This window comes from Streptomyces sp. NPDC085460 (genome assembly GCF_044541975.1).
Lineage (GTDB): Bacteria > Actinomycetota > Actinomycetes > Streptomycetales > Streptomycetaceae > Streptomyces.
Window position 1 is genome coordinate 118,979 of sequence record NZ_JBITTO010000014.1, and the last position, 41,070, is coordinate 160,048.

47 protein-coding genes (1 of these 47 running past the window's edge) are annotated in these 41,070 nt (G+C 70.6%); 33 read left to right on the top strand and 14 right to left on the bottom strand.

Annotated elements, in window-relative coordinates; all coding sequences use genetic code 11:
* A protein-coding gene (locus tag ACIGHB_RS30135) for a helix-turn-helix domain-containing protein (RefSeq protein WP_399917440.1) crosses the window boundary here: on the bottom strand, nucleotides 1-521 show its 5' portion. Its footprint begins 349 nt before the window's first position; the window shows 521 of its 870 coding nt (coding positions 1-521); it begins with the start codon at nucleotides 519-521; its stop codon lies beyond the left edge, outside the window.
* Nucleotides 522-981: 460 nt separating this feature from the next.
* Between ACIGHB_RS30135 and ACIGHB_RS30140 the strand changes: the two genes are divergently transcribed.
* The 14 genes from ACIGHB_RS30140 (at nucleotide 982) to ACIGHB_RS30205 (ending at nucleotide 14,639) form a co-directional block, all read left to right on the top strand.
* The gene (locus tag ACIGHB_RS30140) at nucleotides 982-1,419 is read left to right on the top strand and encodes an ATP-binding protein (protein WP_399917442.1); all 438 of its coding nucleotides are present in this window, start codon (nucleotides 982-984) and stop codon (nucleotides 1,417-1,419) included.
* Complete coding sequence (locus tag ACIGHB_RS30145; RefSeq protein ID WP_399917444.1) at nucleotides 1,416-1,589, top strand: hypothetical protein; 174 nt, start codon at nucleotides 1,416-1,418, stop codon at nucleotides 1,587-1,589. The genes ACIGHB_RS30140 and ACIGHB_RS30145 overlap by 4 nt, the downstream gene beginning before the upstream one ends.
* A 608-nt stretch (nucleotides 1,590-2,197) precedes the next feature.
* Complete coding sequence (locus ACIGHB_RS30150; RefSeq protein WP_399917446.1) at nucleotides 2,198-3,409, top strand: radical SAM protein; 1,212 nt, start codon at nucleotides 2,198-2,200, stop codon at nucleotides 3,407-3,409.
* A gap of 19 nt (nucleotides 3,410-3,428) precedes the next feature.
* Nucleotides 3,429-4,601 (top strand): SPASM domain-containing protein, encoded by a 1,173-nt coding sequence (locus ACIGHB_RS30155; RefSeq protein WP_399917448.1) that lies wholly within the window; start codon nucleotides 3,429-3,431, stop codon nucleotides 4,599-4,601.
* The gene (locus ACIGHB_RS30160) at nucleotides 4,601-5,755 is read left to right on the top strand and encodes a UDP-galactopyranose mutase (protein ID WP_399917450.1); all 1,155 of its coding nucleotides are present in this window, start codon (nucleotides 4,601-4,603) and stop codon (nucleotides 5,753-5,755) included. Before ACIGHB_RS30155 ends, ACIGHB_RS30160 begins: the two co-directional genes overlap by 1 nt.
* Complete coding sequence (locus tag ACIGHB_RS30165) at nucleotides 5,746-6,477, top strand: WbqC family protein (RefSeq protein WP_399917452.1); 732 nt, start codon at nucleotides 5,746-5,748, stop codon at nucleotides 6,475-6,477. Before ACIGHB_RS30160 ends, ACIGHB_RS30165 begins: the two co-directional genes overlap by 10 nt.
* Entirely contained in the window at nucleotides 6,474-7,586 is a 1,113-nt protein-coding gene (locus tag ACIGHB_RS30170) for a DegT/DnrJ/EryC1/StrS family aminotransferase (protein ID WP_399917454.1), read from the top strand. Before ACIGHB_RS30165 ends, ACIGHB_RS30170 begins: the two co-directional genes overlap by 4 nt.
* Nucleotides 7,583-8,296, top strand: coding sequence for an NTP transferase domain-containing protein (locus tag ACIGHB_RS30175; protein ID WP_399917456.1), 714 nt, complete (start codon nucleotides 7,583-7,585; stop codon nucleotides 8,294-8,296). Before ACIGHB_RS30170 ends, ACIGHB_RS30175 begins: the two co-directional genes overlap by 4 nt.
* Nucleotides 8,297-8,338: 42 nt before the next feature.
* Nucleotides 8,339-9,499, top strand: coding sequence for a UDP-N-acetylglucosamine--N-acetylmuramyl-(pentapeptide) pyrophosphoryl-undecaprenol N-acetylglucosamine transferase (locus ACIGHB_RS30180; protein ID WP_399917459.1), 1,161 nt, complete (start codon nucleotides 8,339-8,341; stop codon nucleotides 9,497-9,499).
* A gap of 78 nt (nucleotides 9,500-9,577) precedes the next feature.
* Nucleotides 9,578-10,066, top strand: coding sequence for an NUDIX domain-containing protein (locus ACIGHB_RS30185; RefSeq protein ID WP_399917461.1), 489 nt, complete (start codon nucleotides 9,578-9,580; stop codon nucleotides 10,064-10,066).
* A 1,127-nt stretch (nucleotides 10,067-11,193) separates the two neighbouring features.
* On the top strand, nucleotides 11,194-12,024 hold the full coding sequence (locus ACIGHB_RS30190; protein WP_399917463.1) for a hypothetical protein: 831 nt from the start codon (nucleotides 11,194-11,196) through the stop codon (nucleotides 12,022-12,024).
* A gap of 117 nt (nucleotides 12,025-12,141) precedes the next feature.
* Complete coding sequence (locus ACIGHB_RS30195; RefSeq protein WP_399917465.1) at nucleotides 12,142-12,534, top strand: hypothetical protein; 393 nt, start codon at nucleotides 12,142-12,144, stop codon at nucleotides 12,532-12,534.
* A gap of 97 nt (nucleotides 12,535-12,631) precedes the next feature.
* The gene (locus tag ACIGHB_RS30200; protein WP_399917467.1) at nucleotides 12,632-13,738 is read left to right on the top strand and encodes a hypothetical protein; all 1,107 of its coding nucleotides are present in this window, start codon (nucleotides 12,632-12,634) and stop codon (nucleotides 13,736-13,738) included.
* A 208-nt stretch (nucleotides 13,739-13,946) separates the two neighbouring features.
* Complete coding sequence (locus ACIGHB_RS30205) at nucleotides 13,947-14,639, top strand: HNH endonuclease family protein (RefSeq protein ID WP_399917469.1); 693 nt, start codon at nucleotides 13,947-13,949, stop codon at nucleotides 14,637-14,639.
* A 252-nt stretch (nucleotides 14,640-14,891) separates the two neighbouring features.
* On the opposite strand, the gene ACIGHB_RS30210 is transcribed toward ACIGHB_RS30205, so the two are convergent.
* The 5 genes from ACIGHB_RS30210 to ACIGHB_RS30230 all read right to left on the bottom strand — a co-directional run bounded on the left by ACIGHB_RS30210 (nucleotide 14,892) and on the right by ACIGHB_RS30230 (nucleotide 19,008).
* A complete protein-coding gene (locus tag ACIGHB_RS30210; protein ID WP_399917471.1) occupies nucleotides 14,892-16,139 on the bottom strand; it encodes a helix-turn-helix domain-containing protein in 1,248 nt (415 codons plus the stop codon).
* Nucleotides 16,140-16,783: 644 nt separating this feature from the next.
* Nucleotides 16,784-17,026 carry a hypothetical protein gene (locus ACIGHB_RS30215; protein ID WP_399917473.1) on the bottom strand — a complete coding sequence of 81 codons (243 nt, stop codon included), beginning with the start codon at nucleotides 17,024-17,026 and terminating at the stop codon, nucleotides 16,784-16,786.
* 549 nt (nucleotides 17,027-17,575) lie between these two features.
* Nucleotides 17,576-18,022 (bottom strand): DUF2267 domain-containing protein, encoded by a 447-nt coding sequence (locus tag ACIGHB_RS30220; protein ID WP_399917475.1) that lies wholly within the window; start codon nucleotides 18,020-18,022, stop codon nucleotides 17,576-17,578.
* Nucleotides 18,023-18,081: 59 nt separating this feature from the next.
* Nucleotides 18,082-18,477 carry a DUF2267 domain-containing protein gene (locus ACIGHB_RS30225; protein WP_399917477.1) on the bottom strand — a complete coding sequence of 132 codons (396 nt, stop codon included), beginning with the start codon at nucleotides 18,475-18,477 and terminating at the stop codon, nucleotides 18,082-18,084.
* A 99-nt stretch (nucleotides 18,478-18,576) separates the two neighbouring features.
* Entirely contained in the window at nucleotides 18,577-19,008 is a 432-nt protein-coding gene (locus tag ACIGHB_RS30230; RefSeq protein ID WP_093659605.1) for an Hsp20/alpha crystallin family protein, read from the bottom strand.
* Between the two features lie 126 nt (nucleotides 19,009-19,134).
* Between ACIGHB_RS30230 and ACIGHB_RS30235 the strand changes: the two genes are divergently transcribed.
* The 6 genes from ACIGHB_RS30235 to ACIGHB_RS30260 all read left to right on the top strand — a co-directional run bounded on the left by ACIGHB_RS30235 (nucleotide 19,135) and on the right by ACIGHB_RS30260 (nucleotide 21,950).
* Nucleotides 19,135-19,764: a type III effector protein gene (locus ACIGHB_RS30235; RefSeq protein WP_399917479.1), complete on the top strand. Its 630-nt coding sequence runs from the start codon at nucleotides 19,135-19,137 to the stop codon at nucleotides 19,762-19,764.
* Nucleotides 19,765-20,158: 394 nt separating this feature from the next.
* Entirely contained in the window at nucleotides 20,159-20,548 is a 390-nt protein-coding gene (locus tag ACIGHB_RS30240; protein WP_399917532.1) for a diguanylate cyclase domain-containing protein, read from the top strand.
* Nucleotides 20,545-20,997: a hypothetical protein gene (locus ACIGHB_RS30245; protein WP_399917481.1), complete on the top strand. Its 453-nt coding sequence runs from the start codon at nucleotides 20,545-20,547 to the stop codon at nucleotides 20,995-20,997. The genes ACIGHB_RS30240 and ACIGHB_RS30245 overlap by 4 nt, the downstream gene beginning before the upstream one ends.
* Nucleotides 20,994-21,251, top strand: coding sequence for a hypothetical protein (locus ACIGHB_RS30250; protein WP_399917483.1), 258 nt, complete (start codon nucleotides 20,994-20,996; stop codon nucleotides 21,249-21,251). Before ACIGHB_RS30245 ends, ACIGHB_RS30250 begins: the two co-directional genes overlap by 4 nt.
* Nucleotides 21,252-21,276: 25 nt before the next feature.
* Entirely contained in the window at nucleotides 21,277-21,471 is a 195-nt protein-coding gene (locus tag ACIGHB_RS30255) for a hypothetical protein (protein ID WP_399917486.1), read from the top strand.
* Entirely contained in the window at nucleotides 21,471-21,950 is a 480-nt protein-coding gene (locus ACIGHB_RS30260; protein WP_399917488.1) for a hypothetical protein, read from the top strand. The genes ACIGHB_RS30255 and ACIGHB_RS30260 overlap by 1 nt, the downstream gene beginning before the upstream one ends.
* Before the next feature lie 191 nt (nucleotides 21,951-22,141).
* On the opposite strand, the gene ACIGHB_RS30265 is transcribed toward ACIGHB_RS30260, so the two are convergent.
* Nucleotides 22,142-22,951: a hypothetical protein gene (locus ACIGHB_RS30265; RefSeq protein ID WP_399917490.1), complete on the bottom strand. Its 810-nt coding sequence runs from the start codon at nucleotides 22,949-22,951 to the stop codon at nucleotides 22,142-22,144.
* Nucleotides 22,952-23,301: 350 nt separating this feature from the next.
* Nucleotides 23,302-23,562 carry a DUF6193 family natural product biosynthesis protein gene (locus ACIGHB_RS30270; RefSeq protein ID WP_399917534.1) on the bottom strand — a complete coding sequence of 87 codons (261 nt, stop codon included), beginning with the start codon at nucleotides 23,560-23,562 and terminating at the stop codon, nucleotides 23,302-23,304.
* 564 nt (nucleotides 23,563-24,126) lie between these two features.
* Here ACIGHB_RS30270 and ACIGHB_RS30275 point away from each other — a divergent pair.
* Both ACIGHB_RS30275 and ACIGHB_RS30280 read left to right on the top strand, forming a co-directional pair.
* Nucleotides 24,127-24,861, top strand: a complete 735-nt coding sequence (locus tag ACIGHB_RS30275; protein WP_392017661.1) for a ParA family protein — start codon at nucleotides 24,127-24,129, stop codon at nucleotides 24,859-24,861.
* Nucleotides 24,861-25,967: a ParB/RepB/Spo0J family partition protein gene (locus tag ACIGHB_RS30280; RefSeq protein ID WP_399917492.1), complete on the top strand. Its 1,107-nt coding sequence runs from the start codon at nucleotides 24,861-24,863 to the stop codon at nucleotides 25,965-25,967. Before ACIGHB_RS30275 ends, ACIGHB_RS30280 begins: the two co-directional genes overlap by 1 nt.
* Nucleotides 25,968-26,036: 69 nt before the next feature.
* Here ACIGHB_RS30280 and ACIGHB_RS30285 read toward each other — a convergent pair whose 3' ends face one another.
* Together ACIGHB_RS30285 and ACIGHB_RS30290 are read right to left on the bottom strand one after the other, a co-directional pair.
* Nucleotides 26,037-26,684: a hypothetical protein gene (locus tag ACIGHB_RS30285; protein WP_399917495.1), complete on the bottom strand. Its 648-nt coding sequence runs from the start codon at nucleotides 26,682-26,684 to the stop codon at nucleotides 26,037-26,039.
* Nucleotides 26,685-26,911: 227 nt separating this feature from the next.
* Entirely contained in the window at nucleotides 26,912-27,064 is a 153-nt protein-coding gene (locus tag ACIGHB_RS30290) for a hypothetical protein (RefSeq protein WP_399917497.1), read from the bottom strand.
* A 202-nt stretch (nucleotides 27,065-27,266) separates the two neighbouring features.
* Here ACIGHB_RS30290 and mobF point away from each other — a divergent pair, with 202 nt between their 5' ends.
* Nucleotides 27,267-29,369, top strand: coding sequence for a MobF family relaxase (gene mobF / locus ACIGHB_RS30295; protein WP_399917499.1), 2,103 nt, complete (start codon nucleotides 27,267-27,269; stop codon nucleotides 29,367-29,369).
* Nucleotides 29,370-29,839: 470 nt separating this feature from the next.
* Here mobF and ACIGHB_RS30300 read toward each other — a convergent pair whose 3' ends face one another.
* Nucleotides 29,840-30,283 carry a hypothetical protein gene (locus ACIGHB_RS30300; RefSeq protein ID WP_399917500.1) on the bottom strand — a complete coding sequence of 148 codons (444 nt, stop codon included), beginning with the start codon at nucleotides 30,281-30,283 and terminating at the stop codon, nucleotides 29,840-29,842.
* A 253-nt stretch (nucleotides 30,284-30,536) separates the two neighbouring features.
* Here ACIGHB_RS30300 and ACIGHB_RS30305 point away from each other — a divergent pair, with 253 nt between their 5' ends.
* The 7 genes from ACIGHB_RS30305 to ACIGHB_RS30335 all read left to right on the top strand — a co-directional run bounded on the left by ACIGHB_RS30305 (nucleotide 30,537) and on the right by ACIGHB_RS30335 (nucleotide 37,805).
* Nucleotides 30,537-31,172, top strand: a complete 636-nt coding sequence (locus tag ACIGHB_RS30305; protein WP_399917502.1) for a hypothetical protein — start codon at nucleotides 30,537-30,539, stop codon at nucleotides 31,170-31,172.
* A 33-nt stretch (nucleotides 31,173-31,205) separates the two neighbouring features.
* A complete protein-coding gene (locus ACIGHB_RS30310; RefSeq protein WP_399917504.1) occupies nucleotides 31,206-31,346 on the top strand; it encodes a hypothetical protein in 141 nt (46 codons plus the stop codon).
* A 359-nt stretch (nucleotides 31,347-31,705) separates the two neighbouring features.
* Nucleotides 31,706-33,181: a replication-relaxation family protein gene (locus ACIGHB_RS30315; protein WP_399917506.1), complete on the top strand. Its 1,476-nt coding sequence runs from the start codon at nucleotides 31,706-31,708 to the stop codon at nucleotides 33,179-33,181.
* 543 nt (nucleotides 33,182-33,724) lie between these two features.
* Nucleotides 33,725-34,189, top strand: a complete 465-nt coding sequence (locus ACIGHB_RS30320) for a hypothetical protein (protein ID WP_399917508.1) — start codon at nucleotides 33,725-33,727, stop codon at nucleotides 34,187-34,189.
* Nucleotides 34,190-34,444: 255 nt separating this feature from the next.
* Nucleotides 34,445-35,404, top strand: a complete 960-nt coding sequence (locus tag ACIGHB_RS30325) for a hypothetical protein (RefSeq protein ID WP_399917510.1) — start codon at nucleotides 34,445-34,447, stop codon at nucleotides 35,402-35,404.
* A 563-nt stretch (nucleotides 35,405-35,967) separates the two neighbouring features.
* Nucleotides 35,968-36,348: a hypothetical protein gene (locus ACIGHB_RS30330; RefSeq protein WP_399917512.1), complete on the top strand. Its 381-nt coding sequence runs from the start codon at nucleotides 35,968-35,970 to the stop codon at nucleotides 36,346-36,348.
* Between the two features lie 86 nt (nucleotides 36,349-36,434).
* A complete protein-coding gene (locus ACIGHB_RS30335) occupies nucleotides 36,435-37,805 on the top strand; it encodes a VanZ family protein (protein ID WP_399917514.1) in 1,371 nt (456 codons plus the stop codon).
* Nucleotides 37,806-37,958: 153 nt separating this feature from the next.
* On the opposite strand, the gene ACIGHB_RS30340 is transcribed toward ACIGHB_RS30335, so the two are convergent.
* Both ACIGHB_RS30340 and ACIGHB_RS30345 read right to left on the bottom strand, forming a co-directional pair.
* Complete coding sequence (locus ACIGHB_RS30340) at nucleotides 37,959-38,270, bottom strand: hypothetical protein (protein ID WP_399917516.1); 312 nt, start codon at nucleotides 38,268-38,270, stop codon at nucleotides 37,959-37,961.
* 113 nt (nucleotides 38,271-38,383) lie between these two features.
* Nucleotides 38,384-38,536, bottom strand: coding sequence for a hypothetical protein (locus ACIGHB_RS30345; protein WP_399917518.1), 153 nt, complete (start codon nucleotides 38,534-38,536; stop codon nucleotides 38,384-38,386).
* A 163-nt stretch (nucleotides 38,537-38,699) separates the two neighbouring features.
* Between ACIGHB_RS30345 and ACIGHB_RS30350 the strand changes: the two genes are divergently transcribed.
* Together ACIGHB_RS30350 and ACIGHB_RS30355 are read left to right on the top strand one after the other, a co-directional pair.
* Nucleotides 38,700-38,957 carry a hypothetical protein gene (locus tag ACIGHB_RS30350; RefSeq protein ID WP_399917520.1) on the top strand — a complete coding sequence of 86 codons (258 nt, stop codon included), beginning with the start codon at nucleotides 38,700-38,702 and terminating at the stop codon, nucleotides 38,955-38,957.
* Between the two features lie 144 nt (nucleotides 38,958-39,101).
* On the top strand, nucleotides 39,102-39,566 hold the full coding sequence (locus ACIGHB_RS30355) for a hypothetical protein (RefSeq protein WP_399917521.1): 465 nt from the start codon (nucleotides 39,102-39,104) through the stop codon (nucleotides 39,564-39,566).
* Nucleotides 39,567-39,647: 81 nt separating this feature from the next.
* Here ACIGHB_RS30355 and ACIGHB_RS30360 read toward each other — a convergent pair whose 3' ends face one another.
* Entirely contained in the window at nucleotides 39,648-40,340 is a 693-nt protein-coding gene (locus ACIGHB_RS30360; protein ID WP_399917523.1) for a hypothetical protein, read from the bottom strand.
* A 236-nt stretch (nucleotides 40,341-40,576) separates the two neighbouring features.
* Here ACIGHB_RS30360 and ACIGHB_RS30365 point away from each other — a divergent pair, with 236 nt between their 5' ends.
* Nucleotides 40,577-40,762 carry a hypothetical protein gene (locus ACIGHB_RS30365; protein WP_399917525.1) on the top strand — a complete coding sequence of 62 codons (186 nt, stop codon included), beginning with the start codon at nucleotides 40,577-40,579 and terminating at the stop codon, nucleotides 40,760-40,762.
* Nucleotides 40,763-41,070: the final 308 nt, after the last annotated feature.

The following is a 41,070-nucleotide window of genomic DNA, read 5'->3' on the forward strand; positions in this document are numbered from 1 at the left end:
ATCACTGTCTGCAGCACGACGGGGTTGTCCGCTCGGGTGAGGACCGACTTCCTCGCCTGCCGAACCTGGACGAAGGAGTCGGCGTTCTTGCGGACGGACTCGCTGGGGGAGCTGAAGATCGCGGCGTGCGCGTAGGCCGGCGTCTGCAGCAGGGCGTTGATGAGCTGGGGGAAGTAGGCGCGGATCGTCAGCGCGCTCGACTCCAGCGCGATCGTGTCGGCGTAGGGCCGGGGAAGGATGTCGTCGTACGCCGCCCACCACTGGCGCGGACCGCCCTCCGCTGCCTGGGCGAGCTCGGCGATGGCCTCGCTGTCCGTGACGCCGTACGCCTTGAGTAGCGTCTCGACCTCGGTGGCCTTGATCAGGTACTGCCCTGTCTCCACGCGTGAAAGACGTGTGCTCTCCCAGCCGAGGTACGCGGCGGCCTGCGCGAGGGTGACGCCCGCCTGCTTGCGGAAGAGGCGCAGCAAACCCCCAAGCCGCCGCCTCATGACCGGCGGTGTCGTCTGAGTAGTGGCCATGCGCGGAGTCTTCCACAACATTGCAACTCGCCGGAGAGGAACGAGAGTTCTAAGGCTGCGGATCGTACCCACAATATTGCGGAGAGCCCGCAAGTAGGAGCATCCTAGGCACAGGCCGGATGACCGTTCGTCAGGTTCCATCCGCGTGCATACGCACGGTCACGCCCTTTGAGCTGCCGGGTTTGAGCATGGCCCGGCAACGGCGGCCTCTGCCTCCGTCCCCCGTCGGGACAGGGGCCGCCACCTTCCGAGTCCCAGAACCTCACGACGCCGAGGCCGACATGACGACGAGCCAGAGCACAACCACTCCTCCCTCCTCCGACAGGGCCCGTCCCGGACGCGCGTTCGCCGCTGCGCACGGACCCGTCGCCCGCTGGTCCCCCGCCACCTGCGCCCTGTACGTGGAGTTGTTCTCCGCCCCGTCGATACGGCGCACCTTGCTCCACCGAGAGGCCAACCGGTGATCGGCGCGATGGCCGACGCGGCCGTATCCGCAGCCGTTGGCCTGCCCAGCTACCGCTCCAACTACCTGGCCCGCGACACGGCGCCCGGCAAGGCCCGGAGGGGAGTCGCGCTCGCTCTGAACACCTGGGGCTTGGAGCAGTTGGCCGACACGGCCGAGCTCCTGGTCTCCGAGCTGGTCACCAACGCCGTCGTCCACACGGACTCCCGCACCGTCGGAGTGGTGGTCATCCGTACCAGCGAGACCGCCGTCCGCATCATGGTGCTGGACACCGACCGGGCCGAGATGTCCTTGCCGGCCTGCCCGAGTGGTGACGAGGAGTCCGGCCGCGGCCTGTTCCTCGTCGCCACCCTGGCCGACCGGTGGGACATCGAGCGCGTCTCCACCGGCAAGCGGATCTGGTGCGAGCTCGACACCAAGAAGGTGCAGCCGTGACTGTCCCGCGTCGCGAGCGTGCCGAGCCCGCCACGCCGGACCTGCACGACCAGTGGGCCGCATCCCGGCTCGACGACGTGCTGGAGGACCTGGCCGACCTGGTTGGCGCGTTCTTCACGACCACCGAGGGATCCGAAAGCCGGGACGACCCGTCGGCGGTGAGCCCGTGAGCGGCGAGGGAGGGGGCGGGTTACACGACCCCGTCCACCACACGCCCCGCGCCTCCCGGTGGCTCCGGCATGCCCGCACCGAAGTCGGAGAAGGCATGGCTGGTCTCGTCATGATCGCGGCGAACACCATCAGCCTGGCACTGACCGGCTGGATCAGCGTCGGTGAACTCACTCCAGTGCACGCTGCGCTCGCCGCCAGTTTTCCAGGGCCTCGCCGAAGAGCAGCCGACCGCGGCGCACCCGCCCGGGTCGGCCGACGCCACGGCGGTCCCTGCACCTCACCCCGCCCTTCCGGAGCGCGGTTCCCCCGGACACGCCTGCCGCTGCGGTCCCCGGGCCAGCCCCGCGCCCTGAAAACCCGGTGACCACGCGGATGACCCGTTTCGAGCCCGCGTGGCCAGCGGTCAGTTCCCAACCTGGCCTCCCCGCGCAACCAGCGCCAGGCCGGGCCCGCCCCTTCCTGCTGAAAACCCTGGACAGGCCGAGCAGCCGGAAGGGGCACCCTCCCCGCCGGGCGCGTCGGCAGAGCCATCCGGCTTCCTGCTGGCCGCACCCGCACCGCCGCACCTCAGGTCAACCAGATCCATCCCAACGAGGGGAAACCGACCGTGACGGCCACACCCGACAGCACCGCCCCGCCCACCCACCGTCCCCGGCGCCAGCTGCCGATCGTGACGAAGCCGACCATCAACGAGGACGTCGCGGTCCTCACCTCCGGCGCCCGTACCCGGGCCGAGGAGCTGGGCTACCGGTACGCCGAGATCGAGCGCCGGCACCGGTTCCGCTACCTGTTCGAGCCGCTGCGGCTGCTCCAGCAGCAGGACACGATCCGCGCGTACGCCGCGGGGGAGGACCCGTTCCCGACGAGCGTGGAGATCGACCCGGCGAACTCCTGCAACCACCACTGCACCTTCTGCATCTACTCCACGCTGCACTCCAAGGGCCGCAGCGAGCGCATGGACACCGCCCGGCTGCTCGACCTGGTCGACGAACTCGCCGGCCTCGGCGTCACCTCCGCGCTGTACGTCGGCGGCGGCGAGCCGATGACCCACCCCGCGACCGTGGACGCGATCGAGCGCTCGGCCGGCCACGGCATGTCCGTCGGCCTGGTCACCAACGGCGCCCGCGTCTTCCCCGAGCTGGGCGAGCGGCTGAAGCAGGCCGCCACCTACGTGCGGTTCAGCTTCGACGCCGCCGACCCCGCGCTCCACGCCCGACTCCACGGCAACGACGACCACCACCGCATCGTCGCGAACCTCCGCGCGCTCGCCGCCGCGGACGGTCCGTGCACCGTGGGCACCGGCTACTTCATCAACGACGACAACGTCCACGACCTCGTCGCGTGCGGCCGGCTCGTCAAGGACGCGGGCGCCGACTACATCCAGTACAAGTCGTACTCCGGCGTCGCGATCGAGCCCGACCTCCACGAGAAGATCCTGGCCGGCCTCGGCGAGGCGCTCGACCTGGACGACGACACCTTCGACGTCCACATCGTGAAGCGGATCTTCGACAACGCCGTCCACCAGGTCCGCGGCTACACCCGCTGCCACTGGCAGCAGTTCAAGCCGGTCATCGGCGCCGACGGGAACGTCTTCCTGTGCGCGCAGAAGCGGACCCGCACCGACGCCGGCGACGGGATCGCCGGCGTCATCGGCAACATCTACGAGAACACCTTCGCCGAGATCTGGCGCGGCGAGCAGCGCCGCCGGGTCCTGGCCGAGCTGCGGCTGAAGGACTGCCCGTTCTGCGTGCACCACGACCAGAACCAGCTCCTGGAGTTCGCCACCGAGTTCGTCCCGCCGCACGGCTCCTTCTTCTAGACCTCGCGGGAGGCCGACCATGCCCGAGTTCGAGCAGATCACCACCACCGCCCAGCCCAGCCCGTACTCCTCCGCGACCAAGGCCCTGCACGCCGCCCGGGCCACGTTCCTGCCCGGCCCGCTGGAGCGCGGCGTCAAGATCCGCAGCGCGCCGTGGTCGCTGGAGATGTACGCGACGTTCGCCTGCAACACCAAGTGCGACCACTGCTACGCGAAGAACCGCAACGCCGAGTACGGCTTCGCCTCGATGCCGGTCGAGATGATGGACCGCCTCCACGACTCGATCATCAGCATGGGCGTGCGAGGCGTGCAGTACTGCGGCGGGGGAGAGCCCACCCAGTGGCGCGGCGGGAAGATCGCCGACTACATCGCCCGCCTGCCGCTGGCCACCACCCGGGCCGGCATGGCGTCGAACCTGATCAAGGGGATGCCGCTCGCCCGCCCGGACGTCCTTCGGCGGATGACGTTCATCGAGGTCGCCGTCTTCGCCTACGACGACGACACCTACGAGCAGGTTGCCCACACCCGTTCGCACACCGCGATGGAGACCGCGGCCCGCGCGATCATCGCCACCCGGGACGCCGCCGGCCTGACCACACCGAAGGTCAACGCCAAGGTCCTGATCAACGCCACGAACTACCGGTGGCTCGAGCGGATCTACGACTGGGCCGACAGCGTCGGCTTCGACAACATTCACATCCGCCTCGTCGACGACTACGAGAAGACCGGCGAGCCGTTCGTCCTCGACACCGCCCAGCGCGAGGAGTTCCGCGAGCAGCTGCTCCGCCTCGCCGACGAGCGCGGCCTGCCGGCCTGGCGCGAGCAGGCCGGGCACATCCTGGGCGAACACGCGAAGGGAGCCGACGGCGCGCACCGCTGGTGCTGGACGGTGGCCGCCGGGTTCAACTGCTGGGTGCTTGCCAACGGCGAGGTATACGCCTGCGGCCCGCAGTGGGGGCGCAGCGAGTACCTCATCGGCGACCTGCGGGAGAACAACCTTGAGGACATCTGGGGCAGCGAGCGGCACCAGCAGGTCGCCCGCCGCCTCATCTCCAACATGGCCCTGTCGGGCTGCTACCGGATGGGCTGCCGCCACATCCACCAGACCCGGGCGATCGACGCCTGGCAGACGGGCGACCTCACCGCGCCCGGCGAGCAGGAGTTCGAGAACCAGCACGCATGGTTCCTGTGATGCGGCCCGACGTCGTCATCGTCGGCGCCGGCCTGTTCGGGCTCGTGGCAGCAGACCGGCTCACCAGCCTGCTGCCCGGCGCCTGGGTCATGGTCCTCGAATCCACCGATCAGCTCGGCGGCCTGTGCGCCTCGACCGTCTGCCCGTACACCGACATCCACTACAACCCGTACGGCACGCACATCCTGGCGACCAGCGACCCGAACGTGTGGACGTACGTGGCCGGCCGGGCCCGGATGATCAGCCACCAGCGCCGGGCGTACGCCGACATCGACGGCCGGCTGGTGCCGCTGCCGCTCGGGCTGGAGGCCATCCGGCTGGGCTACGGCGACGCCACCCTCACCCCGGAGGCGGCCCGCGCCCTCGTCGAGCGGGACGCCGCCCCGCACCGCACCGGCCGCGCCCCGGCCAACGCCGAGGAGGCGGCGCTCGCCGCGCTCGGTCCGCGCCTGTACGAGACGTTCGTCCGCGGGCACATCACCAAGCAGTGGGGCACCAGCCCGGACCAGCTCGCGCCCGGAGTGTTCACCGACCGGTTCGGGATCCGCTTCACGCCCACCGCCGGCCTCCGGTCCGCGGCCCGCTGGCAGGGCTTCCCCGCCAGCGGCTGGGGAGACTTCTTCAGCCGGCTCGTCGACACCCGCGACATCACCGTCCTGCGGCGCCACGCGGCATCCGTCCGCGACCTGCCGCCGTACACCCACGCCTGCATCGTCACCACGCCGATCGACGCCTGGTTCGACCACGACCTCGGCACGCTCGCGCGCGGCCGGATCTGCGTCGACTGGCGCCTGACCGACCGGCGCACCGCCCCGGCCACCGCCACCGCCACCTACCCGGGCCCCGGCGTCCCGTACTACCGCACCCACACCCCCGAGCACCTGCCCGGCCAGCCGGCCAACCCCACCGAGAAGGTCCTCGTCGGCTACGAGCACCACGGCGACGGCCCCAACGCCATCGACTTCGTCCTGCGCACCCCCGACAACGCGGCCCTCGCCGACGCCTACCGGGCCCGCGCCCACCACGCCGACGGCTTCCTGTTCGCCGGCCGCGGCACGACGTTCCACGACGACATGGGCACCACGATCGCCGCCGCGCTGGCCCTGGCCGCCCGGCTGGCGAAGACCATCGAGAGGAGTCCCGCATGGCCCTGACCGTGGCCATCCACCAGCCGCACTACCTGCCGTACCCCGGTCTGCTGGACAAGCTCGACCAGGCGGACCTGTTCATCTGGCTCGACGACGCGGCCTTCACCCGGGGCGGCTGGCAGAACCGGAACTGGATCAAGACCCACGACGGGCGCCGCATGCTGACCGCCCCCGTCGTCCACACCGGCCGGCAGGAGCGGCTCACCGCGGCCCGGCTCGACTACACCCTGGCGTGGCAGACCAAGCACCGGGCCACGATCGAGCAGGCGTACGCCCGCGCCCCGCACCTGGACCTCTGCGACGACCTGCTCCACCTGCTCTACGCCCCGGGCACGTGGCCGACACTGGCGGACCTCAACCTCGCCTGCTCCACCGAGCTCGCCCGCATTCTCGACATCCGCACCCCCACCATCCGCTCCTCCCGCCTCCGCCCGGCCCGCGCCGCGAAGACGGCCCGCCTGGTCGAACTGTGCCGCGAGGTCGGCGCCACGACGTACCTCGCCGGCGACGGATCGCGCACCCGCTACCTCGACACCCCCCTCTTCGAGGAAGCCGGCATCACCGTCCGGTGGCAGAACTACCAGCCTCCCGCCTACCCCCAGCAGCACCCCGCGCAGGGCACGCTCGACAACCTCAGCGCCCTGGACCTGATCGCGAACCTCGGCCCCGACGCCCTGTCCGCCCTCCGCGCCGCCCGCCGCGCCCCGGCCCCGGCGGTCGCCGCGTGAACGGCTGGACGCCGCTGTGGCGGCCCCCCATCGGCAGCCCCGCCCAATCCGCCGACCTCGCCCAGCAGCTGACCCACACCGTCGCCAGCGGCCTGCTCCGCGACAGCGTCCACACCAGCCGCCTGGAGATGGAACTCGCCGGGTTCTTCGCCCGGCGGGCGATCGCGGTCGGCTCCGGCATGGACGCCCTCGAACTCGTCCTCGAAACGCTGCGCGAGCCGGGCCGCGCAGTCCACGTGCCGGCACACGCCTTCCAGGCGATCCCGGCCCTGGCCGCCCGCCTCGGCTTCACCCCCATCCCCATGGACGTCGACCCCACCACCCTCGCCCCGAGCGCCGCGGCCGCCGAGAAGGTGCCCAGCTCCGGCATCGTGATCTGGATCCACCACGGCGGCATCGTCGCCGACTACGCCGAGACCACGATCGCCGCCCTGTGGCAGCGCGGCGTCACCGTGATCGAGGACTGCGCCTACGTCCTGCCCACCGACCCGGCCGGGCCCGGCACCTGGGGCGACGCCTCGACCTGGTCGTTCGCCCCCACCAAGCCGATCTCCTCCACCGCCGGCGGCGCCGTCGTCACCGCGAACACAGCCCTGGCCCAGGAGATCCGCGACCGCCGCAAGCACAGCGGCGTCGAACACCTCTGGGAACTCGGCGACACCCTGCTGCGCAACCGCACCCTCTCCGAGACCGACGCGCTCCTGGCCACCCACCAGTTCCAGGCCCGCACCACCACCGCCACTGCCCTCGCCCGGGTCGCGGACGCCTACGCCACCACCCTGCTCGCCGAGCGCCCCGCCCTCCTGCCGCCCGGCCGGCGCCCACGGAGCACCTGGAGCCGGTTCTGCGTCGACCTCGGCGACTGCCACGACGCTCTCACCGTCCAAGACGCGCTCGCCCGCGAACAGATCGGCACCGCCGTCATGTTCGCCCGCCCCTGGACCGACTACCCCGCCCTCGCCCCGTACGACGCCGTGAGCCTGCCCGGCCTGCGCGCGCTGCTGCGCCGCACCCTCTGCCTGCCCTTCCACACCGGCATCAGCCGGGACGACACCACCCGCGTCACCAAGGTCCTGCTCGGCATCCTCAGCGAAGGAGCATCCTCATGACCACCGCCATACTGCTTGCCGCCGGCCACGGCACCCGCCTGGGCCGCGACAAGCCCACCCTCGTCCTCGCCGGCGAGACCCTCCTGCAGCGGCACATGCGCCAGGCCCGCGCCGCCGGCACCCGCCAGTTCATCATCGTCACCAACGCCAGCAACCAGGCCGCCGTGGCCGACCACGCCGCCCAGGTCGCCGACGGCACCCCGTTCCAGGTCGTCCTCCAGGACGGCCCCGACGCCCACGCCGCCGCCGCGACCGGCCTGCGCCTGCTGCCCGCCGACTGCACGAGCGCCTTCGTCTGCGGCATCACCGACATCGTCCCCGACGACGCCTACACCCTCGTCGCCAAGGCCCTGCCCCAGCACGGCATCAGCATCGCCAGCGCCGTCCTCGAGCGTACCTTCGTCGGCGGCATGCTCGGCTTCCGCCCCGGCACCACCGACCTCGAGGGCATCATCGAGCGCCCGCCCGGCGGCTGCCCGCCCGGCCGCCTGGTCAACATCTGGGTCCACCACCTCGCCGGCCACGACCTCATCTGCCGCATCCGGCGCGACACCATCGCCTTCGGCGACTACGAGACCGCCGTCAACATGGCGCTCGCCACGAACACCCCCGGCACCGCCGTCGTTCTCCCCTTCTGGGAGGCCATCAAGGACCCCGCCAGCCTGATCCGGGCGCGCGCCCTGCTCGGCGACACCACCACGGCGGCCTGACCACCCCGGTCCCCGCCCCGACGACGACAAGGAGCACCCGCGGTGACCCACACCACGACGATCCGCCTGGCCGTGACCGGCGGCGGGACCGGCGGCCACACCTACCCCGCCCTCACCACCATCAACACCATCCGCGCCACCCTCGCCGCGCGCGACACCGACCTCGACGTCACCTGGTACGGCACCCCCACCGGCCTCGAAGCCCGCGTCGCCGCCGACAACGGCATCCGCTTTCGCACCATCGCCACCGGCAAGGTCCGACGCTCCCTCAACCCCAAGGCCCTCGCCCACACGACCGTCGACCTGGCCAAGGTCCCCGCCGGCCTCGGCCAAGCCGTCGCCGAGCTCCGCCGCTTCCGCCCCCACGTCGTCCTGTCCACCGGCGGCTACGTCGCCGTCCCCCTCGGCCTGGCCGCCCGCCTCGCCGGCGCCCCGCTCGTCATGCACGAGCAGATCACCACCCTCGGCCTGGCCAACCGCATCCTCGCCCGCGGCGCCACCGCCATCGCCCTCAGCCACGCCACCTCGCTCGACGCCCTGCCGCCTGCGGCCCGGCACCGCGCCGTCGTCACCGGCAACCCCGTACGCCCCGCCCTCTTCGACGGCGACCCAGCCGCCGCGCACCGCGCCCACCACCTCGACCCGGACACCCCGCTCGTCTACGTCACCGGCGGCGCGCAGGGCTCCGTCCAGATCAACCGGCTGATCACCGACAACCTCCCTTACCTGCTGCCGCACTGCCAGATCCTCCACCAGTGCGGCGCGGCCAACTACGAGCAGCTCAAGCAGAAGACCGCCGGCCTCGCCCCCGAGCACGCACGGCGCTACCGGCTCGTCCCCTACGTCAGCGACGGCCTGGCCGACATCCTCGCCGCCACCGACATCGCCATCTCCCGATCCGGCGCCGGAACCCTCGCCGAACTCACCGCCATCGGCAAACCGTCCATCCTCATCCCCCTCATCCCCACCGCCGGCCAGGAACAGCTCCGCAACGCCCAGACCCTCCAGACCGCCGGCGCCGCCCTCTGCCTCGACCACGCCACCGCCACCCCCGACGGACTGCGCGACGCACTGCTCCCGCTCCTGAAAGATCCCGCCCGCCGAGAGAGCATGGCCCGCTCGGCCCGCGCCGCAGGCCAGCCCGACGCCGCGCAACGCCTCGCTGACCTCGTCGTTACGACAGCCCTACGGTCGACGCGCTAGCCTCACGGCAGACCCAGCCGTGAACGTGGCCCCTGCGGGTTCCCGCAGGGGCCACGAGCGTTAAGCCGAAAGGCCGACATGCCCACGAAGTTCCTCCCGCGCGAGGAGTGGCTCGCCACCCTCACCCGCGCTTACACCGGCACCGCGGTCCTCGTCACCGACGAACTCGACCGCGTCCTCATCGTCAAGCCCCAGTACCGCGACGCCTGGCAGTTCCCCGGCGGCACCGTCGACCAGGGCGAGGACCCCGAAACCTGCGCCCGCCGGGAGCTGAAGGAGGAGACCCGCCTCGACCGGCCGATGCACGGCATCCTCGTCGTCACCTGGTCCCCGCCCGGCGAACGCCTCGACGCCCCCGCCATCAACCTCGTGTTCGACGCCGGCACCGTCCCCGTCGACACCCCGGTCGAGCTGCCCGACGACAACGAACTCGCGGCGTACCGCTGGGCCCGCACCGACGAAGCCGACGAACTCCTCCTGCCGTCTGCCGCCACCCGGATGCACGCCGCTCTTGAGGCCCGCAAGACCGGCATCGTCAAGCTCCTCGCCAGCGGCGACGACTGCTGACGGACAACTCCTCCATCGTGAGGTGCTCCGAGCACCTCACCGACTGCGGCGTGGAATCCCTCGAATGGATGGCTGTCGATTGGGGCTACGCCCGGCATGACGAACTCGACCAAGACCCGGCCCGCCTCGGTGTCGCCCCGTAGGCCGATGCCCTCATCAGGGCGGTTGTCGCCCACGGCGCGTTCGAGCTCGTCATCTCATCCCTGCTGCACGCGTGCTTCGAGGATCCGGAGATGGTCGATGAGGTCTTCATGGGCGAGGACCGGGCTGTGGACATGCGGTAGGGGCTCGACCGCGAACGGATCCGGCTCCGTCGCATTGCGGAGAATGAGGCACGCTGACTCCGGGAGGAAGCAGCTCGTGTTCGGCGTGTGGGGGAGACCTGGAGACCTTCACGGCACGCCGCCCATCCTGCGCGTTCCGCCGCAGTTCTGCTCAAAGGACTGCGAGCCCGCGCCCTCTCCATCCGGCCAAGACCTCGTTCTTCCCTGGTGAACCGGCAGCATCGGCGCTATCCCGCGTCAGCAGCCGCGTCGAGGGCCCGGCGGAGCTGGTCGACGCCGGGTGCTCCGGCCGGGCCGTCGGAGGTGCGGTAGATCCGGCAGACGAGCGACGGGACTGCACCGGTTTCGGCGAACAGGTCGTGACCGTCGATCAGTATCGTCGGGGGTCGATGAACCTGGACCGTACGGCCTCGGCCTGATCGCCGACCACGCGGGTAGCGATGCTGACGGAATCCAGCCCGGCGGCGTCCAGCGCCTGCCGCAGCCGCTCCTCCGTGAGCTGCTGCCGGGGACATCGGCAACAACCAGGATCTCGACCTCCATCTCTTCGGGATCGCGTGCGCCGGCGCGCCATACGGACCGAAGTGCCCGCTCCGCCCCGGCCCCGTACCGAGCTGCGTCGCCCCGCCCTTTGTACGGTGCGGTCCAGGGACCAACTGCTGTCGCCTCCGTTCCGGACCCGACATCTTCGGTCACGCCACGGGCCCCGGGGAATCAGCCATGACGTCCCCGGGGCCCGGCTCGGAGGGCGCACCGTCCAACTCCCCCGCGCCCCCGCCGGGTACGCGTGAACGGCTCGCAAGGAGAACTGCTGCCAGGCGAGCTGCCCAGCCGTCAATCGACATGTTCACCGAGCTGGTCCAGGCCCAGGCCGACACCACCGGCGGGCAGCGGGACAGTCCGGATGCGGCGGTGTTTTCGTGGAATGCCCCCCTGGCCCAGCTACTCAGCGGGAGGATTGATCTACACCAGGTAGTGGGAGGGAAGCGGATGCTGAAGATTCTGCTGGAGCAGTGGAAGGCGAACCAAGAGCAGAAGCGAGCGATCGCCGGGGAGAAGTGGGAGCAAGAGAAGCGCTGGAGGGAGGAGGACCGGAACACGGCTCGTGAGAAGGAAGCCGCTGCTCGGGAGAGGCAGGCCGCGGAAAGCCAGAAGAAGGCAGAGGAAGCCGCGCAGCAGGAAGAGACGTACAAGTTCCTGTACAAGCACCATCTGCAAGTCCTCAGGAAGGCCGCCACGGTGTCCTACGTGTCGCTGAACTGCCACGAGGACACCTGGACATTCCTCGCGCGCAGGACCTTCGGCACATGGTCCCCGGAGTGGCTAACGAGCGTCTCGCAGGGCTCGGAACAGACCGGGATCACCGGGCCCAAGGGGAAGGTGGGGTTCATCAAGGACCCCAACCTGGTGCCCGGCCGCATCACCAAACACACGAACGGGATGCAGACCGTCGAAGTCTCGGGTGCCAATCTGGTGGCCATCCTGGAGAGCCTCTGGGAGGGGGCCTACGGCCGGAACATCTACAAGGCACTCACGGACGTCGATCCGAGCCGCCGCGCCTGCGGACCGCTGCACACGCGCTTCAGCGACTGGCTGGACAGCCTGGAGGCGGCCTCGGCAAGCGCACCGGGCCACACTCTCGTCCTCGACGAGCGAATCGAATCCGCGGTCTGATCCCCACTCCGGGCCCCGCAGTGGGGCCCGGAGCCTCATGGAGGTGGGGCAGGGGGCATCGGCTCTTCGTCCCTTTCCTGATCCGGATCACACCACTGAGTAGCGGCGGATCAGCAGATGCAGCGGGTCGTGGGGACCGGCACCGCCACCGACACCGCCCGCTACCGTCTCACCCTCGCCCGCCACCTCGGCGTCCCGGTCAACGCGGTACAAGGACACGTGATCGGCGAACACGGCGACGCCGCCGTCATCTGCGCCTCCACCACCACCGTCCACGGCCGGCCCGCCACCGTCCCGCTCCAGCAGGTGCGCGACGAACTCGCCGCCCGGCCCCGCCGGATCAGCCAGGGCATCGGCCCCACCCGCCTCGGACCCGCCGGCGCCGTCATGCACGCCCTCACCCACACCCTCGGCATCACCAGCAGCGTGACCGAGGTGTCCGTACGCCAGGAGGCGGGCGTCTGGCTCGGCATGCCCGTCCGGTACACCGCCGGATCCCCGACGCCGTGACCACCCCCGCTCGACGACTCCGAGACCGCCCAGCGGGACGCGGCCGCGTAGAAGCTCCACCACGCATACACCCGACTCACGCAGGAGATCTGACCGCATGAGCGCAGTACGCATCATCACCGCCGACGGCCAGTCCGTCACGGTCACCAGCACGACCGACACCGTCCCCGACTGGGCCACCCGCTACCTCGGCGGATGGTGGACCGCCGAGCCGACCACCGACCTCGACGGCCCCACCGTCTCCGCCGACACCGACGAGACCGAACTCCTCGCCCTGGCCGACGTCGTCGAGAACAGCGACCCCGAGACGATCGAGTACGCCGGCAGCACCCTCCTCGTCACCCGCGACGGCGACATGGTCACCGCCGTCCAGGAAGACCGCGCGCTGGCCTACCGCTGGGACGCCGAGTGGAAGGTGCTGCGGATCGTCGGCACCGACGAGACCACCCTCGCCGCAGCCGCAGCACGCCTGGCCCGCGAGCTCGTACGCGCCCGGCTCCTCGCCGACGGCTGGGCCATCCTCCACGCCTCCGCCGTGACCGACTCCGAGGGCTCCACGATCCTCACGCTCGGCGACAAGGGCGCCGGCAAGACCACCACCGCCATCACCCTGGCCCGCGCAGGATGGCGGCTCCTCGCCAACGACCGCGTCTTCGCCCGCGTGGACGACGACGGGATCGTGCGGGTCCTGCCGTGGCCGTCGGCCGCCGCCTTCGGCTTCGGACTCCTCGACGCCCTCGACCTGTACGACACCGTCCGCACCCGCCTCGCCTCCGGCGAGCAGATGCACCCCACCCAGCACCAGACCGTCACCGACGCCCTCCTCGAAGGCCGTCGCACCCCGCTGTGGAAGGCATCCGGCAAGGAGCTCAAGCCCCAGTTCTGGCCCGACCAGCTCACGAGCTGGCTCTCCATGCCGCTCGCCACCCAGGGCCACGTCACCGGGATCCTCTTCCCGCAGATCAGCCCCGGCGCCCCGGCCCGACTCACGGACGGCACCCGCGGCGTCCAGGACGCCGACTTCTTCACCGCCGCGACGGAGGACCGCTACCCCGACATCTTCGGCCTGCTGCCCGACCCCGCCGACTCCACCACCCTCCGGGCACACCTCGACGCCCTGAACCACCAGGGGCTCGTGATGGGACACGACGCCGCCGAGAACGCACTCACCCTCAAGGCCGCCACTGCCCGCATGGCCACCTGACCCCCTGACCCGGACGGTCCGGACTCCGCGCACCTGCCCCAGATGCCCCTCCTCGCCCCAGCCGCGCGAGGAGGGGCATCACGCATTGAGCGGACGTCAACCGGCCGGGCCGATTGATCGTTTCGCCGGTGAATCCACCACCCGGATGACGGACCGCGCCCGCCCCCTTCCACACGTTCCAAGCCGCGGTAGGGCAGGCTCTGCGCACGTGATCAAGAACCTCGCGCGCCGCAGCGCCGTACTCCTCCTCGCCCTCACCCCTCTCACCGTCACCACCCCGGCCCTGGCCGCCCAGCCCGCCGCAGCCGCGCCGGCGGTGGCCGCGACGGTCCTGCCGCTCGCCGACGCCGTCGACCAGCTCCCGGTCGCGATCGAGGACCGCACCGGATACACCAGGGACGCCTTCAAGCACTGGAACAAGGGGCTGAACGCCACTGACGGTTGCCACACCCGTAACGAGGTCCTGCTCTCCGAGGCGATCGAGTCTCCACTGGTCGGCGAGCGCTGCAAGCTCACGGGAGGCAAGTGGTTCAGCTACTACGACGGCCGAACCCTGACGGACACCGCCGATGTCGACATTGACCACGTCGTTCCCCTGGCGGAATCGTGGGACTCCGGTGCGAGCGCCTGGACCCCGGCGCGCAGGGAGGCGTACGCGAACGACCAGGACGCCGCCACCTCGCTCGTCGCGGTCACCGACCGCGTCAACCAGGCGAAGGCCGACCGCGACCCCGCGGAGTGGATGCCGCCGCTGCCCGATGTCCACTGCCGCTACGTGGGGGAGTGGACCGCCACGAAGCTGCGCTGGGGCCTGTCGGCAGACCAGGCGGAAGCCGACGCGCTGAAGGTGTACGCGGAGGCGTGCGAGACCACCGTCGTGCACTACACCCCGGCACCGTAGCTCCCCGTACACCTGCCGCGCGCCGGTCCCCCGCTCGGGGGGATTCGGGGGGCCGGCGCCGGCCGGGGCGGGGCGGCGGTCCTGTACGCCGTCCCACCGCGACCGTACGGGCGCCAGGAACCCGGCGCAGGTTCTGATGGGCCGCCAGACGCTACGTTTCACCCTGACGGCTTGGCGTCTGGATCGCTGTACGGACCGGCCTGCGGTGGCGCGCAGGTCACGAAGACAGCCAGAGCGAACCCGGTCCGCGCGCTACGCCAGGGCCTGACCGAGGTGGTCGCGCGGTCGGCCGGTGAGCCGCCGGTGGAGGTCTTCGGCCCGAGAGCGGACGAGCCCCAGCCGGTAGCCGGCGGGGAGCCGGTCGAGCACCCCGCCCGCCATCTCGGCCGCTGCGGCCGGGTCGCCGTCGGCGTTCAGACAGGCAGCGGTATCGAGGGCAAGCAGTGCCCGGGTCATCACGGACGGAGAGTCCGTCAGGGCAAGCGCGGCATCCTGCGCCCGGTACGCAGCCCGGGTGTCGTCAAGGAGCAGGTACGCCTGCGACAGATGGACGTGGTGCTTCTGCCCGGGGTAACCGAACCACGTATCGGCGACGTCGGGGCCATCCAGCCGCTCGACCATGTCGCGGACGCCGTCCACGGCCTGGCGGGCGTTGGCCTTGTCGCCGAGAGCGGCGAGCGCACGGGCCGAGACGGCGGTGGCCAACGCTGCCGCCGCGCTCGGGGAGTCACCGGCCTCGCGGCGGGCACGCTCGGCGAGGCGCGCCGCCTGTCCGGCGGCGCCGTAGTTGAGCGGGACCATCGCATGCCGGGCCAGGACCCAGGCCGTCATCCGCCGGTCTCCCGACTCCCGGGCGGCCCGGGCGGCGGTGGCGAACCATCGGTGAGCGTCGACCTGGTCGCCACGGTCGTGCTGGACGATGGCGACCAGCCCGGCGATCCCGGCCGCCGTACGGGCCAGCTCCGCCCGGTCCCGCGCGGGATGCGGTCTGTTCAGGACTTCGCCCAACAGGTCGAGGTCCTGGCGCATCTCGGCGAGCACCGACTCCGGGGCACGGCCGCGGTAGCCGCCCCGGTGACGCTCGAACGCCGCCGCCAGATACGCCAGATCCCCGCTCCCGCGGCCCGCCAGCCTACCGTCGATACCTTCCCTGGCCTGCGCGGTACCGGGCAGAGCCGACAGCCCCGCCGCCGTCGCCACCACTCCGATGAACCGCCGCCTGTCCACGTTCGTCCCCTCCTCGCTCTGCTCCCGCCGGTGCCGCCGGGAAGCGGCCACCGCCCAACGCACGTCCACCAGCGTGATGCCGTAGGCGCTGGCGATCGTCTCGTGCCAGAACGACGCCGGCAGCCGCCGCTCCGTCTCCCACCGCTTGAGGTTCTCCGGGTCGAAGAACCGCCCGCACTGTGCCGCTTCCATCCGCAGTGCCTGTTCCTCGCGGGTCAGACCCGCATCCTCGCGGAGGGTGCGCAGTAACGCGCCAATCCCGTACGGGAACATCGTGACCGCCCCCTTGCCGTGACGTCGGAGCGTGAGACCCAACGGCCCCCCGCTGTGGCACCCCGCCGGTCCCAACGCACCCCCGCCCGGCCCCTCTCCGGTGGTGTTCCCGCCCCCTTCAATGGTCGAACGCCACCCGGCCAGCCAGCCGACCCCGCAGGGGACGCTCCAGCCGGCCGCATGGCGCTGCTGGCTCAGTCCCGTCGAGAGGAGCACGACCATGACCGTGACGGCCCCCGAACCGACCAGGCAGCAGACCCCCACCTACCGCGACCCGCGCGACTTCGTGAAACCCGAAGTCTGGGACCGCGAGATCGCCCTTACCCCAGCGCACTCGGCACCCTGCTCGTCACCGCCACTGTGTGAGCCCGGCACGCTCCCGCTGCAGGCACGCCGTAGGTCACACGGCAATAGCGAAGATCCACAGGTGCGGATCGGGACCGGGCAGAACACGTAGTGGACGATCGCGGCGCGGGTGCTGATGACGCGTACGGATTCGTCCATTTTGTATTTGTCGGCCTGCGGCCAGTACCAGGGGTCCTCACAGGCCCGGACGATGGCCTGCTGGAGCTCTTCCCGCTCGGCCGCCGGCAGGGAGCGGATGGTCTGACCGACGGACGACGCGAACCGTGCGGGCATCGCGGTCACGGACCGAAGACCTCCGCCATAGACATTGCGCCGTCCTCGGACCGGCCGCCATCCACGAACTGCTTGTAGGCCCCGCGCGCCAGCTCCAGCGCACGCTCCTCACGATCAGGCGCTCCTGGCATCTCGGCCGCGCGCAACACCCGCTCCACATACTCCTGGACGGGCAGCCCGTACCGGCGAGCGGACTCGACCACCTGGTCCGCCAGGCGGTCCTCAATGGACAGCGTCAACTCGGTCATGCGTCGAGAGTAGCGACCCCGCTGTGGGCCCGGCAGAGAACCAGCCCAACCGCCAGCTGCGCCTCTCGCGAGCACAGGCCCTGCGTCACTTTCCCCGCTGGCCGCGCTGTCGAGGGAGGCGGTTCAGCGTGGGAAGGTTCTCGAAGGTCTCAGTCGATACCGGTCCGCCAGGAGGGCCGGGTTCTCCTCCGACTCGACGCAGTATCCGCTCTGACGGGTCATGGCTTCGAGCGAGTGCACGTCGCACCGCGCCAGATGCTCGGTGCACACGACGATCTGGAAGTCGACCGGCCGATCGCCGCAACCAGGCCGCTGGCAAAGGCTCTCCACACCCGACCGTCCCGGGCAACGTCGTCTTCACCGTGGCCGGCCCCACCCGCAGCCCGGCTGTCAGCCGGGGCTGCGGCGGCCTCTCCCTGCTGGGTGCGGACCGGTGCCGTCGTGCTGCGGCGGACGCCTTGTCCGCTGGCGGCCCGGGGCCGGCCCGGACCGGGCCCGCTGGACCACGGCCGGGCGGATCCGTCCCTGGCGCTGGCAGGACACGGCCCCTTACGCGGCCGGAGTGAGTTCCGATCGGCCGAACAGTAGGGCCCAGCCGGTGGGGAGCTGGTGCAGGATGCGGGTGATCAGGTCGGGGCCTGCGTAGGCGGAGACGGCCGCGAAGACGGAACCGGTGTCCCACCGGGTGGTGGCCAGGGAGGCGCCGGAGCGTGCGGCAAGGTCTTTGACGAAGGCCCATCCGGTCAGCGGCTGCGTGTCGGGGATCTGCGTGGTGAGGGCACGTGCGGCCTCCAGGGGCAGGCAGGCGGCCAGGTCGACGCGCTCGTCGCCGGTCAGCTGTCGTCCCAGCCCTGCCAGGACCAGGCGGACGGCTTCCTCAGCTCTCTCACGGGTGGGGTAGGCGCCTTCGTAACGGACCTTCTCCAGCATCTGCTCGTACGCCGTCCCGTACGGCGACTGCTGCTGTTCAAGCGGTCCGCGCACGTCGGTGATCACTGCGGTGCATGCCTTTCATGGAGTCGGGGTGGAGCGGTGCCGGTGTGCGGCACCGCTGGTCAGGTGGGCTGGGGGCGGCCGAAGAGCAGGTCGTAGCCGGCGGGGAGCTGGAGCAGGATCTGCCCCAGCAGGTCCTCGCCGGCCGCGTCGGCGGCCGTAGACAGCACGGCACTGACGTCCCAGGTCGCGGTCTGCTCGGTGGCTCCCTCGATCCAGGCTGCGGTCGCCCGGACGAACCGCTCCGGGGGCAGCGGTTCGGCGCTGGTCAGCGGGTTGAGGAGGATCAGGGCGAAGTCCTCCGGCAGGCGTGCCGCGAGCTGGGCGCGGACCTCGCCCACCAGGTGCGCGCCGAGGAGGGCGAGCACCACACGGGCCGCGCGCTCGGCTTCCTCCGGCGTGCCGTACTCGCCGCGTTCCTTCACGTGGTCGAGGAACGCTTCGCGTCGCAGAGTCATCTCGGCCGCCACCCCTTTCATACTCGGACTGCCCACGGGGTGCGGAGGGCGGGTGAGGGGGAGATCAGGCGCCCGTCCTCCGCACCTGTCCGGCCGGCGTCAGCCGGAGATCTCCTTGTGACCCGAACCGACGCCGATGGAGATCTTGCGGGGCTTGGCACGCTCGGCGATCGGGATGCGCAGGGTCAGCACGCCCGCGTCGTAGTCGGCCTTGATGTGCTCGGTGTCCAGGGTGTCGGCGAGCACGATCTGGCGGGAGAAGACGCCCAGCGGCCGCTCGGACAGCTCCATCTGCACGTCGTCGGCCTTCGCCACCGGCCGCCGCTCGGCCTTGACCGTGAGCATGTTCCGCTCGACGTCGATGTCGATCGCGTCTGCGGCGACGCCGGGCAGGTCGAAGGCAACCACGTACTCGTCGCCCTCGCGGTAGGCGTCCATCGGCATCGCCGACGGCTTCGACCAGGTGCCCGGGCCCATCAGCTGCTGTGCCAGCCGGTCCAGCTCACGGAAGGGGTCAGTGCGCATCAACATCGTGAAAACACCTCCAGCGGTTCAGGCAGTTGCTGCCAATGCGCTTCACTGAACCGTTGTAACATGTCATCCAATGGATGACAAACACGATGTCGTCGGTGCGATGACATACCGAGGGAGGTGCCCGTGACAGCAGCCGAACAGCCCGCGGACGGCGCAAGTCCGGCCTCGTTCCTCGCCGCCGCGGCGGCCCTTAACGCCATAGACGACGCCCTGCACGCCGCCCGGCAAAGGCCGTCCGACACGCCCGCCAGCGAGCCGGGGCCGGAGCAGGCCCTGGCCTCCCTGCTGCTGCTGCGGCAGGTACGCGAACAACTCGCCGGATGGGAGACCGGCCTGATCGAAACCGCCCGCGACGCAGGCGCCAGCTGGGCCGACCTCGCCCACCCCCTCGGCGTCGCCAGCCGCCAGGCCGCCGAACGCCGCTACCTGCGCGGACGCCCCGGCCCCGCCGGAACCACCGGCGAACAACGCGTCCAGGCCACCCGACAGGCCCGCGCCGCCGACCGCACCACCGCCACCTGGGCCCGCCACAATGCAGCCGACCTGCGCCGTCTCGCCGGCCAGATCACCGCGCTCACCGACCTCCCAGCAGAGGCCCGCCGCCCGCTCGGCAGGCTCCACACGGCCCTCGCAGACGACGACGCCGCGTCGCTCCTCGACCCCCTCCGCGCCACCCGCCCCTACCTGACCACGCACCCCGGCCTCGCCGACCAGATCGACGCCCTCACCGAACCCGCCGAGCCACCCAGCTGACTCGCGCATACCGCAGGGCCAGCCCCGTGAGACCGGCCCTGCGGCAGTACGCCCCGGGACCGGCCGCCGCCTTCTACACCGGCCCTGCTCCCCGGTGAGCCGGCTGCGCAGCTCGTAGAAGGCGCCCACGGCGAACCTCCACTACGGCCTCGCGGTCCCCCTCACCTTGAGCGTCATCGCGGCCACCATCACCGTCTCCATCGCCTGGTCTTTCATCGCCACCCGCGGCCAGACGGCGACAGCCGGAACCCGCACCAAATAGACAGCGCACCCCTCATCGACGGTCGGGCTCGACGTCAGCCCCTTCCAGGATTCCGCGAACCCGCGCGCTTCCGACGCCGACCGGTTTAGGGAGATCGACGATGGGCTCGGGCACGCGGCTGGCGACGCCGTCATCGCGTCGATCGCTGCCCGCCTGACGGCCTGGGCGGGCCCGCACGCCGCGGCCGGCCGGCTCGGAGGCGACGAGTTCGCCGTCGCCCTGGAGCTGCCCGCCGACCGCCGGGAGCAGCGCCTCGCGCAGCTGGTCCGGATGCTGCACACCCCGGTCGTCCTCGACGACGGGCGCACCGTCGACGCCGCCGCCTCGGTCGGCGCCGCCACCCCGACCGCCGTAGGCAGCCGGGACCTGTCGCTCCTTCAGCGGGCCGCCGACGCTGCCCTGTACGACGGCAAGCACTCGGGCCGGGCGGTCCTGGCGACCGCCGTGCATGCCTCCGTGCCGTCCGTCAACGGGCGCCGCGCAGGCCGGCCGGGCACGGCAGTCTGGGGGCGAGCGGCATGAGCACCCACACCGGAACCCTTCCGTCGACGGGCGACTGGATCCGCGGCATCAGCGTCAGGCAACCGTGGACCTCCGCCATCGTCGCCGGGGCCAAGACGATCGAGAACCGCCCGCAGCCCTGGTCCTGGCGCGGCCTGGTGCTGCTGCACGCGGGCCTGCAGATCGACCGGCCCGCCCTGCGCGTGCCGCTGGTCGCCCGTACGATCCGCGGCCGCGATCTGCCGACCGGCGCGGTGATCGGCGTCGCTCGACTGACCGGCTGCCACCAGGACCCGGACAGCTCCCCGCCCTGCACCGAGTTCGCGGAGCCCGGCCTGTGGCACCTGGAGCTCGCCGACGTCCAGGAGCTCACCCTGCCGATCCCCCCACGCGGGCAGCTCGGGCCCTGGAAGCCCACCGAGGACCTGGTCGCCCAGATCCTCCAGCAGCTGCCCGACCTGCGGCCGTGAGCACCCGCCGCCGACCCGCACCCGCACCGCCCGAGCCGCCCGCCGTGCCCGTCCCGCTCCTGGACTGGCGCGACGGCGCGCACTTCGCTTGGCCCGAGCGGTGCGTGCTGTGCCGGAAGTCCACTCCCCTGAGGTCCCACGCCGGAGAGGCCGTGCACAAGACGTGCGCGGAGATCTGGAACGCGGAGCACCCCGGCGAGACCCGGTTCGTCTCCGACCCGCCCAAGGGCGGCAGGGGCAAGGACCATGCCTGAACTTCTCCTCCAGACGGAGGCACCCATGAGCAGCACCGAACGCGACGTCGACCACACCCTCGCCTACCCCGAGCCGCCGGCCTCGCCGCTGTGGCACCGCCGCGGCCCGCAGGCCCGCCCGCTCACCGACGCACAGCGCCAGCGCAATCGCGAGCTCCTGGTGCTCGCTCAGCGCACCACCCGACCCCGCTCCCCTCGCACCCTGACGGAGGCCAGCTGATGGACACCAAGCACTGCGCCGTCGACGGCTGGGTCGACGCGATCCCCTCCCCCAGCCCGCGCGACACCGCCATCTTCGACCTGATCGTCCCCACCGACCTCGACGCCGTCGACGAGGACATCCACGACACGGTCATCACCTGCACCGGCGGCGACCCGAGGATCGTCCACGAGCTGCTGAACCGGATCCAGCCCGGCGACCTGCTGCGCACGACCGGCACCCTGGTCCGGCCGTCGGCGCCCGACGACCCCGCCCTGCTCGTTGTTGACGCCCTGGAGATCCTCGACACCGCACCGATCCCGGTCCTGCGGGAGATGGTGCTCGACCGGTACGGCGACTACTGCGTCATCTTCGACGCTGACCGCGACCAGGTCCCCATCTTCACCGCGCTCGGGCAGTGGGTCGGCCTGGCAGATGACCCCGACACCATCACCCGCCTCATCGACCTCCACGAGCGCGCGAACGGCACCGACGCCTGATAGGCCCGCGCACCGACCAATCCCTCTCGGTCACCGACACCGCCCAAGAGCGCCATCCTGAGAGCGTTTCAAAACCGGGTTTTGAAGGCGGAGGATGTTGGGAGATCCAACCTCCCACGAAGCGGCTACTGTCCTGTCTCAACGAACCGAGGGAGGCTGCGGACGAGGGTCTGCGGCATTCGTGCGGGAACTCAGCCCGCGGCGGCTTCGGCGTGCCGGGCCTCCATCGCGGCGATCACTCGCTGCCGGGCCAGCCGCCGGGCCTGCTTGAGCTTCGAGTCGGCCAGCAGGAGGGGCGCGAACCAGATCCAGCCCCAGACGCTGTAGGAAACAGTCCCGCTCAGCACCAGTGCCTTGTTCGTGGCGAGAACCAGCACAAAGGTGATGACGTACGCGGCCACCCGGTGGCGGACCATGAGCCGGAGTGGGGCCTGCCACGGGCCGGCCAGCAGCTCCAGCGCGGCCGCGACCTCGGCGGCCCGCAGGTCTTCCGGATGGGCGGGCGCCTGGCCTCCCTGCTCCAGCGCTTCAGCGACATCGGCGCTGTGGGACGTCAGCGCGGCTCGATCGGTCCGCGCGGCAACCGTCCTGTCCCGTACGTCCTGCCAGTAGCCCCGCCCGGCCCAGTCGAGCGCGGCCTCCACCCGTGCCGCCTCGGGTGACCCGGCAGGCGCCAGCTCCGCGATCTGCTTCTTGAGCCGGTCCACCCGAGCGGCTCGCCCGGGATACGTCCATCCGTCGGCCCGCAGGCACAGCTCCAGGTAGGAGACGAGCAGTCCGAGGTCGTCCGGCCACTGAGCCAGCCCGGTCTCGTAGGCATTCTCCGCCTCGGCATCGTGGTCGTCCTCGTCCTCCGCCGCGTGTGCGAGGCCGAGCCACCGGTAGAGCACCGGATCGGGACCGAGTTCCCCCAGACCGGATTCGGCCAGCTTCCGAGCCTCCGTGAACCCGCCCACTGCGAAGAGCTCCTCGCAGCGGTCGGCGTATTCGTCGTGTGTCATGCTTCCCGCCCCAGTCGATCAGGGGACCTACTTTCAGCCACACGAACCGGCTGGTCAAGGCACGCCAGCAGGAGCCCGAGGCTCAGACCTCGCCCCTGCTGTCACCCACTTCTACGCATCCGCCATCGCTTCCACCGGCTTCGCCCCACCGGCTACCCGGCAGGCATGGGGCGTGCGGTCTGTCTCAACGAACAGAGTCCGCACGTCTCACTCAATCCGGTCCCCGCAGTTCAGCGGCATGCGGACGACTGACTTCGTTGAGACAGGACAGCTCTACCTACGACCCGCCTCTTCGAAGTCTTCGACCCGTCTCCGCGAACTTCGATCGGCCGTGTAGCTGTTCAGTCCGCTCAGTCGATGGGGTTGTCCTGCTGAGGGCAAGGGCCTTCGAAGGCCGGCCCGCAGCCATCGGGCAGATGAGCCACCACCAACGCAGCCGCCTCCTGCGGTGTAAGCGACTGGCCCAGCACGCCACCCACGCGTATCGGCGCGTAGACGATGCACCATTGCGCGTCGCCCACGATGGACGGCAAGTCGTTGCTCCACGGGTACTGCGTGCTCCGGTGGAAGGTGAGCGCCCCGTGGCTCGGAGACGGGAACAGGGCCCGCAGCCGAGGCTAGGCGTAGGCGGTCGCGATGACAGCAGGATTTCCCCGCCGCGCCCCAGGGCGCCCTTCCAGTATTCCGCGCCAGGTTTTCTCGACCACCGTCTCTTCAGGCATTCCGTGATCATGGCGCCCGCGCTCGGCGGCGACAACCAGCTCTGCCCCGGCGGCTGTCCTGTCTCAACGAACCCAGTCGACGACACCCCGCTAACCAGGGGCGACTTGCTTCGCTGAGACAGTCGCTCACCGGACAGGGCTGGGAGCTCCGCCCCCAGGACCTGCGTCGACTGGGTTCGTTGAGACGAATCAGCTGCCGACTCTGTTCGTTGAGACGGGACAACGGCTGTGCAGACGGTGCGGCTGGGGGAACCGGGCGTGATCTTCAAAACCGGGTTTTGAAGGACATCCGCAGGGGAGTGGTGAACCCCTGATACAGGACGTTCAAAACCCGGTTTTGAAACACGACTGCCCTCAGTGCCTCCCGGTAGGGCGATACATGGCATCCTGTCCCGGTCCGCTAGTACCAGCCAGTCCGGCTGGGAAGCATACGGAGCATCAGGAGTACCACCCATGGCACGGATCACCGCGCTCATCAACCGCAAGGGTGGGGTCGGGAAGTCGACTCTCACCGTCAACACTGCGGCCATCACCGCCCACGTTCTGGGCGCAGCCCCTGAGGGCGACCCCCACTACGTCGCAGCCGTCTCCGCCGACCCCCAGGGGTCCACCACCTGGTGGTCGGAACGAGTCGGCCAGGAGCTTCCCTTCTCCTTCGAGCAGATCAACTCCAAGGACGACCTGGAGCTCTTCTCCGCTCTGAAGAAGTCCCGCAAGATCAAGCACGCCTTCATCGACACCCCGGGCTGGATGGACCTCCCCGAGGACGAGAAGGAAGAAGCCGGCGACCCCTTCGGCAAGAGCACCGCCGCCGACGCCATGCGCGCCGTGCTGGCCAACGCCGACGACATCATCGTCCCCGTCGAACCCGAGCCCCTCGGGTTCATGCCGACCCGCGACACCATCGAGGAAGTGGTCAAGCCCCTCGGCATCCCCTACCTCGTCGTCATCAACAACTGGGATCCGCGCGACGGCGAAGCCGACCTCGACCAGACCAAGGACTTCATCCGGGCCCAAGGCTGGAACCTGGCCAACACCGTGGTCCGCCACTACAAGGTCCACACCCGGGCGGCCCTCGAAGGCACCGTCGTCACCCAGTACAAGAAGAACCGGGTCGCGATGGAAGCCCGTGAGGACTTCTACCAGCTCGCCCTCGAGCTCGGCGCCGGCAAGAAGGGCACCCGCTGATGGCGACGAAGAAGCCCTGGGCCGACCTTCTCGACGGTCCGGGCAAGCCGGGCAGCAAGCGAGCTTCCACCGAAGAGCCGGCCAAGGCAGAAGCACCGCCGACCACTGTCTACATGCACATGCTGGTCGGCAATCCGGAGAACCCGCGCACCGATGCCGACTACTCCGACCACGACCCTGACTTCCGCGAGCTCAAGGAGTCGATGAAGTCCGTCGGACAGCTCCAGCCGGCCGTCGCCATGTCCCGTGAGGCGTTCCTCCGCGTCAAGCCTGAGCACGACTCCACGCTCGGTGAAGCGGAGTGGGTCGTCATCCTCGGCAACCGGCGCTTCCACGCGGCCAAGCAGCTCGGCTGGACGAAGTTTGAAATCCGGGTCCGCGACCGCCTCGGCAACGAAGACGACGACAAGCTCGACGAAGCCGTCGTCATCGAGAACATCCACCGCAAGAACATTCCTCCCTACAAGGAGGCCGAGTTCCTGCAGCGCATGGTCGAACGCCACGGCTCCCAGGAGAAGGTCGCGGAGCGTATCGGCAAGTCGCAGATGTACGTCTCCAACCGCCTTGCTCTGCTCAACCTGGCGCCCGAGCTCCAGGACGCCGTCGACACCAAGCAGCTCAAGGTGAAGACGGCCGAGAAGATCGCCAAGATCCAGGATCCTGAGCAGCAGAAGGCTCTTGCCGCCGAGGAGCTGCGCAAGGCCCAGGCACCGAAGGCCCCGCGGAAGCGCGTGGCCACTCCGGTGGCTTCGCCGGTTCAAAACCCGGTTTTGAACGAGGCCCGCAGCACAGAGGAAACTGCAGCCGCCGGCATCTCTGTTCAGACCCGCCCCAACCTCGTTGTGCCCGAACCGCGGCTGTACGAGACCAGCCCCGAAGACACTGCGACCGTCGTGCCATGGCACGACGGAGCGGCTCTCATGGACATGTCTTTCGAACGGCTCGACCCCGTCCAGCGAAGTGAGTTCATCCTCCGCTACTTCCGTCGCAGCACTGGAGTTGAGGCCGTCATCACAGACATGCGGGGAGATCTCTCACCGCAGGCCCGCGCCTCTCTCGCAGCTATCCTCCAGCAGGTCGCCACCGGCCTCCTTCGAGACGCCTAGGTCAGCAAGAAGCCCCTGCTCTTCACCGCCAAGAGCAGGGGCTTTCGCGTAGTCAGAAACGGTGGCCCCTCAGGCATCAGCTCGCAACCAGCCAGGGATCGTGCGTCGGCTTACCCCCGAGAGCGCCTGCAGCCGGGTAGGCCCCAGACCAGCCTCATGTGCTTCCTTCAGCAGGATCCGTACGCGCTGTTCCGCGAACGCCAGCTGCCGCTGCTTCACATGCCGGAAGACGCCAGCCAACGCCAACTCCTCCTCGGCACGGAGCTTCGGCGCGGGATGCGCCTCCTCCCAATCGTAGAACCGGCTTGCCAGCTCCCCCCATCGGTACGGCTCCGGCCGAGGCAGCTTCGGCCACTGCGCCGCCTCCTCACTCGCCTTGAGGAACTCCGCTGCCGGGACCACTTCGGCCCGCAGTGTCTCCGGCGCAGTGAGATCCCGCCAGGCAACCGGCAGGTCCCCTGGCTGCGGCCCCCCTTTGCCACCTGTTTCCGTGAGGCAACGAGCACACGTCCTGCGTAGTTGCTCCTCACCAACAGAGGACTCCACGCAGAGCTCATCTGGATACCTGCACAGCATCGGAATGGAGTAGGCCAGACTGTAGGACGCATGCACAACCCCGAACCCGCAGGAGTCATTGTTGATGTGGGGCGTCACCCGCAAAACCGGGCAGGCGCCGGGGGCCGTGGCTCGGGCCGCCGCATCACGAGTCGTGAACACGCTGTACTCCTGCCGCCGTAGAGCTGCGCCGATCTGACGAACGGGAGCCGCGTCCGGCCATTCCTCTACCAGTGCTTCCCACATGACTAGCTGGCCTCTCTCACGCTGGAAGGGAAGTGCTTCCCAGTTCCCCGCCTGCCAACTGCGCTTCAAGGGGTGAAGACACGCCTGAAGCGGGCGGCGACGGGTGGCGCTCTTGTGGCGTGCGCAGCATTCGCACGGCACCCTCATGCGTCGCCGTAGCGGTTCCGCATCACCTCCACCCACTGCTCGAACCGGGCCGACTGGCAGCCGGGGCAGCGGCGCCCGGTGACGCGCTCGGCGGTGGGGAAGTCGGACTGCGCGGAGTACACCAGCCGCACGTCCAAGAGCAGCGGCAAGCGGCAGAGGGGACAGGGCTCTCCGTACCTGGTGATGTTCATGGGCGGAAGAGTGCACCCACCGGCGGCTTACCGTCGCGGGGCTGGTTCGGCGGACCGCCTGGCGGGCGCCCCGGTAGAGATCTGGTGATGCCCTCCCGCCCGGCGGGACCGGCCCCGGATCGCGCTTCTCCGCAGGTCAGCACGCGGGTTCCATGGGCCGATGATCAGCAAAGCGGAGGTTCGCCCGGGGGCCGGGGTGCGCTACCTGTTCCGTGGCGTGATGGTCGGCGACGGCCACCGTGCCGCGGGGACGCGGCTGCGCGCCGCCCAGGACGAGGCCGGTGTCCCGCCCGGTGTGTGGAAGGGCCGGGGCTTGGCCGCGCTCGGCCTGGTGGCCGGGGACGTGGTGAGCGAGCGGCAGGCCGAGCTGCTCCTGGGGGAGGGCCGGCACCCGGACGCCGACCGGATCGAGCGCGAGCTCCTGGCCCAGGGCAAGAGCCCGGCCCGTGCCCGGCGGGCGACCGTGCTGGGCAGGCCCATCGAGCACAACGCGTCGCCGAAGACAGAGAAGGCGAAGGAACGTACGCCGTGGCTGGCGATGGACCTGGTTTTCCGGGCCCCGTCGACGGCCCACATCGCGTGGGCGCTCGCCGACGACGAGACCCGTCTCGTACTGGAGTCGTGCCAGGACGTCGCCCGGGACAGGACGCTGGCATGGCTGGAGAAGTCCGTTGTGCAGATCCGATGGGGGAGCGGCGGCACGCACCGCCGGCCCGTGAAGGACGGGCTGGTCGTCGCGGTGTTCCGGCATTGCAAGTCCCGCGCTGCCGAGCCGAAGCCGCTGCTCCACGACCACGCGGTCGTCTCGATCCGCGCCCGGCGGCCGCACGACGGGGAGTGGGGCAACCTGTCGGCGGACTCGCTGATGGCCAACATCGTGGCGGCCGACACCCTCTACACCCTCCACTTCATGGAGGAGGTGACGGCGCGGCTCGGGTGGGCGTGGGAGCCGCGCGAGGTGACCCCGGGCCGCCGGCCTGTCATGGAGATCGCCGGGATCGACCGGCGGCTGATCGGCTGGCAGTCGACCCGCCGCCAGCAGATCGAGGACGCGCTGCCCGTTCTCACGGACAAGTACGAAGAACGCCACGGGTACCCGCCGGGGGAGAAGGCCGGCTACGCGCTGGCGTGCCACCGCCGACTAGACCCGCCCGCCCAAGCGCACGGAGCTGCTGTCGCTGACCGAGCTGCGGACGCGATGGCGCACCTCCGCGATCCAGGCGTTCGGCGCCTGCACCGTCTACCGGCTCGCCGAGCGGGCGCGGGCGGCGGCCGCGGCGGTGTGGGCGCGGGTGCGGCCGGTCGTCGACGTTGTCCTGGCGGCCGTGGACACCGTCGCCGTGGTCTACGTGATGCGCGGCGCCTTCGCGCGCCACCACCTGCTCGCCGAGGCCCGCCGCCACCTCTCCTACGTCCTGCGCGGCCGACCCCACGAACCCGGCCTGGACGAACGGATCGTGCAGACGGCCCTCGACGGCTACACCCGGCCCGTCGGGCGCGGCCGGAGGATGACCGCGACCTGCGCGCCCTGTACCCGCGCGACACCGAGGACCAGGCCGTGCTGCGCCCGCTGACCCGCCGGCGCACGGCGGCCCCGTACGAGCGGGCCCGCCTAGCCGCTGGAGCCCTGGCCGCCCGGGTCGGCGCCGCGCGGCGAGCGGAGCGCCTGGGCTCGCGCCCCCGCCCGTACGCCGTCGCGGTGCCCGCCGCCTCGAGGTCGCATCCACGGGCCTTCCATGACGGCCGGAAGGAAGGCCGCCTCCTGGAGCCGGAGCCCGGCGTCGACATCGACGCGGTGGAGCGGCCGCCAGACCCTCGAAGCCGCCGCCGCGGGTGTGGCCGCCACGCTCCAGGACAGCCGGCGGGCGCGCGAAGCCGCCCACGGCCCGCGTCCGCAGCCCGCTCCGGCGGCAGCCCCGCCGCAGCGCACTCAGCAGCCTGGCGCCCAGTACACACCGGGCCGAACCATAGGAGGAGTCACGTGAGCACCCCGGAGGAACAGCCCAGCCCCGGCGAAGCCCTCGCCCGTGCTCGTGCCGCCCGCGGACAGATGGCCGCCGCGCTCGACGAGCCGGTCGGTTGGCAGCCGATCTGGCAGCGCCCGCGGAAGCCGAAGTCGCAGGAGGCCAAGAAGGAGGAGTTGAGCGAGCAGCATCGACGGTTCCAGGAGGCCGCCGGGCGCCGCCTCGCCGCCAAGAACTCGCGCCGGCCCCGCCCTTGGCAGAACCGGATCGTCAACGCCGTCGCGCGCTGCGCCGCCTGAGCTCTGCCCCGGGCGCGGCACTCCAGCACCGGGCTGTGGTGACGACGCCCAGCACCGTCCACTGAGTGGAGCCCACCCGACACCGCGCATCGCCACCGGGTGGGCTCCACCGAGTGGACTTCACTTCGGTGCGCCGGACGACGATGGCCTCCACCCTGGTGCGCACCGCACCGGTGTGCTCGCCGCCGCCCCCCTTGTCCGGGTGCGGCCGAACGCCCGCGACCCCCTTATCCGGCTCCGCTACACCCCCTTGTCCACCTCTGCTACCGCGATGCTTCTCCTTGACATCACCGGATTCGGCTCGCGATCAGGTCGCGGGCAAGGGGGTGTGTGGTGGAGGAGCGCGTCCGGCCGTGGCGGCCCCGGCGCGGTGCGGCGACTCCGGGAGACCGCGCCATCGGCGCCTGGTGGTGCGGTGCGGTGGTGCCCGGGGATGCGCGACGCACCGCACCGCCGTTCCGGAGGTGCGGCTACGCGGTGGTGTGGTGCGCCGAGTGTGCTTCCGTCGCCTGCTTCATCCCCGCGGCCTCCAGCCGGCGCAGGACCTCGCCGACGCCGCCGTGGTCCTCGGTGAGGATGTTCTCGGTGAAGCGGACGATGGTGTCGGCCATGCCTCGCGGGCCGGACAGGCACACGCTGTGGCACAGGAGTTCCAGCAGGAGCCGGCCGAGCGCGGCGGCCAGGAAGGAGTGCTCGCAAGGCTCCCCGTTGTGGTCGTCCGCGGCGGTGATGGGGATGAAGACGCGGGCCGCGACGTCCAGGAGCATCCGGTCCAGCTCCGGGCCTGCCTCGTCTGCGACCGTGCAAGCGGTGTCGATGTCCCCGGCCTGCCACGCCCGGATGTAGGCGAAAGCGTCGGCGACGTCCCGCGGCTCCATCGGGGCGAGCGGCATGGTGAGGGTGTTCTCAAGCATGGGTGCTCCTCATCATCGGGCCGCCCCGCTGATCGGGGCGACCTTGAGAACACCCTCGGATTGCTGCCCTGTGGACAGAATCCGGCCGCCGAGGGGGAGGACTCTCCCCTCCGGTGACCCGTGCCATCGAACCTGGACCGCTTGTCACTGAAGTTGGACCACTGCACGGTTCGTGCCCATCGAACCGTGACCGACCTGGTCAGCCCGGTTCCGGACCAGTCGACAGCTCCGGAGTTTCACGCTCGATGGAGCCATGCAGTGGGCAGCCTGCCGCAGCAACATGTTCATCTTGAACCGCGTCCTCGATAGAGACGCCCGGTCATGTGAAGATCATTCCCTGAGCAGTTACGGAGCCCTTGTGCCTCTCATCGCCGAGTACAGCACCAACGCCCGGGCGTACTACGGGCTCGTGGAGGTATACGACTCGGATGCCTACCTCGGCGACGATGAGTCGTTGCAACGGTCAAGGACTCAGGTGGTCGCCGGAAACGGCTATCACCTCTACCTGCAGGCCAGCCAACGCGACATCGAAGTACAGGTCACCATCAGGATCTGGGATACCCCCCAAAGACCCCCCAGGGGCACGGAGGGCACGACTCCTGTCTCTCTGGAATCAGAAACGGGCCAACTCGTCGTCAGCGCACCCACCTCCGGGTCGGCAGGCGTGATGGACCTACCCCGACCAGGCGCCTACAACGGACACGCGGCATGGAGCGGACGAGAAGCCACGGCCGCCTACTACAACACGTGCATCCAGCGCGGTGCCGAGGAGCAATGGGAAGCGGAACAGATCGGAGCAGCGTGGAGAAAGTGCCCTACGACTGAGCACTACACCCTCGACCTCTGGTTCGTGCGCGAATCCGAACCAGAGGATGACTGGGACGAATAGCCCGTGCACTACGGCGATCCTGGCGCTGAGTACTTGCACGAGTTCCTGACGACCTGCGCCGGGCCGCTCGACCAGACACCCGGGCGTCTCATCGCCGTCCTCGACCCCGACGTGCCCGCCATCTACACCCTGACGGATGGTGCTCCTCAACCACCGACACCGACGGCCGACTGACCGGATGCAGGCAAGCGATGGCACTCCGCCTCGTCCCCGGGCAGGCGCGAAGTCGAGCTGGCGAGAAAGCTGAAACAACAGCGCCGACCAGTTCGGCGCCATCGAGCGTGAACTCCGGAGCTGTCGACTGGTCCGGAACCGGGCTGACCAGGTCGGTCACGGTTCGATGGGCACGAACCGTGCAGTGGTCCAACTTCAGTGACAAGCGGTCCAGGTTCGATGACACGCGACATCCGGTTTGATCACGATGCGGTTACGGCGGAGAGGTTCTTCGAGGCCGGCGTCACACGAGAGCCGAATTCCGCACCTGTAGAAGGTGAATGGCGGGATAGGCCCGCCCCACCTTCCAGGAGCATCCTGTGGCGAGCACCGAGCCCGAGCAGCCCCTCGACCCGGCCGGACAGACCCCCTCCGTGGACCCCTCCATCACCCCCTCCAGGCCGCGCCGCCGGAAGCCGGGAGTTTCCGCAGGTCAGACCCGGCGGAAAGGGGGTCACCGCAGCGCCGACATCCCTCATGCAGATGTAGCAAGGCGTCCCACTCACCGGAAGAACTCGACCGCGCCCCGGCGCCAGGAGCTCCTGCAGGCGCTGGGGATCTTCCAGCGGGCTACGCCCGACCAGCTGTGGAAGCTGACCCGTCCCGGTAACCAGCACGACAAGCTCGTACGCGACAACCTCCTGGACCTGGAGGACCATCACCTGGTGAGGATCGAGTCGGTGCGGAAAGACCAGCGGCAGGTGTGGGTGCTGACGAAGCGCGGACTCGATGAGGCGAAGCTCCTGCTGGAGCCGAAGGGCATACGGGTCTCGGCACTGCGGGAGAAGAAGTACCACCCGGTCACCGGGAAGCTGCTCGGTGCCGGCTACGACGACCACGCCGCGGCGGTCACCTCGACGGCCGCCGAACTCCACCGCGCAGGCATCGGCCACCGGCTCGGCTTCGCCACCGAGATCGGGCACCGGCTCGCCGACGGCTACGTGCAGCGGGCGGACCTGGTGGTGCGGGCGCCGCAGGCCGGGGTGCCCGTGCTCCTGGTGGAGGTCGACCGCCGCTCCGAGGACGCGCACGAGTTGGTGACCAAGCTGCGCCGGTACTGGGAGTGGGGCCGGCTGCTGCCGAAGGACGCGGACAAGCGCACCGTGGACCTGGTCCGCTCCCGGGCGGACGCGATCGAGCGCGTCGACCACGAGCAGCGGTTGTGGCGCCGGGTCTACCCGCCGACCGGCCGGGAGGGCCTGGTCCCCCTCGCGTTCGTGTTCGCCGACACCACCGAGGAGAAGGTCGCCAACACGATCGCCGCGCTGGAGGAGGCCGGCCGACGCTACTGGGCGCCGCGCCGGTACGAATCCCTCTACGAGAAGGCCATCACCGCGCGGGACTACCGCCAGGCGGTCCCCGTCGTCGTCACCACCCTGGAACAGCTCCAGGAGCACGGCGCCGGGGCGGCGGTATGGCGACGGCTGGGACGCACCCGGGAGCAGACGCTGACGGACGCGCTCGACAATCCCGACGGCCACGCCCTCTACCGCGCTCAGGAAGCCCGCGCCGACGCGCAGGACAAGCGGCGCCGGGCCGCTGAGCGGGAGGCGCAGCGCCCGGTGTGCACGCGGTGCGGGCGGAAGTTCACCGACGAGCGCTGGGAGGAGATCACCGTGCACCGAACCGCCGTCCGGGCCGGGGACAGGACGGTGTGCGGGCCGTGCCGCGCCGACGACGTCGCCCGCCAGGAGGCCGCCGCCGAAGCCGCTCGCCTCGAGGCCGCCGCTCCGCCGGACCCGCAGGACGGCCCCGATGCGAAGAGGGGCCGCGGCTGGCTCCGCCGGCGGCCCTGACGATTCCCTTCGCTGCCGGCCGCACCAGGGCCCGCCCGCACCGCTGTGACCTGCGAGGGTCATTTTATGTGGGTCACTCACCACGGCGCCTGCTGCAAAGGGCCCGCCTTATCGCGCCCGCTGCGCCCGGCGCTGCCCCGCCCGCGTGCCACCTTGACGACGTACGCAGGGCCACGCGAGCAGAGGGCCCAGGTACTGACCCGGCGCCTGGTTCGCGTACGGCTCAGGTTGCGCCACCGGTTGCGCAGTAGGTTGCGTCACCGGTTGCGCCACCAGTTGCGCGGTAGGTTGCGGCACCGGTTGCACGCCTCACCGAGCCGGCCCCGCGTCTGCGCAGGCCAGGGGCCGTGGGTCAGTCGATCTGGCCGCCGACACCTCCCCTGTAGAGGCAGGGGAGGTGTCCTCCTCCTCTCTCACGGCGCGGGGCGGGCTGCGGGCGTCCGGCCCAGCGGGCGGAACAGGCACCGAAGTCCCCGTGCCACCGCGCGGGACGGCGGGCCCACCCGGCGCTCACAGGCCGGAGGAGGCCCTACACAGGGGCGTATGAGACGTAGCCGAGAAGAGACCGCACCCCAGGATCTGCCGGGCGACCTGTGGCACGCCCTGGCCCAGCTCCACCACACCCACCCCGACCCCGTGGGCCGCGTCGGGCCGCTCGCCCGCCCGGCCGGGCTGCTGTCCTTCGCAGCGGCCGACGACACCGTCCTCGCGGCCCGGGTTCAGCTGTCCGGCGCGGAGTCTATGCGCGAGGTGAACGAGACGCTCCACGCGATCACCGGGGGCATGCACGCCCACTTCACCGGCCCCGGTGTCGCGCTGGAGGTCACCCTCGGCAGACGGCAGGAGCTCCCGCTCCACGAGGCGCACACGGTGGGCCTCACCCAGCTCTTCCGCCACGCCGCCGGCACCGTCGGCGCCCGCAGCACGCCGGGAGGCGGCCTGTGCTTCCACTGCGGCGGGACCGGACGCGCCCGACCCGTGTGGGAGCCGGCGGCCGGGCACGCCTGAGCTGCTCGCCGGAGACCTCGCCCGTTCGGGGGAACCGGTGGGTCGTGACTTCAGCTGATGTGGCTGTGCCGGTTAGCATCCTGCCCGGCTAGTGGCGTACTGCCGATCACCGCCCGCTTCCGGAGCCACGCCCCTGGACGCGGAGGTCAAGGTCCTGTGGGGCCCGCCTTCCACCGTTCTGCGTTCCGTCGTGATCTACGGCAGTCGTACGAGCCGGTGCCGGGGGCGTGGCCCGGTCCGGCAGAGGAGTACGTCATGCCGAAGAATCAGTCCACTGCTGCGCAGTCCGCTCGCCGTGCGAGCCGGGACGGGGCCAAGTACACCGACGCCCTGCGCCGCGCGAAGGCCGTCGAAGCGCCGCGCCCGCCGCACGTCCTGCGGTTCCTGGCGGAGCGCTCGGGCAACCTCTATCACCTGGTCGGCGGGATCGCGGCGGCCTGGGCGTACAGCGGCCAGCGTGTCCTGCTCCTAGAGGAAGCCGAGGACTACTGGCGCTGGACCATGAGCGGCGCGGGGCGCAGCCGCAGGCGCCGCATGAAGGAGACCGAGCCGGCCACCCCGCCCGAGCCGGCGACCAGCACGCTGTGGTCCTCGCCGGACGGCCCCGGCGTCCTGACCCGCCACACCTGCATGTGGGCGACCCGCCACCCCGCGCAGGAGAAAGACCGCGGCTTCCCCCGCACCGACCGCAGCCCGCTCGCGGCGGCGGTCGCCGATGCCGTCGACGCCTACGATGTGATCGTCCTTCTGCCGAAGTACTGGTCCTACCCCGACCGTGAGATCGCGACGGCGCACGTCGTTCTCGGCGAGATCGACGTCTTCCCGGACACCGACTGCAGGACCGCGCTGCCCGGGCCCGGAGCCGAGGAGAGGGGCGTCCCGCTGAGCCCCGAGCAGAGCGCGGCGGTTCTCCGCGAGCGCTGTCTGGGCTTCCTCTTCGGATCCCTTCACCTCCCCATCACCCTCGATGGGGCGATCTGGCAGTCGAACTGGGAGCTGCCCGTCGACGCGGCGTACCTGCAGGGTGTCGACCGGGACATGAACCGCGTTGGACTGCGCCCCTTGGGCTGGTCGCTCGCCGGGCGCCTGCCCCTTCAGCACAGGCAGCTGCCCGGGCACGACCAGCTGGAGGACCCCGGCTTCGTTCAGCAGTACCAGCTCATCGCCACAAGCCTGCGCACAGCACTGGCCGCGCGTCCCGCCGACAGGAACTGATCTGGGAGCTGGCCCGCGCCGCGTCCCGTGCCGGATGCAGCGTCCTGCGCGTCACTGCCGTGATGCGCAGGACGTGTGAGGGAGGGCGGCGCCCGCTTCTTCGGTGCGGTGCCGGTCCCTCGCTGGTCAGGGCCGACGGAGGACCTGCCGTTCCCACTGGTCGTGCCATTCGGCGTGGGTGGGGGAGTCAGGGGAGGGGACGGTCCACAGACCAGCAGCCGGCCGCCGCTCAGACACCGTCGATGTGCGACCTCTGCGCCGCAGCCAGGGACATCCAGGCACCGATGGGCGCCGCCGATCTCTGCCGCTCCGCATACGGGCACTGACTCCCGGGTCCCCCGACCAGTCACACACGCGAGAACGGGCCAGGGGATCACTCTCTTACCTCGCCCTGGACGGTACTCAGGCCGGTCTCCCGTAGTCGACGAGCGGCATGTCGCGGCGGAGTTGACAAACAATCAGGGCGTGGACCTGGGCTCATACGCGATCCGGCTACGCTCGGCGCGATCTATTTCTTGATCAACAAAGGGGATCTTGTGAGTACTGGGATACGCGCGGCCGTCGTGGGAGTCACCGCAGCTGCACTGCTGGGCGTCGGGGCGCTTCCGGCGTACGCGGGCGCTACCAGCTGCCCTAGTGACGGAAATCTGCCCGGGTCAGCCACATGTTCGAAGCTGAGCAACGGGATTCTGTCGATCTACCCGACGGGCACCGGTAACTCGGTGATGGTCAACTACTACCGGACGGGCGGGGGCGCCCTGACGGCGAAGCTGGGCTATGAGCGCGGCAGCGTGAACAACTGGTGGGCCTTCCAGAACATGAACACGGTGCCTTTCCACTACTCCCAGCAGAAGGGGATCACCGCTAGCTGCAGCCCGATGATCGGCAAGCTCTACACCAGTGGCGGGGCGACCTACTCGACGCCGCCGTCGGACCCCTGCTAATCAGCTCGGCATGCTGTATCCGGGCCCCGCGTCACCCTCTCGACTAGTGGACGACGCGGGGTCCTTCCCAACGATCGGGCACCCACGTGATCAAAGCCGTTTTCCAGGACAACCTGACCTTTCTCGCGTTCGCCATCGCGTTGACGCTCGCCGCCGGCGCTATCGCCTATCTTGTGGCAGCGCGACGGATGGAACGCGCTCCCGCCGCGTTCTATGGACTGTGGACCTCCTCCACCGTTGGCCCCGTCTTGCTCACCACCTGGAGCGGCAGCGGCATCCTGACCTACCAGTGCACGATCAACCCCAACGTGACCCAGGCGTTCACGACCACGCAGGGCCAGCTGAACGTGCTGCTATTCGCTCCGTTCGGCCTGTTTGCCGTCCTCGCGACTCGTAGGGCCCTACTCAGTGTCGGAATCGGCTTTCTCTTCACCACAATCGTGGAAACGGGACAAGCCACTCTGCCCTTCGTCTCCCGGCTCTGCGACACGGATGACCTGGTGACCAACAGCGTTGGCGTGCTCGCGGGGGTAGCTGTGGGTTCCGTCGTCGACCGAGGTATCCGCTTCGGCAAGCCGCTCTCTCGTCCGGCGGTACGCCGCACGGTTATCGGCGGAACCGCTGCGACACTGCTCGTCGCGGGGGTGTGGACGGCCGCGATCGATCCCGTTCGGGCGGTCCTGCCCACCGAGGCGCCCACAGCCAGCCCGCAACAGCTCCACGCCCTCAATTCCGCGCTCAATAAGGCCCTTGGAAGCGGCCTCGCCGTCAGCGAAGCGAACTTCCACAACAACATTGAGGGCTCCAGCACCATCAACGCACCGTTGCCGGGCGGATACGCTGAACTGACGTGGCCGGACCAGGAGAAGCTCACCGTTCACTTCACCCCCTCCAGCCAAGGGGAGGGAACCTATGCGTACTGGATTCCTGGTGCCAGCCGCCGTGTCAGTACGGCGGAGCAGGCCCAGCAGGTCGCGACCCTCTACACCCAGCGTCATGCAGCCTGGGCGTTGCCTGACTCCCAGGTGAAGGTGTGGCCTGTCGACGCGGTCGACAAGAACCTCGGGTGGGTCATCGAGCGCCGTCGCTGGCGGGGGAAGCTCCTCATGCCCATGCGCTTGGACATTCTCATCGAACCCTCTGGCCGCTTGGTTGACCTCATTGCCCGGAACGTCGACGATCCCAAGACACCACCGAGCAAGTTTGGTGAGCAGCAGGCATGGCAGCGGTTTGACAGCTACCACAAGATCAAGTCTGCCCAAGCCCGTCGTGAGCAGCCCATTTACCTCGCAGAGCGGCGAGCGGATGAGTGGCGCGTCCACTGGCGTCTGACCGCCCGCTACAACGGCACGGTGTTTTCGGCAATCGTCGACGCTACCACGGGAGCTATACACAATGCTGCTGCTCTGCCGGAAGACGCTCCGCTTCCTGGCGCACAGGGCATCCACGCCCCCTGAGCATCCAACAGCCCCAAAGCCACCCCTACGGAGAGACGTACGTCGGGCGGTCGCTGGTCACGGGTTTCACCTGAATGCTTGATCAAGTGGGCCAGGCCGAGGATCTCGTCGTGCCCCGCCAGGTCCGGACCTGCTCGACTTGGGCCCCCTCGATTACGCGGTTCCCTCCCGGACCTCACGGGCCAGCCGCGCGTAGTTCTGCCGGGCGCTGGCGATCTGCTCCCGATCGCTGGAACGCAGCTCCTCGCGCTCGCGGGCGAGCCGCGTACGTGCGGCGCGCGCCTCCTCGATGACCGCCTGGTCGGGGTGCGGCTTGGCCTCTTCGGCGGCGATGTGGGCGCTGTAGGCGCCCACCGCGCCGTTCACCGCCTCGATCGCGGCCTCGTATGCGGCCGTCTCCTCGTTGGACCAGTCGTACGGCTCCAACGCGTGCGTGACGGAGATTCCGTTGCTGGGCTGGGTCATGCATGCCTCCTCAAAGACGCTGTTCATCGTGATGGACGGGAGAGCGTGCCGGGCCAGTTCTGTCCCCCGTCAGTCGAATTGGGGCTGTCTGGCCGCCGTGGGCAGCGGCTTGGTCAGAACGGCTCGTGCTCCTCGTACTGGGCCATGGTGGCGGAGGTGGCCGGGAGGCCGGGGAGGGCCCATCCAGTGCTCTCCCCGGCCTCCTCGAACGGCACGGCACAGCGCGAGCATTCGTCGTGGCCGGGCAGCGATCCGCAGGTGCACATGGGGGCCGCTACTTCGGGGGGAGCGGCGGGCGCGGGACGGAGGGGAGGCTCCAGTTGACCCACCGGCGGCCGCGCCCGTGTCTGACAGGGCCCCGCGACTCTGAACGTGCCCATGGAGCGGAGCAGGGGGAACGACGCCGCGAACCTGAGGAACACCAGAACCATGACGGCCCAGGAAGCGTTCTGCGTGCGATGCGGCAGCGCAGATACCCGAGTCACCCGCCTCGACCGGACCAGCGCGGAAGGCACCTGCTTGCGCTGCAACAAGCCCTTCCACGCCACGCCGTGCCAGAACTGCGGAGGCTTCCGCATCGACGGCTCCTTCGGCGTCCCCGGCATACGGTTCGAGAACCTCCCCGAGACCGTGGGTTGCTGGGACTGCGGTCACGAGAACCCCCTGCGCGACCCCGCCCCGGAGTAGCCGGCGCCAAGCCCGCCCTCGCTGCGGGCGGGCTGCCTGGCGTCCGGCCCGGCGGGCGGAACAGGCACCGAAGTCCTTGTGTCACCGCGCGGGACAGGCGGCCCCCCGGCGCTCACCGGCCCGAGGAGGCCCTACACAGGCCGTATGAGACGTAGCCGAGAAGAGACCGCACATCAGGATCTGCCGGGCGACCTGTGGCACGCCCTGGCCCAGCTCCACCACACCCACCCCGATCCCGTGGGCCGCGTCGGGCCGCTCGCCCGCCCGGCCGGACTGTTGTCCTTCGCCGCGGCCGACGACACCGTCCTCGCGGCCCGGGTGCAGCTGTCCGGCGCGGAGTCGATGCGCAAGGTGAACGAGACGCTCAGTGCGGTCACCGGGGGCATGCAGGCTCATTTCACCGGCCCCGGCGTGGAGCTGGAGGTCACGCTCGGCAGACGGCAGGAGCTCCCGCTCCACGAGGCGCACGCCGCGGGCCTCACCCGGCTTTTCCGCCACGCTGCCGGCACCGTCGCCGCCCGCAGCACGCCGGGCGGCGGCCTGTGCTTCCACTGCGGCGGGACCGGACGTGCCCGGCCCCTGTGGGAGCCTGCGGCCGGGCACGCGTGAGCAGCACGCAGGAAGAACGCCCGCGTTCCGGGCCGCCCTTCCGGGCGGTGCGGGACGCGGGCGCGTACGGACCTCGGAGGCTTACACCGGTACGGGCGCCGGCTGCGGGCGCAGCGCCGCGAGCGGAGAGCGCCGGCCCTTCTCCACCGTGCGCAGCTGCTCCCAGTCGACCTCGGGGTGCGCCCCGGGCAGGTCGTCGACGTGCCCGGCGGCGAACCGCGGGACGTCGACGGCGCCGGCCTTGCTCGCGCCGAACTGGACGCGGCCGAAGGACACCGGAGCGATCCAGCCCAGGGGGCGCATCCATTCGAAGTCGACCCGGCGGACACTGAGCCGGGCGGCGGCCTGCTCCGGCCCGAGCGGCGCCTCACGGTCCAGCAGCTCGGCCAGATCCTCCAGGGCGGCGACCTGATCGACCTGGTCGGGGTTGAGGGAGCTGTACCGCCGGTGGACGCTGAGGTCGACCAGGAGCCCCAGCGCGATCAAGCGCTGCACCGCGTAGGAGGACACCGCCGGCGGCTGGCCAGGCTCGTTCGGCGTGCCCAGTGCCGCCGCGATCCGGTTGGCCGCCTCGTACGGCGAGACCGCCTCGCGCGGCATCGCAGCCCGCACGGCGGCCGCGTCCATCGCCTCCACCGCCGACCGCGACCACGCGAAGCCGCGCACGTCCGGATCCGGGACCACACCCACGTGCCGCGCCCAGCGCAGCACCACGACCGTCGTGTGCAGCCGCTTCGCGGCCTGGGCCTCGTCGTACTCGGTTCGCTGAGCCATGGGATTCCTCGCTCTCACTCGTTCGTCTTGAGCCTTGGCGACAGAACATGACAGAACGCCCGAAAGCGTGTCAATACCCGCTGAAATCAGGCGAATTGAGCTAGCGCGACTAGAACCGCGCCCACGTACGCGAGGGCAGATCCACTCTTTCGGCGGTCCGGATGCTGTCCTTCGCGGCCCGAGGCCCACCAAGGGGTGGAGGCGGGAAAGTCCTGCCACCGGATGGAGGTACCGCTGTGATCGTCCGACTCCTGTGTGGCCCGCTCGCCGGTCGCGTGCTGCAGACCACCGACGCCCCGTGGAAGGGAGGCTGGCTCGCCGCCGGCGAGGCCGGCTGGGCCCTGTACGTTCCCGGTCACCGGGACCCGGCGACCGGCATCGTCCTGGCGGAGGTCCAGGTGACCATCCCGCGCCGCCGCTAGCCGGCCCTCGGGCCGTTGCTGCAACACCCGGCCGTGTTGCACGTCTGACCTGCGGTGAAAGCGCCAGGCGCCTTACCGGGACCGCTGTTGCACCACCGCGTTGCAGCGCCGGGAGCACGAGACCCCGGGCCCTGCGTGGGCCCGGGGTCTCGTCAGAGCAGGGAATCCCTAGTCGTCGCGCTCAGGCTCGGCCCGTCGTGCACGGGCCGGGCGCCAGTGTGGGCCCGGCGGTCTCCTCGATGGTGCTGGCGCCGCTGAGGTCCTCGCACACCCGCAGGTCCAGTTCGACGGCGGCCGCGTCGATACGC

Coding starts and splice junctions, on each gene's coding strand:
- ACIGHB_RS30225 (WP_399917477.1), bottom strand. CDS start 18,477: ATGACTCTGCGACGCGAAGCGTTCCTCGACCACGTGAAGGAACGCGGC.
- ACIGHB_RS30160 (WP_399917450.1), top strand. CDS start 4,601: ATGCGGCCCGACGTCGTCATCGTCGGCGCCGGCCTGTTCGGGCTCGTG.
- ACIGHB_RS30275 (WP_392017661.1), top strand. CDS start 24,127: ATGGCACGGATCACCGCGCTCATCAACCGCAAGGGTGGGGTCGGGAAG.
- ACIGHB_RS30360 (WP_399917523.1), bottom strand. CDS start 40,340: ATGGCTCAGCGAACCGAGTACGACGAGGCCCAGGCCGCGAAGCGGCTG.
- mobF (WP_399917499.1), top strand. CDS start 27,267: ATGATCAGCAAAGCGGAGGTTCGCCCGGGGGCCGGGGTGCGCTACCTG.
- ACIGHB_RS30305 (WP_399917502.1), top strand. CDS start 30,537: ATGCAGTGGGCAGCCTGCCGCAGCAACATGTTCATCTTGAACCGCGTC.
- ACIGHB_RS30230 (WP_093659605.1), bottom strand. CDS start 19,008: ATGTTGATGCGCACTGACCCCTTCCGTGAGCTGGACCGGCTGGCACAG.
- ACIGHB_RS30320 (WP_399917508.1), top strand. CDS start 33,725: ATGAGACGTAGCCGAGAAGAGACCGCACCCCAGGATCTGCCGGGCGAC.
- ACIGHB_RS30200 (WP_399917467.1), top strand. CDS start 12,632: ATGAGCGCAGTACGCATCATCACCGCCGACGGCCAGTCCGTCACGGTC.
- ACIGHB_RS30340 (WP_399917516.1), bottom strand. CDS start 38,270: ATGACCCAGCCCAGCAACGGAATCTCCGTCACGCACGCGTTGGAGCCG.
- ACIGHB_RS30175 (WP_399917456.1), top strand. CDS start 7,583: ATGACCACCGCCATACTGCTTGCCGCCGGCCACGGCACCCGCCTGGGC.
- ACIGHB_RS30210 (WP_399917471.1), bottom strand. CDS start 16,139: ATGTTCCCGTACGGGATTGGCGCGTTACTGCGCACCCTCCGCGAGGAT.
- ACIGHB_RS30345 (WP_399917518.1), bottom strand. CDS start 38,536: ATGTGCACCTGCGGATCGCTGCCCGGCCACGACGAATGCTCGCGCTGT.
- ACIGHB_RS30165 (WP_399917452.1), top strand. CDS start 5,746: ATGGCCCTGACCGTGGCCATCCACCAGCCGCACTACCTGCCGTACCCC.
- ACIGHB_RS30245 (WP_399917481.1), top strand. CDS start 20,545: ATGAGCACCCACACCGGAACCCTTCCGTCGACGGGCGACTGGATCCGC.
- ACIGHB_RS30190 (WP_399917463.1), top strand. CDS start 11,194: ATGTTCACCGAGCTGGTCCAGGCCCAGGCCGACACCACCGGCGGGCAG.
- ACIGHB_RS30265 (WP_399917490.1), bottom strand. CDS start 22,951: ATGACACACGACGAATACGCCGACCGCTGCGAGGAGCTCTTCGCAGTG.
- ACIGHB_RS30195 (WP_399917465.1), top strand. CDS start 12,142: ATGCAGCGGGTCGTGGGGACCGGCACCGCCACCGACACCGCCCGCTAC.
- ACIGHB_RS30300 (WP_399917500.1), bottom strand. CDS start 30,283: ATGCTTGAGAACACCCTCACCATGCCGCTCGCCCCGATGGAGCCGCGG.
- ACIGHB_RS30355 (WP_399917521.1), top strand. CDS start 39,102: ATGAGACGTAGCCGAGAAGAGACCGCACATCAGGATCTGCCGGGCGAC.
- ACIGHB_RS30260 (WP_399917488.1), top strand. CDS start 21,471: ATGGACACCAAGCACTGCGCCGTCGACGGCTGGGTCGACGCGATCCCC.
- ACIGHB_RS30155 (WP_399917448.1), top strand. CDS start 3,429: ATGCCCGAGTTCGAGCAGATCACCACCACCGCCCAGCCCAGCCCGTAC.
- ACIGHB_RS30215 (WP_399917473.1), bottom strand. CDS start 17,026: ATGACCGAGTTGACGCTGTCCATTGAGGACCGCCTGGCGGACCAGGTG.
- ACIGHB_RS30255 (WP_399917486.1), top strand. CDS start 21,277: ATGAGCAGCACCGAACGCGACGTCGACCACACCCTCGCCTACCCCGAG.
- ACIGHB_RS30350 (WP_399917520.1), top strand. CDS start 38,700: ATGACGGCCCAGGAAGCGTTCTGCGTGCGATGCGGCAGCGCAGATACC.
- ACIGHB_RS30185 (WP_399917461.1), top strand. CDS start 9,578: ATGCCCACGAAGTTCCTCCCGCGCGAGGAGTGGCTCGCCACCCTCACC.
- ACIGHB_RS30280 (WP_399917492.1), top strand. CDS start 24,861: ATGGCGACGAAGAAGCCCTGGGCCGACCTTCTCGACGGTCCGGGCAAG.
- ACIGHB_RS30325 (WP_399917510.1), top strand. CDS start 34,445: ATGCCGAAGAATCAGTCCACTGCTGCGCAGTCCGCTCGCCGTGCGAGC.